This is a genomic window from Mycobacterium sp. ACS4331 (assembly GCF_001667265.1).
Lineage (GTDB): Bacteria > Actinomycetota > Actinomycetes > Mycobacteriales > Mycobacteriaceae > Mycobacterium.
In genome coordinates, this window is sequence record NZ_LZHW01000044.1 from 1 (window position 1) to 57,232 (window position 57,232).

55 protein-coding genes (1 of these 55 cut by a window edge) are annotated in these 57,232 nt (G+C 68.5%); 20 read left to right on the forward strand and 35 right to left on the reverse strand.

The features are described from left to right. Positions 1–153 precede the first annotated feature (153 nt). Together A5727_RS10970 and A5727_RS10975 are read right to left on the reverse strand one after the other, a co-directional pair. Positions 154–2,313 (reverse strand): glycoside hydrolase family 3 C-terminal domain-containing protein, encoded by a 2,160-nt coding sequence (locus A5727_RS10970; RefSeq protein WP_068248822.1) that lies wholly within the window; start codon positions 2,311–2,313, stop codon positions 154–156. 20 nt (positions 2,314–2,333) lie between these two features. Further along, the gene (locus A5727_RS10975; protein WP_231992034.1) at positions 2,334–3,824 is read right to left on the reverse strand and encodes a carboxylesterase/lipase family protein; all 1,491 of its coding nucleotides are present in this window, start codon (positions 3,822–3,824) and stop codon (positions 2,334–2,336) included. 81 nt (positions 3,825–3,905) lie between these two features. On the opposite strand from A5727_RS10975, the gene ypfJ reads away from it, so the two are divergent. Beyond that, on the forward strand, positions 3,906–4,793 hold the full coding sequence (gene ypfJ / locus A5727_RS28095; protein ID WP_068248824.1) for a KPN_02809 family neutral zinc metallopeptidase: 888 nt from the start codon (positions 3,906–3,908) through the stop codon (positions 4,791–4,793). Between the two features lie 26 nt (positions 4,794–4,819). On the opposite strand, the gene A5727_RS10985 is transcribed toward ypfJ, so the two are convergent. Both A5727_RS10985 and A5727_RS10990 read right to left on the reverse strand, forming a co-directional pair. Continuing rightward, complete coding sequence (locus tag A5727_RS10985) at positions 4,820–5,701, reverse strand: acyl-CoA thioesterase (RefSeq protein ID WP_068248826.1); 882 nt, start codon at positions 5,699–5,701, stop codon at positions 4,820–4,822. Further along, positions 5,698–6,570 (reverse strand): LLM class flavin-dependent oxidoreductase, encoded by an 873-nt coding sequence (locus tag A5727_RS10990; protein WP_068248828.1) that lies wholly within the window; start codon positions 6,568–6,570, stop codon positions 5,698–5,700. The genes A5727_RS10985 and A5727_RS10990 overlap by 4 nt, the downstream gene beginning before the upstream one ends. Positions 6,571–6,651: 81 nt before the next feature. Between A5727_RS10990 and A5727_RS10995 the strand changes: the two genes are divergently transcribed. From A5727_RS10995 to A5727_RS11015, 5 genes are all read left to right on the forward strand, one after another. Beyond that, positions 6,652–7,266 (forward strand): TetR/AcrR family transcriptional regulator, encoded by a 615-nt coding sequence (locus A5727_RS10995; protein ID WP_068248830.1) that lies wholly within the window; start codon positions 6,652–6,654, stop codon positions 7,264–7,266. A 132-nt stretch (positions 7,267–7,398) separates the two neighbouring features. Next, positions 7,399–8,628 (forward strand): amidohydrolase family protein, encoded by a 1,230-nt coding sequence (locus A5727_RS11000; protein WP_068248832.1) that lies wholly within the window; start codon positions 7,399–7,401, stop codon positions 8,626–8,628. Between the two features lie 91 nt (positions 8,629–8,719). Further along, a complete protein-coding gene (locus A5727_RS11005; protein ID WP_068248834.1) occupies positions 8,720–9,853 on the forward strand; it encodes an acyl-CoA dehydrogenase family protein in 1,134 nt (377 codons plus the stop codon). A gap of 2 nt (positions 9,854–9,855) precedes the next feature. Then, positions 9,856–11,118, forward strand: a complete 1,263-nt coding sequence (locus tag A5727_RS11010; RefSeq protein ID WP_068248836.1) for an acyl-CoA dehydrogenase family protein — start codon at positions 9,856–9,858, stop codon at positions 11,116–11,118. Between the two features lie 18 nt (positions 11,119–11,136). Then, the gene (locus A5727_RS11015; RefSeq protein ID WP_068248838.1) at positions 11,137–11,571 is read left to right on the forward strand and encodes a ketosteroid isomerase family protein; all 435 of its coding nucleotides are present in this window, start codon (positions 11,137–11,139) and stop codon (positions 11,569–11,571) included. 38 nt (positions 11,572–11,609) lie between these two features. Here the strand turns inward: A5727_RS11015 and A5727_RS11020 are convergent, their stop codons facing one another. Together A5727_RS11020 and A5727_RS11025 are read right to left on the reverse strand one after the other, a co-directional pair. Then, positions 11,610–12,620 (reverse strand): Rv2578c family radical SAM protein, encoded by a 1,011-nt coding sequence (locus A5727_RS11020; protein WP_068248840.1) that lies wholly within the window; start codon positions 12,618–12,620, stop codon positions 11,610–11,612. 51 nt (positions 12,621–12,671) lie between these two features. Continuing rightward, positions 12,672–13,118 (reverse strand): Rv2576c family protein, encoded by a 447-nt coding sequence (locus A5727_RS11025; protein ID WP_068248842.1) that lies wholly within the window; start codon positions 13,116–13,118, stop codon positions 12,672–12,674. A 275-nt stretch (positions 13,119–13,393) separates the two neighbouring features. Between A5727_RS11025 and urtA the strand changes: the two genes are divergently transcribed. Genes urtA through A5727_RS28100 form a run of 6 tightly spaced genes read left to right on the forward strand, consistent with a single transcriptional unit; the run spans position 13,394 to position 18,753 of the window. Continuing rightward, positions 13,394–14,635, forward strand: a complete 1,242-nt coding sequence (gene urtA / locus A5727_RS11030) for an urea ABC transporter substrate-binding protein (RefSeq protein WP_197507643.1) — start codon at positions 13,394–13,396, stop codon at positions 14,633–14,635. Positions 14,636–14,638: 3 nt separating this feature from the next. Further along, positions 14,639–15,523, forward strand: a complete 885-nt coding sequence (gene urtB / locus A5727_RS11035) for an urea ABC transporter permease subunit UrtB (protein ID WP_068248846.1) — start codon at positions 14,639–14,641, stop codon at positions 15,521–15,523. Further along, on the forward strand, positions 15,520–16,638 hold the full coding sequence (urtC, locus tag A5727_RS11040) for an urea ABC transporter permease subunit UrtC (RefSeq protein ID WP_068248850.1): 1,119 nt from the start codon (positions 15,520–15,522) through the stop codon (positions 16,636–16,638). Before urtB ends, urtC begins: the two co-directional genes overlap by 4 nt. A 59-nt stretch (positions 16,639–16,697) precedes the next feature. Further along, positions 16,698–17,474: an urea ABC transporter ATP-binding protein UrtD gene (gene urtD, locus A5727_RS11045; protein WP_157521333.1), complete on the forward strand. Its 777-nt coding sequence runs from the start codon at positions 16,698–16,700 to the stop codon at positions 17,472–17,474. A 6-nt stretch (positions 17,475–17,480) separates the two neighbouring features. Then, entirely contained in the window at positions 17,481–18,170 is a 690-nt protein-coding gene (gene urtE / locus A5727_RS11050) for an urea ABC transporter ATP-binding subunit UrtE (protein WP_068248955.1), read from the forward strand. A 43-nt stretch (positions 18,171–18,213) separates the two neighbouring features. Next, the gene (locus tag A5727_RS28100; RefSeq protein WP_231992035.1) at positions 18,214–18,753 is read left to right on the forward strand and encodes a hypothetical protein; all 540 of its coding nucleotides are present in this window, start codon (positions 18,214–18,216) and stop codon (positions 18,751–18,753) included. Here the strand turns inward: A5727_RS28100 and hisS are convergent. Both hisS and A5727_RS11065 read right to left on the reverse strand, forming a co-directional pair. Next, positions 18,736–20,007, reverse strand: a complete 1,272-nt coding sequence (hisS, locus tag A5727_RS11060) for a histidine--tRNA ligase (protein ID WP_197507644.1) — start codon at positions 20,005–20,007, stop codon at positions 18,736–18,738. The two genes, A5727_RS28100 and hisS, sit on opposite strands and share 18 nt — an antisense overlap. Positions 20,008–20,020: 13 nt before the next feature. Then, a complete protein-coding gene (locus A5727_RS11065) occupies positions 20,021–20,644 on the reverse strand; it encodes an MBL fold metallo-hydrolase (RefSeq protein ID WP_068248855.1) in 624 nt (207 codons plus the stop codon). A 102-nt stretch (positions 20,645–20,746) separates the two neighbouring features. Here A5727_RS11065 and A5727_RS11070 point away from each other — a divergent pair, with 102 nt between their 5' ends. After that, complete coding sequence (locus A5727_RS11070) at positions 20,747–21,637, forward strand: peptidylprolyl isomerase (RefSeq protein ID WP_068248857.1); 891 nt, start codon at positions 20,747–20,749, stop codon at positions 21,635–21,637. A gap of 7 nt (positions 21,638–21,644) precedes the next feature. Beyond that, positions 21,645–22,655 carry a peptidylprolyl isomerase gene (locus A5727_RS11075; RefSeq protein WP_068248860.1) on the forward strand — a complete coding sequence of 337 codons (1,011 nt, stop codon included), beginning with the start codon at positions 21,645–21,647 and terminating at the stop codon, positions 22,653–22,655. Between the two features lie 24 nt (positions 22,656–22,679). Here A5727_RS11075 and A5727_RS11080 read toward each other — a convergent pair whose 3' ends face one another. From A5727_RS11080 to yajC, 6 genes are all read right to left on the reverse strand, one after another. Continuing rightward, positions 22,680–24,980 (reverse strand): RelA/SpoT family protein, encoded by a 2,301-nt coding sequence (locus tag A5727_RS11080; protein ID WP_068248958.1) that lies wholly within the window; start codon positions 24,978–24,980, stop codon positions 22,680–22,682. A 140-nt stretch (positions 24,981–25,120) separates the two neighbouring features. Then, complete coding sequence (locus tag A5727_RS11085; RefSeq protein ID WP_068248863.1) at positions 25,121–25,651, reverse strand: adenine phosphoribosyltransferase; 531 nt, start codon at positions 25,649–25,651, stop codon at positions 25,121–25,123. Between the two features lie 6 nt (positions 25,652–25,657). Further along, positions 25,658–27,298: an ABC transporter substrate-binding protein gene (locus A5727_RS11090; RefSeq protein ID WP_068248864.1), complete on the reverse strand. Its 1,641-nt coding sequence runs from the start codon at positions 27,296–27,298 to the stop codon at positions 25,658–25,660. A 20-nt stretch (positions 27,299–27,318) separates the two neighbouring features. Then, a complete protein-coding gene (gene secF, locus A5727_RS11095; RefSeq protein WP_068248865.1) occupies positions 27,319–28,590 on the reverse strand; it encodes a protein translocase subunit SecF in 1,272 nt (423 codons plus the stop codon). A gap of 3 nt (positions 28,591–28,593) precedes the next feature. Further along, the gene (gene secD, locus A5727_RS11100; protein ID WP_068248867.1) at positions 28,594–30,456 is read right to left on the reverse strand and encodes a protein translocase subunit SecD; all 1,863 of its coding nucleotides are present in this window, start codon (positions 30,454–30,456) and stop codon (positions 28,594–28,596) included. Positions 30,457–30,542: 86 nt separating this feature from the next. Beyond that, entirely contained in the window at positions 30,543–30,869 is a 327-nt protein-coding gene (yajC, locus tag A5727_RS11105; protein ID WP_068248869.1) for a preprotein translocase subunit YajC, read from the reverse strand. 204 nt (positions 30,870–31,073) lie between these two features. On the opposite strand from yajC, the gene gabT reads away from it, so the two are divergent. Beyond that, complete coding sequence (gene gabT, locus A5727_RS11110) at positions 31,074–32,414, forward strand: 4-aminobutyrate--2-oxoglutarate transaminase (protein ID WP_068248960.1); 1,341 nt, start codon at positions 31,074–31,076, stop codon at positions 32,412–32,414. An 8-nt stretch (positions 32,415–32,422) separates the two neighbouring features. Here gabT and A5727_RS11115 read toward each other — a convergent pair whose 3' ends face one another. Beyond that, positions 32,423–33,127, reverse strand: coding sequence for a hypothetical protein (locus A5727_RS11115; RefSeq protein WP_231992036.1), 705 nt, complete (start codon positions 33,125–33,127; stop codon positions 32,423–32,425). A gap of 228 nt (positions 33,128–33,355) precedes the next feature. On the opposite strand from A5727_RS11115, the gene car reads away from it, so the two are divergent. Then, a complete protein-coding gene (gene car / locus A5727_RS11120; protein WP_068248871.1) occupies positions 33,356–36,862 on the forward strand; it encodes a carboxylic acid reductase in 3,507 nt (1,168 codons plus the stop codon). A gap of 153 nt (positions 36,863–37,015) precedes the next feature. Here the strand turns inward: car and A5727_RS11125 are convergent, their stop codons facing one another. The 8 genes from A5727_RS11125 to A5727_RS11160 form a co-directional block, all read right to left on the reverse strand. After that, entirely contained in the window at positions 37,016–37,420 is a 405-nt protein-coding gene (locus A5727_RS11125) for a DUF1304 domain-containing protein (RefSeq protein ID WP_068248872.1), read from the reverse strand. Positions 37,421–37,662: 242 nt separating this feature from the next. Further along, positions 37,663–38,727 (reverse strand): Holliday junction branch migration DNA helicase RuvB, encoded by a 1,065-nt coding sequence (gene ruvB / locus A5727_RS11130; protein WP_068248879.1) that lies wholly within the window; start codon positions 38,725–38,727, stop codon positions 37,663–37,665. Next, on the reverse strand, positions 38,724–39,317 hold the full coding sequence (gene ruvA, locus A5727_RS11135; protein ID WP_068248881.1) for a Holliday junction branch migration protein RuvA: 594 nt from the start codon (positions 39,315–39,317) through the stop codon (positions 38,724–38,726). Before ruvA ends, ruvB begins: the two co-directional genes overlap by 4 nt. Continuing rightward, on the reverse strand, positions 39,314–39,886 hold the full coding sequence (ruvC, locus tag A5727_RS11140) for a crossover junction endodeoxyribonuclease RuvC (protein WP_068248883.1): 573 nt from the start codon (positions 39,884–39,886) through the stop codon (positions 39,314–39,316). Before ruvC ends, ruvA begins: the two co-directional genes overlap by 4 nt. Positions 39,887–39,960: 74 nt before the next feature. Further along, a complete protein-coding gene (locus A5727_RS11145; protein WP_068248886.1) occupies positions 39,961–40,311 on the reverse strand; it encodes a hypothetical protein in 351 nt (116 codons plus the stop codon). A gap of 22 nt (positions 40,312–40,333) precedes the next feature. Continuing rightward, complete coding sequence (gene fmdA, locus A5727_RS11150) at positions 40,334–41,590, reverse strand: formamidase (protein WP_068248888.1); 1,257 nt, start codon at positions 41,588–41,590, stop codon at positions 40,334–40,336. An 11-nt stretch (positions 41,591–41,601) separates the two neighbouring features. Beyond that, positions 41,602–41,823, reverse strand: coding sequence for a hypothetical protein (locus A5727_RS27455; RefSeq protein ID WP_068248890.1), 222 nt, complete (start codon positions 41,821–41,823; stop codon positions 41,602–41,604). 322 nt (positions 41,824–42,145) lie between these two features. Continuing rightward, on the reverse strand, positions 42,146–43,144 hold the full coding sequence (locus tag A5727_RS11160) for an SDR family NAD(P)-dependent oxidoreductase (RefSeq protein WP_068248893.1): 999 nt from the start codon (positions 43,142–43,144) through the stop codon (positions 42,146–42,148). Positions 43,145–43,183: 39 nt separating this feature from the next. On the opposite strand from A5727_RS11160, the gene A5727_RS11165 reads away from it, so the two are divergent. Then, positions 43,184–44,131: an AraC family transcriptional regulator gene (locus A5727_RS11165; RefSeq protein WP_068248897.1), complete on the forward strand. Its 948-nt coding sequence runs from the start codon at positions 43,184–43,186 to the stop codon at positions 44,129–44,131. 21 nt (positions 44,132–44,152) lie between these two features. Here A5727_RS11165 and A5727_RS11170 read toward each other — a convergent pair whose 3' ends face one another. Further along, positions 44,153–44,908 carry a YebC/PmpR family DNA-binding transcriptional regulator gene (locus A5727_RS11170; RefSeq protein ID WP_068248898.1) on the reverse strand — a complete coding sequence of 252 codons (756 nt, stop codon included), beginning with the start codon at positions 44,906–44,908 and terminating at the stop codon, positions 44,153–44,155. 150 nt (positions 44,909–45,058) lie between these two features. Here A5727_RS11170 and A5727_RS11175 point away from each other — a divergent pair, with 150 nt between their 5' ends. Further along, on the forward strand, positions 45,059–46,270 hold the full coding sequence (locus A5727_RS11175) for an acyl-CoA dehydrogenase family protein (RefSeq protein WP_068248899.1): 1,212 nt from the start codon (positions 45,059–45,061) through the stop codon (positions 46,268–46,270). 13 nt (positions 46,271–46,283) lie between these two features. Here the strand turns inward: A5727_RS11175 and pdxT are convergent, their stop codons facing one another. The 11 genes from pdxT to A5727_RS11230 all read right to left on the reverse strand — a co-directional run bounded on the left by pdxT (position 46,284) and on the right by A5727_RS11230 (position 56,318). After that, on the reverse strand, positions 46,284–46,868 hold the full coding sequence (gene pdxT, locus A5727_RS11180; RefSeq protein ID WP_068248904.1) for a pyridoxal 5'-phosphate synthase glutaminase subunit PdxT: 585 nt from the start codon (positions 46,866–46,868) through the stop codon (positions 46,284–46,286). Further along, positions 46,865–47,707 (reverse strand): acyl-CoA thioesterase II, encoded by an 843-nt coding sequence (gene tesB, locus A5727_RS11185; protein ID WP_068248906.1) that lies wholly within the window; start codon positions 47,705–47,707, stop codon positions 46,865–46,867. The genes pdxT and tesB overlap by 4 nt, the downstream gene beginning before the upstream one ends. 9 nt (positions 47,708–47,716) lie before the next feature. Beyond that, positions 47,717–48,634, reverse strand: a complete 918-nt coding sequence (gene pdxS, locus A5727_RS11190; RefSeq protein ID WP_068248910.1) for a pyridoxal 5'-phosphate synthase lyase subunit PdxS — start codon at positions 48,632–48,634, stop codon at positions 47,717–47,719. Positions 48,635–48,703: 69 nt separating this feature from the next. Further along, the gene (locus tag A5727_RS11195) at positions 48,704–49,750 is read right to left on the reverse strand and encodes an NUDIX hydrolase (protein WP_068248912.1); all 1,047 of its coding nucleotides are present in this window, start codon (positions 49,748–49,750) and stop codon (positions 48,704–48,706) included. Continuing rightward, positions 49,750–50,874, reverse strand: coding sequence for a glycosyltransferase family 4 protein (locus tag A5727_RS11200; RefSeq protein ID WP_068248914.1), 1,125 nt, complete (start codon positions 50,872–50,874; stop codon positions 49,750–49,752). The genes A5727_RS11195 and A5727_RS11200 overlap by 1 nt, the downstream gene beginning before the upstream one ends. Further along, entirely contained in the window at positions 50,874–51,842 is a 969-nt protein-coding gene (locus A5727_RS11205; protein ID WP_068248915.1) for a phosphatidylinositol mannoside acyltransferase, read from the reverse strand. The genes A5727_RS11200 and A5727_RS11205 overlap by 1 nt, the downstream gene beginning before the upstream one ends. Beyond that, entirely contained in the window at positions 51,842–52,552 is a 711-nt protein-coding gene (pgsA, locus tag A5727_RS11210) for a phosphatidylinositol phosphate synthase (protein WP_068248962.1), read from the reverse strand. The genes A5727_RS11205 and pgsA overlap by 1 nt, the downstream gene beginning before the upstream one ends. Next, positions 52,549–53,112: an ATP adenylyltransferase gene (locus A5727_RS11215; RefSeq protein ID WP_068248916.1), complete on the reverse strand. Its 564-nt coding sequence runs from the start codon at positions 53,110–53,112 to the stop codon at positions 52,549–52,551. The genes pgsA and A5727_RS11215 overlap by 4 nt, the downstream gene beginning before the upstream one ends. Next, entirely contained in the window at positions 53,109–55,187 is a 2,079-nt protein-coding gene (thrS, locus tag A5727_RS11220; RefSeq protein ID WP_068248924.1) for a threonine--tRNA ligase, read from the reverse strand. The genes A5727_RS11215 and thrS overlap by 4 nt, the downstream gene beginning before the upstream one ends. A gap of 91 nt (positions 55,188–55,278) precedes the next feature. Beyond that, positions 55,279–55,638, reverse strand: a complete 360-nt coding sequence (locus A5727_RS11225; RefSeq protein WP_082949744.1) for a TIGR02611 family protein — start codon at positions 55,636–55,638, stop codon at positions 55,279–55,281. 53 nt (positions 55,639–55,691) lie between these two features. Then, positions 55,692–56,318, reverse strand: a complete 627-nt coding sequence (locus A5727_RS11230) for a PaaI family thioesterase (RefSeq protein WP_068248930.1) — start codon at positions 56,316–56,318, stop codon at positions 55,692–55,694. 62 nt (positions 56,319–56,380) lie between these two features. Here A5727_RS11230 and A5727_RS11235 point away from each other — a divergent pair, with 62 nt between their 5' ends. Together A5727_RS11235 and A5727_RS11240 are read left to right on the forward strand one after the other, a co-directional pair. Further along, on the forward strand, positions 56,381–56,884 hold the full coding sequence (locus tag A5727_RS11235) for a DUF1990 domain-containing protein (RefSeq protein ID WP_068248932.1): 504 nt from the start codon (positions 56,381–56,383) through the stop codon (positions 56,882–56,884). A 9-nt stretch (positions 56,885–56,893) separates the two neighbouring features. After that, a protein-coding gene (locus A5727_RS11240; RefSeq protein WP_068248934.1) for a hypothetical protein crosses the window boundary here: on the forward strand, positions 56,894–57,232 show its start. Its footprint extends 564 nt past the window's final position; 339 of the gene's 903 nt are visible here — the first part of the coding sequence; its start codon is at positions 56,894–56,896; its stop codon lies beyond the right edge, outside the window.

Consider the following 57,232-nt stretch of genomic DNA (forward strand, 5'->3'; position numbering starts at 1 on the left):
GCGTACCCCGCGAACGAAACGCCATCGAACAACACCCTCCAAGCAGTCAGGTGCTGCAGCGACCACTTGAGTCTGAGTGGGAAAACCCGAAAATAAGGCAACTCTCGGCGAGATTCGAGCCGCCGTCCGGCTCAGACCCCAGCCGCCGAGCTGTCAGGACAGCCCCAACACCGCCTCGAGCTGAGCACGGCTCACCGCACCACCGGTGAACGTCGGCAGACGATCGAGCGGGATGCTCGCCATCATCGCGCCGACCCCGGTTGCCTGCTGCCCCGCGGGCAACGCCGTGCCCAACAGCGCCACCAGTCGCCTCATCACCTCGGGATGCGCCGCGACCTCGGCGAGCGTCGACTGCAGGGTCAGCGGCAGATCGACCTCGTCACCGGCGATCACGAGACCGGCGCTGACCCGGATGTCGCGGCTGGAGGCGCCGACGTCGATCCGGTACTCACCACCCTCCAGCACCCAATCACCCACGCGCACATCCCAATACGCGAGTTCGCTGCGTCCGAACCGGACCTCGACGGCGGCCTGCGCTCCGGGCTCCAGGTGCACCGAGGCGAACCCCACGAGTTCTCTCGGCGCGCGGGCCACCCGCGAACCGGGCAGCCCGGCATAGACCTGCACGACCTCACGGCCCGCGCGGGATCCGGTGTTGGCCACCACGACACGGGCCGTCACGTCGTCACCGTCGGCCGTGACCGTCAGGTCGCGGTGGGCGAACGTGGTGTAGGACAGCCCGTGCCCGAACGGGAACTCCACGGGCCAGTCCCGCGCGTCGTACCAGCGGTAGCCCACGAAGATGCCCTCGCCGTAGCGGACCCGGCCGGCCTCGCCGGGAAAGCTCAGGAACGACGGAGCGTCCTGCAGCCGCAGCGGCACCGTCTCGCTCAGCCGCCCACTCGGATTGACCAGGCCGAACAGCACATCCGCGATCGCCGCCCCACCACCCTGCCCGGCCAAACCGGCGTCGAGCACCGCGGGCGCGGTCACCGGCCCCAGCGCCACCACACCTCCGTGGACCAGCACCACGACGGTGCGCGGCTGCACCGTGAGCACCTCGGCCAGAAGGGCCGACTGCGCCGCGGGCAGGTCCACACCGGTGCGGTCGAAACCCTCGCTCTCCTGGCTCTCCTCAAGACCCAGAAACACCACCGCGACATCGGCGTCGGCGGCCGCACGCACCGCCTCCGGTCCCCCGGGCGCGAACTGCACCCGACCGCGACTGCGATCCCGGATCTCATCGAAGGGAACGTCCAGCCGTGTCGCGTTGACCCGCGAACTCCCCCCACCCTGGTACCGCGGCGTCCTGGCGAACTCGCCGATCACCGCGACGTCGGCCGCCGGATCCAGGGGCAGCAGTTCGTCGGTGTTGCGCAGCAGCACGATCGCCCGGCGCGCGACCTCGCGGGCGAGTTCGTGGTGGGCCGCGAAGTCGACGTCCGCAGCCGGCCCGGGGCGGGCCGCGCGCCGCGCCAGAGCCTCGACCCGCGCGGCGCTGCGGGTCACGGCGTAGGCGGGCAGCAGTCCGGACTCGACGGCCTCGACCACCTCCGTGTCGGATGTCGGGTCACCGCCGGGCATGACGAGATCCAGGCCGGCGGCGACGGACCGCACCCGGTCGACCACCGCCCCCCAGTCGCTGACCACCACACCGTCGTAGCCCCACTCGTCGCGCAGCAGTTCAGTGAGCAGCCAACGGTTCTCGGCCGCCCACTGCCCCCGGATCCGGTTGTAGGAGCACATCACGGTCCACGGCCGCGCCTCGGTGATCACCCGGTGGAACGCCCGCAGGTAGATCTCCCGCAGGGCTCGGTCGTCGACGTCGACATCGACCCGCATGCGGTCGTGCTCCTGGTTGTTGACGGCGAAGTGTTTGACCGACGCGCCCACCCCTTCGGACTGAATGCCGCGCACCCACGCCGACCCGAGCACCCCGGACACGTGCGGGTCCTCGGAGAAGTATTCGAAGTTGCGGCCGCCGCGCGGATCCCGCTTGATGTTGATCCCCGGCCCCAGCACCACTCCGACGCCCAGGGCGCGGGCTTCCCGACCGACGGCCCGGCCGACTTCGGCCGCCAGCTCGGGGTCCCAGGTCTGTGCGAGCGCCACCGCGGACGGAAAGCACGTCGCCGGCTCACTGCCGGCCAGTCCGAGGTGATCGGTCGCCCCGAGCTGCCGACGCACGCCGTGGGGTCCGTCGGTGAGGACGACGGCCGGGATGTCCTCGACGGCCTTGCTGGTCCAGAAGTCGGCGCCACTTCCCAGGGCGGCCTGCTGCGGTGTCGACAGTCCGGGCACGGCTCGGTCCATGAACCGACGCTAGCGCGTCGTCAGCACAGTCCGGCCCAGGCCGCGCGCCGGATCGCATCGGGATCGTCGACGACGACGTCGCGCGTGGTGCGGATGACGCGGGTCCGACGGCGGGCGAGGTCGTAGCGGGGCCACGGTTGCGGCTGATCGGCGGTGGCGAAGTGCAGCCAGGCCTTCTGCATGCGCCTGCCCACCGCGGGCGGGAGCCGGCGACCCAGCGGGTGCAGCCGGCGCCCGAGGTACGAGCCGTAGCTGTGTTGGATGTGCACGATCTCGCTGCCGTGGGTGGCGCCGAGACGCAGGGCGCGCAGTGTCGTGGGCATGTGGTCGAACCGGTAGGCGAACGTCGGGGCGTGCGGACCGTACGCATCAGCGAATGCCCAGGTCGGGGCCCCGAACATGGCGTCGGCTCCCACCGCGACGAGCGCGCTGCGCCGCGGGTAGCCCGGATAGGCGGCAAGCACACGGTCCTTGGCGTCGGGATCGCGCCGGGCGAAGTAGTGGTCGATGTTGGCCTTGGTGGTCGGCAGCATGGGTGGCCGCGACCACGCGAACATCGACGCCTCGTCGCTGTTGGTCCCGATGATCAGCGGAACGTCGGCGACGGCACCGCGCCGGGCCGCCTCGATCGGATCGAAAGGGAGCAGATCCACGCCGTGGGTCAGTCCATGGGCGAGCGTCGGGGTGCTGGACACGCTGCGCAACTGGATCATCCCGGCGGCGTGCCGAAGCTGCCTCTGCGGCAGGTCCTTGAGTTCATCGGGCCTGGCCCCGACCTCGCGCAGGAATCGTTGCGCCTGCTCGGCCCGGGTGTCGTAGTCGGCGATCAGAGGCAGCGCGGGACTCTGGGCGATGGCGCGGTGGAACAGCCCGGAGGCGGCTGGGCTGGCCAGAAGCGCCAGCACCGACGTGGCTCCCGCGGATTCGCCGAACACCGTCACGCGGCCGGGATCGCCGCCGAACGCGGCGATGTTCTCCTGGACCCACCGCAGTGCCGCGATCTGATCGCGCAGGCCCAGATTGTCGTCGAAACCCTCACCGAGGGAGCCGAGTTCGAAGCCGCCGAACACGCCGATGCGGTACGTCACGTTCACCACCACGACCCGGCCGTTGGCCGCGAGCCGGGAGCCGTTGTACAGCTGGAACTGACCGGCGCCGTAGAGGAAGGCCCCGCCGGGGATCCACACCATCACCGGCAGCCGCGCACTCGGATCCGGCGACCAGACCGTCAGGGTCAGGCACGCCTCGTCGCGCATCTTGGGGTCGTCGCGGCCGCCGCCGACGAAGGTCTTGCCCTGCGGTGGCAAAGGTCCGTGCTCGAGCGCGTCGCGGACACCGGTCCACGGCCGCGGCGGGCTCGGGGCCGTGAAACGGCGCGCTCCGACCGGCTGCTCCGCGTACGGAACGCCGCGCCAGACCGCGACGTCGCCCTCGACGCCGCCGCGGAGCACACCCGCCGAGGTCTGCGCCAGATGCGCGGTGTCGGCGATGCCGGTGCGAATGGCAGCCACGCCCCGAATCGTATGTGCAAAGCTGTAACCCCGACGACCGGCCACCGCGGCCGGAACGGTGAGCGCGGATGGAGAGTGCCCATGACCTTCAGTGAAGGGATGCGGATCGACACCAGCACCACCTCCACGAGCGGCGGTGGACGCGGTGGACGCGGTATGGCGATCGGCGGCGGAGTCGGCGGCCTGATCGTCCTGTTGATCGCGCTCTTCCTCGGCGTGGACCCAGGCGGCGTCGTCTCGCAGCAACCCATGGACACCGAAGGCGTGGAGGCCGCGGGCTTCGACGTCAGCCGGTGCCGCACCGGCGCCGACGCCAACAACATCGTCGAATGTCGAGTGATCGCCACCGGCAACTCCGTCGACGCGATCTTCGGCCAGTTGGTGCAGGGCTACACACGCCCGAACCTGCGGCTGTTCACCGGCGAGGTGCAGACGGCCTGCGGCCCGGCCACCTCCGACGTGGGCCCGTTCTACTGCCCGGCCGATCAGACCGCGTACTTCGACACCGGCTTCTTCGAGGTGCTCAAGACCCAGTTCGGCTCGAGCGGTGGTCCGCTGGCCCAGGAGTATGTGGTGGCCCACGAGTACGGCCATCACCTCCAGAACCTGCTGGGCAACCTCGCCAAGGCGCAGCGCGGCCCGCAGGGTGCCGAGGGCAACAGCGTGCGCACCGAACTGCAGGCCGACTGCTACGCCGGGGTGTGGGCGCACTACGCCGCGATCACCAAGCAGCCCGGCACCGACGTGACGTTCCTGGAACCGTTGAGCGACAAGGACATCGCCGATGCGCTGTCGGCCGCCTCGTCAGTGGGCGACGACCGGATCCAGAAGGCCGCGACAGGACGGGTCAACCCGGAGGCGTGGACACACGGGTCCTCCGAGCAGCGCCAGCACTGGTTCACCGTCGGCTACCAGACCGGTGATCTGAAGAAGTGCGACACCTACCGCGCCACGAGCCTCGACGGCTGAGCCTCCCCCTTTTTCCGGTGAGGTGACTAGAGGCGGGACTTCTCCTCGATCGCGGTGTCGTTGGTGCGCAGCGGGCGGATCAGCGCGTCCTGCGTGAACGACGCCAGCAGGTCCCCATCCTCGGTGTGCACCGTCCCGCGCACGTAGGACATGCCGGAGCCGACCTGCGTGCTCTCGTGCGAATAGAGCAGCCACCCGTCCCAGCTGACGGGCTCGTGGAAGCTCACGCTGATGGTCATCGGTGCGGTCGACACCGTGAGGTGGGCCTGCGCGGTCCCGATGCCCTCATGCGCCCGCATGGTGGTCGAAATCCCCAGATGTCCGGTGAAATACGCGATCAGCGCCTTGGCCAGATCGTCGCGCTGCGGGATCGGGTCGTAGTGCAGCCAGGCGTGCAGTTCCGGTGGGCCGACCTCGTCGGGGCTGTTGACGTCGACGACGTCCACAAGGCGCAGCTCGCGACCCACCATCGGCATCTCGGAGACGTTGGACTCGGCCGGCGACTTGACGTCGGGTCGCGTCAGGTGGTGGGTGATGACGTCCGCGGTCGGCACATCGCACAGCACCGTGATCGTGATGCACCGCTTGCCGTTCTGCAGCGCGGTCACCACGGCGGTCGCCGCCGACCGGCCCTCCTGCACCACATCGAGGTTCAGTTCGACGGGGGCGCCGACGAGCACGACACGGCTGAAGACCGCGTACGCCGAGCGCACCGACTTGTCCGGAAACCTTTTGGCGACAGCGACGATCGCCTGTGACAGCACCTGGGAGCCCTCGACGACCTGGCGGTCGTCCTCTCCTGCCGGCCCGGTCGGGGCGTCGAACCCGCCGGTGTCGTTCGCCTCGACGTCGAACAGATCGAGCAGGGTCTGCACCGTCCAGACCGCCTGGCTGGATTCCGTTGTCACGCTGTCGTCCCTTCTGATTGCGCGATGATTTTCATCACCGTGTCGGAGAATTCGGCCAGGGTGGCCGGAGCCGCGAAGTCCGCGAACCACACGTAGAAGCGCTCGACGCCCTTGTCGATGAGCGCGGTGAAATGCTCGACGAGTCCGTCTGCATCGCCGCACACCAGACCGGACCCGAGGTGCCCGAAGCGCCTGGTGCTCACCGCGGTGACCTCGGCCAGGTCGGCGCCGCGTCCGGCGAACCCGACCATCTGCTGCATGGACACCCGGGCGTCACCGACGGTCGGCAGAAGCTCGTCGAGGCGCGCCAGCTGGTGCGACGGGATGTTCCACCACTGCGCGTACCGGCGCACCAGGTCCATCGTGGTCTTGCCGGTTCCGCCGAGTACCAACGGAATCTGTTGGGATGCAACGGGTTCCTGCTTCATCACGGAGTCGCCGTCCAGCCCCCAGCAGCGCCGGATCACCTCGACGTCGTGGGTGAACCGGCGCGCCCTGCCCTTGGCGTCGTCGCCGCCCTCGATGCCGAACCGGTCGAACTCGGCCGGCCACGAGCCGGACCCGAGACCGAGTTCAAAACGTCCGCCGGACGCCTCGGCCAGCGTCACGGCCTGTTTCGCCAGGACTGCGGGATGCCGGAAACCGTCGCACAGCACGAGATGCCCGATCGTGAGCCGATCGGTGCGGGCCGCCACCCAGGTGGCCAGTGTCATTGCCTCCCAGATGCTTTGACCGGTGGCGCCGGGGGGCTCGAGATGGTCGATGAACGCAATGCCGTCAAACCCGTTGCCCTCGGCCGCCTGCGCACGCACCACCACGTCGTCGATGCCCATCCGCACCTGAGGAAGGAAGAGAAACCACTGGGCCATGGGTCCAAGACAGTAACGGTCGATCGCCGATGTGCGCTAGACACTCGCCCGCCAGGGTGTAAAGCCGGTACCCTCCCGACGATGACCAAGCCGAACGGAGCCGCTGCCTCCCAGCCCGCGGCCGAGTCGCGCGCCCAGAGCTTCATGCGTTCGGCCTTGGCGATTCTCGGCGAGACGGGGCGCACCGACTTCACGGTCCTCGAAGTCGTCGAGCGGTCCAAGACCTCACTGCGGGCGTTCTACCAGCACTTCGCCACCAAGGATGAGCTGCTGCTGGCCCTGGTCGAGACGATCATGGCCGAGGCCACCGAACGCTGGCGCGCCGACACCGAGGGCCTCGCGAGCGACGAGGCGCTGCGGCGCCTGATCGAGCGCATCAGCGCGCCCGCCGCGACGAGCACGCAGGACAGCATCAACCGCGGCCTGACGTACTACAACGACCGTCTGTTCGAGGCCAGGCCCAAGGAGTTCGCCAAGGTGCTGGCTCCCCTGCACACGCTGGTCGTCGACATCCTCAACCGCGGTATCGCCGAGGGCAGGTTCCGCGCCGATCTCGACGTCGAGACCGACGCCGCCATTCTGATGCAGACGGTCCTGGGTGCACTGCGGCTTCGCGACCTCGGGCTGGGGCTGAACGGCACCCCGATCGATGGGGAGAACCTGTTCAACTTCTTCCTGCGCGGACTGGCCCGCTGATGGCTCTGAACTGCTGAAATAGGCGGATCGACGACTCTGGCGCCGTTACACTTCTGCGTGGTAATGTCGTTACCAGAATCGGTAATGCCGTTACCAGGCGCCGTAGAACGTCATGCCAGGGAGCTCACAACCATGCCGTCACGCATCCTCGACTATCCGGTGTTCGACGCCGACAACCACTTCTACGAGCCCAAGGAAGCGCTGACAAAGTTCCTGCCGGACAAGCGCAAGGGCGTAATCGACTACATCGACGTGCACGGTCGCACCAAGATCATGGTGCGCAACCACATCAGCGACTACATCCCCAATCCGACCTTCGAGGTCGTCGCCCGCCCGGGCGCACAGGAGGAGTACTTCCGGCACGGCAGCGGCGGCAAGAGCTACCGCGAGGTGATCGGCAAGCCCATCAAGGCCATCCCCGCCTTCCGCAATCCCGAAGCACGCCTCGAGGTCATGGACAGCCTGGGTCTGGACTACACCCTGATGTTTCCGACGCTGGCCTCGTTGGTCGAGGAGCGCCTCAAGGACGACCCGGAACTGATCCACGACATCATCCATGCGCTCAACGAATGGATGTATGAGACTTGGCAGTTCGACTACGAGGGCCGGATCTTCTCCACCCCGGTGATCACGCTGCCCATCGTCGACCGCGCACTCGAGGAGCTCGAGTGGTGTCTGGAGCGCGGCGCCAAGACCGTTCTGGTACGCCCGGCGCCAGTGCCCGGCTTCCGCGGCACCCGGTCGTTCGGCACCGAGGAGTTCGACCCGTTCTGGCAGGCCTGCGTCAAGGCCGGCATCCCCGTGGCCATGCACGCCTCGGACAGCGGGTACGCCCAGTACCTCAACGACTGGGAACCCGCCGACGAGTACCTGCCGTTTCGGCCGACGTCGTTCCGGATGGTCGCGATGGGCAAGCGGCCCATCGAGGACACCATGGCCGCACTCGTGTGCCACGGCGCGTTCACCCGGAACCCGGACCTGCGCATCCTGTCCGTCGAGAACGGCGCATCGTGGGTGCCCTACCTCTTCCACCAGTTCGCCGATGTCTTCTCGAAGATGCCGAAGCAGTTCCCGGAGGACCCGATCGAGGCCTTCAAGCGCTGCGTGTACGTCGCGCCGTTCTGGGAGGACAACTTCAAGGAGATGGCCGAGCTGTGCGGCATCGACCGGGTGATCTTCGGCTCGGACTGGCCGCATCCCGAGGGACTGGCCGATCCGATCAACCTGGTCTCCGATCTGCAGGCCCACGGCCTCGACGAGGAGGGTGTGCGAAAGGTCATGGGCAAGAACATGATCGATCTGTTCAAGGTCGAGAACAAGGTCGTCTACAAGCCCGACGTACCCGCTCTCGTCCTCACCTGAGACCCATCGACCGTCGACTGCGAGCGTGCTGGAGGTCTCCGGCACGCTCGCGGCACGCTCACTCCGAACCCGAAGAGGGGCAACCGTACTCATGACAGAAGTGGCCAACCCGGAGCAGCTTCTCTTCGCCTCCACAGCACAGGCGTTCCTGGAACGCGAGGCATCGCTGCCGAAGGTGCGCGAGCTGTACGAGCGTGACGAATCCTTCGACGCGGCATGGTGGCAGCAGGCCGCCGAACTCGGGTGGGCCAGCCTCCTGGTACCCGAGGAACTCGGCGGCGGCAGCGTCTCCGGTGACGGTGTCGCCGACCTCGCCCTGGTGGCCGAGCAGGTGGGTCGCACCGTCGCACCCGGCCCACTGCATCCGGTCAGCGTGGTGCTCGCCGGCCTGGTCGAGTCGCCTGAGGGTCACGAGGACACCATCGAGGCGCTGGTCTCCGGCGAGGCGATCGCGTCATGGGCCACCTACGAGCCGAAGCGCCCATTCGATCCCACGCATCCGGTGACCACGGCCACCCGCACCGACGCCGGATACCGCATCGACGGTGTGAAGGACCGCGTCGAGGCGGGTGCCGAGGCAAATCTGCTGCTCGTCGTCGCGCTGCTCGACGGGCAGCCTCGCCAGTTCATCGTCGCGGCCGACGCACCCGGGGTGAGCGTGACCGTGCAGAAGTCGGTCGACCTTGTGAAGCGTTATGCCCGTGTGGAGTTCGACGGTGTCAAGGTCGCCGAGTCGGCGGTGGTCGGTTCGGCGGATCTGACCGCGACCGCGATCGAACGTCAGCGCCAGGTGGCACTGGTGCTGCAGTGCGCCGAGATCGTCGGCATTCTCGACGCGGTGCTGGCGATGACCAATCAGTGGCTGCTGGACCGGCACAGCTTCGGCCGCCCGCTGGCGTCCTACCAGGCCCTCAAGCACCGGTTCGCTGACATGAAGATGTGGTTCGAGGCCGCCCGGGCCACCACCGCCGGGGCTGCCGCGGCCGTGGGCGCACGTTCGGCCAACGCCAGCAAGCTGGTCAGCGTCGCGAAAGCCTATGTCGCAGAGCGCGCCCCGTTGATGCTGCAGGACTGCGTGCAGTTGCACGGCGGTATCGGCGTCACCTGGGAACACGACCTGCACCTGTACCTGCGACGCGTCGCTCTGAACCGGGCCATGTACGGCTCGCCCGAGGACCACCACCGCGCGGTGTACGAACTGAGCCGCAAGACGCAGGAGGCATGAGCATGACGGACACCGCGGTCTCCACGGGCACCCAGGAGTCGGTGGCCGAGTTCGCCGCGCGCGCCAGGGTCTGGCTTGCCGACAACATGCCACGCATCGACCCCGACAACCCCCCGTTCTCGGTGCGCGCCCACCAGGAGTCCTGGGACCGCGCCAAGGAACTGCAGAAGCGCCTCTACGCGGGCGGTTTCGCCGGGATCTGCTTCCCCCGAGAATACGGCGGCCTCGGACTCGATTACGCCTACCAGAAGGCGTTCAACGGCGAGTGCCGCAACTATGAGATGCCGCTGATCCTCAACACCCCGTCGTTCACGATCTGCGCGGCGACCATCCTCGACGTGGGCAGCGAAGAGCAGAAGCGGGAACGCATCTCGGCCGCGATCCGCGGTGAGGAGATCCTGGTCCAACTGCTCAGCGAGCCCAGTGGCGGCTCCGACCTGGCCGGGGTCATCACACGCGCCGACCGCCGCGACGGAAAGTGGATCATCAACGGCGCCAAGACCTGGAGCACCAGTGCCTTCGCGGGCGACTACGGGCTCATGCTGGCACGCACCGACTGGACCGTGCCCAAACATGAGGGCCTGACGATGTTCCTGGTGCCGCTGGACGCACCCGGAATCACGATGCGCCGCATCAAGGAGGTCAACGGCAACGAGGAGTTCTGCGAGGAGTTCTTCGACGGCCTCGAACTGGGTGACGACGCCGTCGTCGGCGCGGTCAACGACGGTTGGACCGTGGCGTCGCGTCAGCTGTTCCACGAGCGTCGCGCGGTCGGCGGCGGATCGGAGTTCGCCAGCGGCACCGGCGCCGAGAACGCCAACGAGATGCCGCCGGATCACGTCGGGCTCGCGGAGGCCACGGGCCAGGGCGACGATCCGGTGATCCAGAATCTCGCGGGCCGGGCGCTGGCCCGCCGCATCGTCAAGGCGCAGTTGATCGAGCACGTTTCGCAGGCGATCGCGGCTGGGACTCTGCCCCCGACCTCGGGCACGCTGATCCGGCTGTTCCATGCCGAGACCACCGAACTCGAGGTGGACACCGCGCTGACGATCGCCGGCACCGCGGGCGTCGTGGACGAGGGCGGCGACCTCGGCGGACTGTTGGACGTGGGCGTGCGCTACCTGTCCCGGCAGACCGGGTCGCTGGGTGGCGGCAGCTCCGAGATGGCCCGCAATGTCATCGGTGAACGCATCCTGGGGTTCCCCCGCGAGTTGGCTGCCGACCGCGGCGTGCCGTTCAACGAGGTGAAGCGGGGCCGCCAGTGACATGGCTAGGGTGCACCTGTGACTGAATCCACCACCGACATCTCCCCCGCACTGGCCGCATCGCACGCGTCGTGGGCCGCCGTGCACGCCAACGACCGGGAGGCCTGGCTGGCGCTGATGGCCGACGACATCGTCATCGAGGACCCGATCGGTCCGGCGCCCACCAACAGTGACGGCACCGGTGTGCGCGGCAAGCAGAACGTCTATGCGTTCTACGACAGCACCATCGCCACCGCCGTCGCCCGGCGCATCACCTGCGAGGAGACCTTCCCGTCGAGCTCGCCGAACGAGATCGCGCACATTCTGAACCTGCACTTCGAGTTCGAGGGCGGTATGACCACCGACGTCCGCGGCGTCTTCACCTATAAGGTCAACGACGCGGGCCTGCTGACCAACCTGCGCGGCTACTGGAACATGGACGCGATGACGTTCGGCCAGGTCGAGGGCGACTAGCCCCCGGGCGCGTCGCGCACCACCTGAAACCGCCACCGTCAGAACAGGGTCGGCTGCAGCACCTCGACGGACGGCTGCGCGGGTCGCGGCGGTGGCGTCGCCCGAGTGCCTCCCAGGCCGTGCCTGGCCACCAGTGGCGCCACCCGGCGGCGCAGGTCGTCCCGGTATTCCGACGGCAGGTAGGCCCCGCGGCGATACAGCGTGCGATAGGGCCCGACCAGCTCGGGATGTGAGCGCTGCAGCCAGCCCATGAACCACCCGCGGGTGGCGCCGCGCAGATGCAGGCCGAACACCGTCACACTCGTGGCACCGGCTGCCGCGATGCGCCCCAGCAGGTCATCGAGGTGGTCGATGGAGTCGGTCAGGTACGGCAGCACGGGTGCGACCATCACGTGGCAGTCCAGGCCGGCCTCGCGGATCGCGTTGATCAGCTCCAACCGTGCCGCCGGGGTGGGAGTGCCGGGTTCGACGTCGCGCTGCAGGTCCGCATCGCCGACGGCCAGCGACACCGCAAGCGACACCGGTACCCGGGACGAGGCCTCGACGAGCTGAGGCAGGTCCCGCCGCAGCAGCGTGCCCTTGGTGAGGATGGACATGCCGGTCCCCGAGTCCGCCAGCGCGGCAATGATGCCCGGCATCAGCGCGTAGCGGCCCTCGGCGCGCTGATAGGGATCCGTGTTGGTGCCCAGGGCGACGGTCTCACGCTGCCACGAGGGCCTGCGCAGTTCCCGGCGCAGCACATCGACGACGTTGGTCTTGACCACGATCTGGGCGTCGAAGTCGTTGCCCGCGTTGAGATCGAGGTACTCATGCGTGGGGCGGGCGAAGCAGTACCGACAGGCGTGCGAGCACCCGCGGTAGCCGTTGACGGTGAACCGGAACGGCAGCATCGCCGCCTCGGGAATCCGGTTCAGCGCCGACTTGCACAGCACCTCATGGAACGTGACGCCCTCGAACTGCGGGGTCTTGACGCTGCGGACGAATCCGATGCGCGCGAGCCCCGGCAACGCACCGTCGTCCGCCCTGACCGCCTGCGCCTGCCACCGCATCCCACCATGCGAACATATGTTCGATGGCGATGTCAATCAGTGGTCAGCGATTCACCACTGCGAAAGCATGCAGATCGGGCTGTAGGGATGATCGCCGGTCACCGCGACCACACCGTCCACGGCCACCTCACAGTGGGCGTTCGGAGCACCCATTCCACCGCGGGTGGTGCTGCTGACCTGCAGGAACGCCCACTGGGGATCGGCGAGGGTGGTGTCGAACACCCAGGGCGCCTCCGGCGTCACCGTGATGGTCTCGCGCTTGAGGTACGCGTCAGCGTTGGCGTTGTACTCGGCCTTGCTGGCGGGCTGATTGACCAGGTAGGTGATCTGAAACTGGTACGGGGCGCCCGTGGCGAGGACGTACCGGACGTTGCCGGCCCCCGGGTTCTCAGTGCCCTCAGGCTCTGCCGCTGACGTGCCATGTGTGACCGCTGTTGCGGCGGCGGCCAGAGCGAAGGCGGCCGCGATCCGACGTGTCGCTGTTCCCATGTTCGTCATATCTTCCGACGCTACCGGATCGTTACAACGTCCCCGCAGGTTCCCCTCGGCGACCGCTCGACGCCGCGGACCGACCGCTGAACACGGGTGGAACAGGTCGTTAACGCGTTCGTGACACACAGATATTTCACAGAAACACCGGCCACCTAACGTCCCGATCTGGCACCCGACGTGGGTGTCGTTCGGCCCGAATGAGGCACGCATCAGAGCCGACTCACCAAGGCCGCACTGTCCGTGACGAAAGGCTCTCGATGGTCAGCTCCAACCGTCCGCGAATGAGTAAGTCTGCCCTCGCAGCGGGATCGATCGCCCTTGCCACCGCCATGACCCTTGCGGGCTGCGGCAGCAAGGCCGGCGACACCGAGGCCGCCGGCGCTGAATCCTGCGTCGACACCTCGGGTTCCACCATCAAGGTGGGATCCCTGAACTCGCTGTCGGGCACCATGGCGATCTCCGAGGTCACCGTGCGCGACGCCATCAAGTTGGCCGTCGAGCAGATCAACGCCGACGGCGGCGTGCTGGGCAAGCAGATCGAGATCGTGGGTGAGGACGGCGCCTCCGACCCCGCGGTGTTCGCCCAGAAGGCCGAGAAGCTCATCAATTCCGACTGCGTCGCAGCGGTGTTCGGCGGATGGACCTCGTCGAGCCGCAAGGCCATGCTGCCGGTGTTCGAAAGCAACAACTCCCTGCTGTACTACCCCGTGCAGTACGAGGGCCTCGAGGCGTCGAAGAACATCTTCTACACCGGCGCCACCACCAATCAGCAGATCGTGCCCGCGCTGGACTACCTCAAGGAGAAGGGCGTCAAGTCGCTCTACCTGGTGGGCAGCGACTACGTGTTCCCACAGACCGCCAACCGGATCATCAAGGCCTACGCCGAGGCGAACGACATCGAGATCAAGGGCGAGGACTACACGCCGCTGGGATCGACCGACTTCTCGACCATCGTCAACAAGCTGCGCGCCTCCAACGCCGGCGCGGTGTTCAACACCCTCAACGGCGACTCCAACGTCGCGTTCTTCAAGGAGTACACCAACGCCGGCCTGACCCCGGAGAAGATGCCCGTGGTCTCGGTCTCCATCGCCGAGGAGGAGGTTGTGGGCATCGGCGCCAAGAACATCGAGGGCCAGCTCACGGCGTGGAACTACTACCAGACCGTCGACAACCCCGTGAACAAGGAGTTCGTCAAGGCCTACAAGGACAAGTACGGCGCCGACAAGCCGACGTCGGACCCCATGGAGGCCGCCTACGTCTCGGTGTTCCTGTGGAAGAACACCGCTGAGAAGGCGAACGCGTTCGACACCAAGGCGATTCAGGACAACGCCGACGGTGTGACCTTCGACGCCCCCGAGGGTCTGGTCACCATCGACGGCGAGAACCACCACATCACCAAGACCGCGCGGATCGGCGAGATCCATCCCGACGGCCTGATCTACACCGTGTGGGAGTCCGACGGCCCGATCGAGCCGGACCCCTACCTGAAGTCCTACCCGTGGGCGCAGGGCCTCTCGGGCTAGTCGATGGATGTCCTCATCGGGCAGCTGGCAACGGGATTGAGCCTCGGCTCAATCCTGTTGCTGGCCGCACTCGGACTCTCGCTCACCTTCGGTCAGATGGGCGTCATCAACATGGCGCACGGCGAATTCATCATGGCCGGCTGCTACACCGCGTTCGTGGTGCAGAAGGTGGTCTCCAATGCCGGTGCCTCCCTGCTGATCTCGCTGGTGGTGGGATTCGTGGTCGGCGGCCTGCTCGGCGTGCTCCTGGAGAGCACCCTGATCCAGCGGATGTACCACCGGCCGCTGGACACCCTGTTGGTCACCTTCGGTGTGGGGCTGATCCTGCAGCAGGTCGCCCGCGACATCTTCGGTGCCCCCGCGGTCAACGTGACCGCACCGACGTGGCTGTCGGGCGGAGTGGAGATCCTCGGCGCCGTCGTCCCCAAGAGTCGCATCTTCATTCTGCTGCTGGCCGTCGTGTGCGTGACGGTGCTGGCGTTGGTGCTCAAGGCCAGCCCCATGGGCCGTCGCATCCGGGCCGTTGTGCAGAACCGGGATCTCGCTGAGACCAGCGGCATCTCGTCGCGACGCACCGACATCACGACGTTCTTCATCGGGTCCGGGCTGGCCAGTGTCGCCGGCGTGGCCCTGACGCTGATCGGGTCGACGAGTCCGACCACCGGGCAGGCCTACCTGATCGACGCATTCCTGGTGGTCGTGGTCGGCGGCCTCGGCCAGATCAAGGGCACCGTCATCGCGGCGTTCGCACTGGGGCTGATCAATTCGTTCATCGAGTACAGCACCACCGCGTCGCTGGCCAAGGTGATCGTCTTCGTGATCATCGTCGTCTTCCTACAGGTCCGCCCCCAGGGACTGTTCACCGTGCGCACAAGGAGTCTGGTATGAGAAGCCGTCTGAGCCGGCTCGGGCGATGGCAGACGTGGGCCGGTTTCGCCGTCGCCGCCGTGCTGTTGTTCGGTGTCGCGCCCGCGGTGCTCAGCACCTTCCGACTGGGCCTGCTCGGCCAGTACCTGTGTTTCGCCATCGTGGCAGCGGGCATCGGCCTGGCCTGGGGCCGCGGCGGCATGCTCACGCTGGGTCAGGGTGTGTTCTTCGGTCTCGGCGCCTACATGATGGGCATGCACCTCAAGATCGCGGACGCCGAGATCCGGGGCAACAGCGTGCCGGACTTCATGCAGATCGCCGGAATCCCTGTCCTGCCGGGCTATTGGGAACCGTTCGCCTCCCCCGCGTTCACGCTGCTGGCCATCGTGGTGGTGCCGACGGCGATCGCGGCGCTGCTGGGCCTCGGCGTCTTCAAGCGCCGCGTCAAGGGCGCCTACTTCGCGATCCTGTCCCAGGCCCTGGCGGCCGCGATGGCCATCCTGCTCGTCGGTCAGGCCACCCTGGGTGGGAGCAACGGGCTCAACGGTTTCCGCACATTCTTCGGATTCACACTCTCGGACCCGGTGAACCGGCAGATGCTGTACTTCATCGCGGCGGGCGTGCTTCTGGCGGTCGTCGCCGTGGTACGGCAGCTCATGCAGAGTCGGTACGGCGAACTCCTGGTGGCGGTCCGGGACGGCGAGGAGCGCGTGCGCTTCCTGGGCTACGACCCGGCCAACATCAAGGTGGTGGCGTACACGGCCGCCGCACTGTTCGCCAGCATCGCCGGAGCGCTGTTCGCGCCGATCATCGGATTCATCACTCCGGCCCAGGTCGGCATCGTGCCGTCGATCGCGTTCCTGATCGGCGTCGCGATCGGTGGCCGCACCACACTGCTGGGGCCGGTGCTGGGAGCGATCGGTGTCGCGTGGGCCCAGACGGCGTTCTCCGAACGATTCCCCTCCGGCTGGACCTACGCCCAGGGCCTGCTGTTCATCGTCGTCGTCGGGTTCTTCCCGGCCGGATTGGCGGGCATCGGCGCGCTGCGCAGGCGGCGTCGGCGGACCGAGTCCGCAGCCGAGCCCGTCCCGGATTCGCATCCCGACCCCGAACCAGAGAAGGTGACCGCGTCGTGACCGCCGCAGAGACCGCACCGACCACACCGCCGGAGCCCGTCGCGGGCGGCAACGTCGGAATGGGCACCGAGTACCTCGAAGTACGCTGTCTGACAGTCGATTTCGACGGATTCAAGGCGGTCAGCGACGTCGACCTGACCCTGTTCCAGGGAGACCTGCGATTCCTGATCGGCCCCAACGGCGCCGGGAAGACGACCGTCATCGACGCGATCACCGGACTGGTCTCAGCGACCGGATCCATCAGCAAGTCCGGGGTCGAACTGATCGGCAGGAAGGTGCACCAGATCGCCCGCCTCGGCGTGGGCCGCACCTTTCAGACCGCCTCGGTGTTCGAACAGCTGACGGTGCTGCAGAACCTCGACATCGCCGCGGGCGCCGGACGGTCCTGGCTCACGCTGCTGCGGCGACGCAGTGGCGTGCTGCCCGCCATCGAGGAGGCACTCGAGACGATCGGGCTGACGCATCTGGCCGACCAACCCGCGGGTGTCCTGGCGCACGGCCAGAAACAGTGGCTCGAGATCGGCATGCTGCTGGTGCAGAACGCCGACGTGCTGCTGCTCGACGAACCCGTGGCCGGCATGAGCACCGAGGAACGCGAGGAGACCGGAAACCTGCTCCGGCGCATCGGCGCCGAGCGCACCGTGGTCGTGGTCGAGCACGACATGGACTTCATGCGGGCTTTCGCGACATCGGTGACGGTGCTCGCGCGCGGTCAGGTGATCGCCGAGGGCACGGTCGCCGAGGTCCAGGCCAATCCCAAGGTCCAGGAGGTGTACCTGGGCACCGCGGCCGCGGGCGCCGAGGGCATCCCGGACGAACTGATCGAGGAGACCTGAGTGACCCTGCAACTGGTCGACGTACGCAGCGGCTACGGCCGATCCGAGGTCATCCACGGCGTGAGCCTCGAAGTGCCCTCGGACGGGGTCGCCGCGGTCATGGGTCACAACGGCGCGGGCAAGACCACCCTGCTGCGCACCGCGGTCGGCCTGCTCAAATGCACATCCGGCAGGGTGCTGTTCGAGGGCGAGGACATCACCAGGCTGCGCCCGTCGGCCCGCGTGGCCCGCGGCCTGGCCTACGTGCCGCAGGGCCAGCAGTCCTTCGGCCAGCTGACGACGGCCGAGAACCTCCAGGTGGTGGCGGACGGGCGGAAGAACGGCCGGAAGCTCATCGACGAGCAGTTGGACCTCTTCCCCGCGCTCAAGGAACTGCTGACCCGCCGGGCCGGTCTGCTCTCGGGCGGGCAGCGCCAGCAGCTGGCCATCGCACGAGCGCTGATCACCTCACCCAAGACCCTGATCCTCGACGAACCCACCGAGGGCATCCAGCCGTCGGTGGTGGCCGAGATCGAGGCGGCGATCACGGCCCTGACGCAGCGTGGCGACCTCGGCGTACTGCTCGTCGAGCAGCACATCGGATTCGCCCTCGAGTCGGCGCAGCAGTACTACATCCTGGAGGCCGGCCGGGTGACCAGTTCGGGCACGGGCGGTTCAGCCTCCGAGGAGGATGTGCGCGCAGCCATGGCGATCTGACGTATCGGCCGCGCCGGACTCCGACAACTGGCAGGCTGCGCACATGGGCTCAACCGACGACTTCCGGATCCTCACCGACACCGGGGCACTCGTGGTGGCCGAGGAGGGCCATCGTGTGATCGTCTTCGACCGCAACACCGGCACACCTGCCACAGTGGCCTTCGTGCTCGGCATTCTGGCGCTGGTGACGGGTGGATTCGGCATCGTGGCCCTCGTGGGCGGCCTGCTGCCCGTCGTCGTGGCGGCGGCGTTGCTGGCCGTCGGCGTGATCGCGGCCGGTGCCGCAGGCTGGCTGGTGCGCACCATTCGGCGGCGGCGGTCGCTGCCGCTGCCGCAGTGCCGCACCGTGGCGGTGCTCGACCGGAAGCGCGGGTTGTTCAGTTCAGCCGGCGGCGCCCTGGTCGGCCTCGATCAGGTGCGGTTCGAGCGGCGCATGCAGATGACGTCGAGTTCACCCAAGCTCGTCGCGATCACTCCCGGCGGCGTGCGGGTGCTCAAGCGCGGAAATCCGTTCGACGGCGGTATCGGCGATGTCGACGAGGTGCTCACCGCCGCCGCGACCGCGTCAGTTCGACAGGCGTGAGAGTACGTCGGCGACAACGGAATCCACCGCGACGTCGACCTGCTCACCGGAACCGAGGTTCTTGACGCCGACGGTGCCCGCCTCGATGTCGCGGTCACCGGCCACCAGCGCGAGCACCGCTCCCGAGCGGTCCGCGGCACGCATCGCGCCCTTGAGACCGCGGTCGCCGTAGGCCAGGTCGACGCGCACGCCGGCCGCACGCAGCTTGGCGGCCAGCACCACGAGCACCGACTTCGCCTGCTCTCCCAGCGGCACCCCGAAGACGTCGACGCGTGACGTCACGCCCACCGACCTGCCCTCGGCCGCCAGAGCCAGCACGGTGCGGTCGACGCCGAGCCCGAACCCGATGCCGGACAGGTCCTGGCCGCCGAGCTGGCTCATCAGGCCGTCGTACCGACCGCCGCCGCCGATGCCGGACTGCGCACCGAGGCCGTCGTGCACGAACTCGAAGGTGGTCTTGGTGTAGTAGTCCAGGCCGCGCACCATCCTCGGGTTCACCACATACGGCACGCCGAGGGCGTCGAGGTGCGCCAGCACTCTGTCGAAGTGCGACTTGGCCGATTCCGACAGGTGATCGAGCATCACCGGCGCCTCGGCCGTCATCGCGCGGACCTCGGGGCGTTTGTCGTCGAGCACCCGCAGCGGATTGATCTCGGCACGCTTGCGGGTCGCCTCATCGAGGTCGAGTGTGAACAGGAAGTCCTGCAGCAGTTGGCGGTACGCGGGCCGGCACGTGTCGTCCCCGAGCGAGGTGATCTCCAACCGGAACCCGTCGAGGCCCAGCGAGCGGAATCCGGCGTCGGCGACCGCGATCACCTCGGCGTCGAGTGCGGGGTCGTCGACGCCGATCGCCTCGATGCCCACCTGCTGAAGCTGGCGGTACCGGCCCGCCTGAGGCCGCTCGTACCGGAAGAACGGGCCGGAGTAGCACAGTTTGACCGGCAGCGCGCCGCGATCGAGGCCGTGCTGGATCACCGCGCGCATCACACCCGCGGTGCCCTCGGGCCGCAGCGTGACCGAGCGCTCGCCGCGGTCGGCGAAGGTGTACATCTCCTTCGACACCACGTCGGTGGACTCACCGACGCCGCGCGCGAACAGTGCGGTGTCCTCGAAGATCGGCAGTTCGATGTCGCCGTAGCCGGCGCGCCGGGCCGCGTCCAGCAGCCCGTCGCGCACCGCGACGAACTGTGCCGATTCGGGCGGCAGGTAGTCGGGGACGCCCTTGGGTCCTTGAAAAGCCGCTGAGTCGCTCACGCAGTCCGATCCTTCATGGGTGTTCATTGTCGCGCAGGTGCCTGTTGAATCGGCGCTCGCCGCCGATCGTGGTCGACGGGCCGTGGCCCGGTAGTACCACGGTGTCGTCATCGAGCACCAGCAATTTAGCCGCGATCGAATCCAACAGCATCGCGGGGTCCTCACTGTGACCGGCGCCGCAGCCTGGGTGCCCGACCGTGCGGAAACCGAGCGTGTCCCCGGTGAACGCGACGGCCGCGGGGCCCTCGTCGGTGTCGGCGGCCACCCGGAACACCACCGATCCGGCGGTGTGACCGGGCGTGTGGTCCACCTCGACCTCGACGCCGGCGACGCTGATCCGGCTCGGCAGGTCCAGCAGCGTCTCGGGCGGGTCGGTCAGCAGGTCGTGGTCGGCGGCGTGCAGGTGGACCGGGATGTCCCAGCCTGCGCACAGGTCGTAGGCCATCGCCGCATGGTCGGGATGCCCATGGGTGAGCAGCACCGCCGCCGGCGTCAGGTCGTTGGCCGCGAAGTAGTACTCCAGGGTCAGGACCGAGTTCTCGCCCGGATCGATCACGATCGCCGCTCCCCCGGCCCTGGGCGCGACGAGATAGCAGTTGGTCTCCAGCTCACCCACCGCGAACCCCGTGATCAGCACGACGAACAGTCTCTCACCAGCGGGTCGGCCCGCCTGCGCCCAGCCGCGGCTGGCACACTCGTGGGCAGCAGATCCACAGGTGAGAGATGGAGGACATCGGCAGTGCCGACGAACGAAGAACGGCGTGAGGCCGCCAGGCGCAGACTCGAAGAGCAGCTCGAGCGTCAGGAACAGCAGGCGAAACGACGGCGCATGCTCGCGATCATCGCGGGCGCGACGGCCGCGGTACTGGTGATCGGCGCCGTCGTCGCCGTGGTTCTGGTCAACCGCAAGGACAGTGACTCGGTGGCCTCGACCGCGGAGACGTCCGCCGACCCGTTCGCCACGCCCGACGCCCCGCCGTCCGAGCCTCCCGCCGACGGCGCGCTGCCGCCGTTCACCCCGTCGGCCAACACGGGCGCCAACTGCCAGTACCCGGCGCGTGGCGAGGCCAGCAAACCCAACAACCCACCCCGAACCGGCAAGGTGCCCACCGAGCCGGCGCAGGTCAGTGTGAGCATGGCGACCAACGAGGGCAACATCGGGCTGCAGTTGGACAACGCGAAGGCGCCGTGCACGGTCAACAGCTTCGCGAGCCTGGCCCAGCAGGGCTACTTCAACGACACGGTCTGCCACCGGCTGACCACCACTCCGGGCCTGTCGGTGCTGCAGTGCGGCGACCCGACCGGCACGGGCACCGGCGGCCCGGGCTACGAGTTCGCCAACGAGTACCCCACCGACCAGTACCCCGTCGGCAGCCCGGCCGCGCAGACTCCCGTGCTGTACCCGCGCGGCACTCTCGCGATGGCCAACGCCGGGCCCGGCACCAACGGCAGCCAGTTCTTCCTGGTGTACCAGGACTCCCAGCTGCCGCCGCAGTACACGGTGTTCGGCACGATCGACGAGACCGGACTGGCCACGCTGGACCGGATCGCCGCGGCCGGCGTGGCCGGCGGTGCGGTGGACGGCGCGCCCGTCGACGAGGTCAAGGTGACCTCGATCCAGCTGGACTGACCCGACGATGACGTTTCCGCCCGCCCCACCGGGTCCGCCGCCGCCGGGGTGGGCGGATCCGTATCTGCACCCCTACGGCGTCCCGCCGAAGCGCCCAACCAACGGAATGGCCGTCGCGGCCCTGGTGACCTCACTGGTCTTCGCGCCGCTGGGCATCGTGTTCGGGCACATCTCGCTGCACCAGATCAAACGCAGCGGTGAAGAGGGCCGCGGGATGGCGATCGCCGGACTGGTCATCGGATACCTGCTGACGACGCTGGCGATCCTTGGGCTGATCCTGGTCATGGTGTTGACGCTGCTGGTGGTCCAGGATGCCGGCCGGAACCCGCACTACGACCGCGGCCCCAGTTACACCGCGGCGCCGGTCCCCGATCCGTCGATCCCGCCACTGCCCGAGTTCGCGCCGCCCGCCGGTCTGGGGGCCGCGTGCAGCTATCCGGCGGCCGACGGAGCCCCGGCCCGCCCCGCGAAGCCGCCACGGGAGGGCAGGGTGCCGACACAGCCCAGCACCGTCGAGGTCACCATCGACACCGACCGGGGCGCGATCGGCGTGACGCTGGACAACGCGAAGGCGCCGTGCACGGTCAACAGCTTCGTCAGCCTGGCGCAGCAGGGCTGGTTCGACAGAACCACCTGCCACCGGCTGACCGCGAACCGGTCGCTGTCGGCGCTGCAGTGCGGTGACCCCTCGGGGACCGGACGCGGTGGTCCCGGATACACCTTCGCCAACGAGTACCCGACCAACCAGTACCCGAAAGGATCTGGGGCACTGAGTGATCCGGTGCGTTACCCACGGGGCACCGTCGCGATGGCCAACGCCGGCCCGGACACCAACGGCAGCCAGTTCTTCATCCTGTACGCGGACTCGATGCTGCCGCCGGTCTACACGGTGTTCGGTTCGGTGGACGAGACCGGGATGGCGACGGTCGACGAGGTGGCCGAAGCGGGCGTCACGGGCGGGAACCTCGACGGCGCACCCGCACAGCCGGTGACCGTGAAGTCGATCCGGCTGCAGTAGCGCCTGCCGGGCGCGCCCGGCCGATCAGGCCGCGGAGGTGACCCGGTAGACGTCGTAGACGCCCTCGACGTTGCGCACCACGTTCAGCACGTGCCCGAGATGCTTGGGATCACCCATCTCGAAGGTGAACCGGCTGATGGCCACGCGGTCATCGGAGGTGGTCACCTGCGCCGAAAGGATGTTCACCTTCTCGTCGGCGAGCACCCGCGTCACATCGGAGAGCAGTCGATGCCGGTCCAGCGCCTCGACCTGGATCGCGACCAGGAACACCGACTTCGGCCCGGGCGCCCAGTGCACTTCGATGATGCGCTCGGACTGCTCCTGCAGCGACGACGCGTTGGTGCAGTCGGTGCGGTGCACGCTGACGCCCCCGCCGCGCGTGACGAACCCCATGATCGAGTCGCCGGGCACGGGCGTACAGCATTTGGCCAGCTTCGTCAGCACACCGGGCGCGCCAGGGACCGCGACACCGGTGTCGTCGTTGCTGCGCTGGCGCACCGGAATGTTCGATGGCGTGGACCGCTCGGCGATCTCGTCCTCGGCGTCGTCGGCCCCGCCGAGTTGGGCGATCAGGCGCTGCACCACGTGCCGCGCGGAGATGTGCCCCTCGCCGACCGCGGTGTAGAGCGCCGACACGTCGGCGTAGCGCAGCTCGCGCGCGAGCGCCACGACGGAATCGCTGTTCATCAAGCGCTGCAACGGAAGTCCGCCTCGACGCACCTCCCGCGCGATGGCGTCCTTGCCGGACTCCAGCGCCTCCTCACGACGTTCCTTGGCGAACCACTGCCGGATCTTGGCCTTGGCCCGCGGCGACACCACGAAGCCCTGCCAGTCGCGGGACGGCCCGGCGTTGGGGGCCTTCGAGGTGAACACCTCGACGACCTCGCCGTTCTCGAGCTTGCGTTCCAGGGCCACCAGCCGGCCGTTGACCCGCGCGCCGATGCAGCGATGGCCCACCTCGGTGTGCACGGCGTAGGCGAAGTCCACCGGCGTGGAACCGGCCGGCAGGGTGATCACGTCGCCCTTGGGGGTGAACACGAAGATCTCCTGCACCGCAAGGTCGTAACGCAGCGATTCGAGGAACTCACCCGGATCGGCGGCCTCACGCTGCCAGTCGAGCAGCTGTCGCATCCAGGCCATGTCGTCGATCTCGGCGGCGGCGTGGTGGGCGGGAACACCGTTGCGGCCCTTGGCCTCCTTGTACCGCCAGTGCGCGGCGATGCCGTACTCCGCGGTGCGGTGCATGTCCCGCGTGCGGATCTGGACCTCCAGCGGCTTGCCCTCCGGGCCGACCACGGTGGTGTGCAGCGACTGGTAGACACCGAACCGGGGCTGGGCGATGTAGTCCTTGAACCGGCCCGCCATGGGCTGCCACAGCGAATGCACCACGCCGACTGCCGCATAGCAGTCCCGGATCTCGTCGCACAGGATGCGCACACCGACCAGGTCGTGGATATCGTCGAAATCGCGGCCCTTGACGATCATCTTCTGGTAGATCGACCAGTAGTGCTTGGGGCGACTCTCGACCGTCGCGCTGATCCTCGACGCGTTGAGCGTCGCGACGATCTCGGCGCGCACCTTGGCCAGATACGTGTCACGGGACGGCGCCCGGTCGGCGACCAGGCGCACGATCTCCTCGTAGCGTTTGGGGTGCAGGATCGCGAACGACAGGTCCTCGAGCTCCCACTTGACCGTCGCCATGCCCAGCCGATGCGCCAGGGGCGCAATGACTTCCAGGGTCTCGCGAGCCTTGCGCGCCTGCTTCTCGGGCGGCAGGAACCGCATGGTGCGCATGTTGTGCAGCCGGTCGGCGACCTTGATCACCAGCACCCGCGGATCACGTGCCATGGCGATGATCATCTTGCGGATGGTCTCGGCCTCGGCCGCGGTGCCCAGCACCACCCGATCGAGTTTCGTGACGCCGTCGACCAGATGGCCGACCTCCTCACCGAACTCGGCCTGCAGGGCCTCGAGCGTGTAGCCGGTGTCCTCCACGGTGTCGTGCAGCAGGGCCGCCACCAGCGTGGTGGTGTCCATGCCCAGTTCGGCCAGGATGTTGGCGACCGCCAGCGGGTGCGTGATGTACGGGTCGCCGGACTTGCGCATCTGGGTCGCGTGGCGCTCCTCGGCCACCGCGTACGCGCGCTGCAGCAGACCCAGGTCGGCCTTGGGGTAGATCTCGCGGTGCACCGCCACCAGCGGTTCGAGCACAGGGTTGATCGCACTGCGCTGCGATGTCATGCGCCGCGCCAGCCGCGCGCGCACGCGCCGGGAGGCGCTGCTGGACCCGCGCGTGTTCTCGGGACTGGACTCGGCGGGTGCCACGGAAGACGGGCTGCGCTCAACGGCCGCGACCGACTTCTGCTCCTCGCTCACGCCGTCACCTCCCACACTCGAGCAACGCCCCGAAGGTCCCCAGACTAGTCCTGATCGTCCACGTGCTCACCGAGGCCTGCCGTCCCGCGTCAGATCAGGTGCAGGCTGGTGACCGGCAGCGGCGCCACAATGCCCCGCCCGTCGAGGGCCGACAGTTCCAGTACGACCGCCGCGCCCGGCACGTGGGCGCCGCAATGCTCGAGGAGTCGGCGGGTGGCAGCCAGCGTGCCTCCCGTCGCCAGGACGTCGTCGACGATGAACACCGAACGGCCCGCGAGGTCGATGCCCTCGGCGGGGATCTCCAGCGTGGCGGTGCCGTACTCGAGTGTGTACTGCTCACTGTGCACCGGCGGCGGCAGCTTGCCGCCCTTGCGGACCGCCAGCACACCGGTGCTCAACCTGGTCGCAACAGCGGCGCCCAGCAGGAAACCCCTGGCGTCGATGCCCGCGATCAGGTCGGCTCCGGCCGCGGCGTCGGCCAGCGCGCCCGTGACGGCCGCCAGACCCGCACTGTCGGCCAGCAGAGGTGTGAGGTCCTTGAACTGGATTCCCGGTTCGGGGAAGTCGACGACCTCCCGGGTCAGCGATCGGACCAGGTCACTGATCGACTGCTCAGTCATGGCGAGTCACTTTCTGAGCACCCAGCGGTCCATATTCCAGCCTGCGCCCCATCGGGTCGGGTTACTGCTCACCGCATACATCTTCTTCGATGTCAGCAGTGTGCGCTGCTGACGGTAGAGCGGAAGTGTGGGCATGTCGGCCCACAGCACTGGGGCGCCCTCGGACAGCAGCCTGGCCTGTTCCTTGGGGTCCACGGTCACGGCGAGCGCGCTGATGATTCCGTCGATCTGGCCGTTGGCGTACCGCGACAGGTTGTTTCCGTTGGGGCCGAACAACGCATAGGCGTCCATCGATGAGACACCGGTCGAACCGGACCCGGTCGCACCGCCGACGCTCGCGATCAGGACGTCGATCCGACCGTCAAGCAGCGCCTGTGGGTTCACGTCCGCGCCCGCGGCGTCCTGCACGGTGATACCCGCGGGTGCGCACGCCTTCGAGATGGCGCCGACGGTCGCCGCGAGCCGCGGATTGGGGGTCTGATACCCGATCCGCACCGTCAGCGGACGGTTGTCCAGCGCGTCCCGTGCGGCGTCTGGGTTGCCCGCGATGAACTGGCCGGACTCGGGCACGTTCTCGGCCTGGGTCAGGGCGTCCTCGGCGGCGGGGTTGAGACGCGCGTTGCTGATCGGAAGCTCGGCGTTGCGTGCGATCGCCTCACGCGGCGTGCAGAACGCCAGTGCACGGCGTGCGGGCACCGGCGCGAGCGGGCCCTGCGGCGCGAAGATCATCTGCTCGATGCCCGCCGCGGGTGTCTCGGTGCGGTCGTACTCGTCCGGCGTGGTCAGGGTGCCCGAGGAACCCGTCGCGACGTCGACGACATCGAACGTGCCGTCGTTGACGCGGTCCTGCACGTCGGCGCTGCGCGGCCAGACGGTGACGCGCGGCGTCACCGGATCCGAACCCCACCAGCGCTCGTTGGCGACCAGCACGATCGAACCGTCGTCACGCACCTCGTCGAGCCGGTACGGGCCCGACGACGGGAAGTTCTTGAGGTCGACACCGGGCTTGAGATCCCACAGTGTGTTCCACGCCTGCGCGATCGGCGCGACCCGGGCCTGGTCCCCGGACTGCACCGCAGTCGTCACGCCACCCTCGCCCAGACCCAACTGATCGGCGATGACGTGCGCGGGCATCATCGTCGTCGCGGTGAACAACTGGTTGAACTCGGAGAAGTTGCGGTCCACCGCGAACGCCACCCGGGCCTTCTTCTGGCCGGGCGCGCAGTCGATGGTCGCGACGTCGATGTAGCCGGCGCGACTGGCCGCGTTGAACGCCGGGAAACGTCCCGACTGCGCGGCCCAGGCCAGGACCATGTCGTCACACGTGATCGGCTTGCCGTCGGAGTACACCGCGTTGTCGGCGATCTGGTAGTCGAGCACCAGCGGCTCACGGCCGACCACCGACACCGACCCGAAGTCGTGGTCGGCGACCACCTGTCCGTCGGGCCCGTGGTAGCCGAAGCCCGTCAGCACACGCCCGAAGGCCTGCGGCCCCGCCGATGCGGCACCGGAGACGGTGTTGACGTTGTAGGTGGTCAGGGTGCCGTCGACGGCGTAGTCGATCTCCGCTTCGGCGCCCGTACCGCACGACGTCAATCCCGCAGCCAGCACCCCCGCCGCGACCGCGGCGGTGATCCGTCGTCGCATGGACACCGCTGTCGACACGACTAGGACCGTCGGGTGTTCCGCTTGCCGCTCGGTCGGCCGGTGCGTTGCGCCGGCCGCGACGGGCGCGACGGGCGGCCCCCGGCCGCGGGCTTGGCGGCCAGCGCCTTCGCGGGCTTGTCCTCGTCCTCAGTGGCGTCGGCCTCTGCGTCCGAGGCGGCAGCGGCACCGCCGGCCAGACGCTCACGACGGCGCAGCACCCGGCGGGTGTGGTTGCGCACCTTCTCGGTGCGCTCGAACAGGGTCACCAGCAGCGGAGTCGCGAAGAAGATCGACGAGTACGTACCGACGATGACACCGATCAGCTGCACCAGCGCCAGGTCCTTGAGCGTGCCGACGCCCAGCAGCCACACCGCGACCACCATCAGCGACAGGATCGGCAGCACCGAGATGAGGCTCGTGTTGATCGAGCGCATGAACGTCTGGTTCACCGCGAGGTTGGCCTGTTCGGCGTATGTGCGCCGGGTGGTGTGCTCGAAGCCCTCGGTGTTCTCCTCGACCTTGTCGAACACGATGACGGTGTCATACAGCGAGAAGCCGAGGATCGTCAGAAGACCGATCACGGTGGCGGGCGTGACTTCGAACCCGACCAGGGCGTACACGCCTGCGGTGACGATGAGATCGAAGAACATCGTCGCCATGGCCGAGATCGCCATGAACTTCTCGTAGCGCAGCGTGATGTAGATCGTCACGATGACGACGAACACCAGCAGCGCGATAAGCGCCTTCTGGGTGATCTGGCCGCCCCAGGTCTCGGACACCGCGGAATCGCTGATGGCCTGCTTGCTGGGCTCACCGTCGGTGCCGCGCGGCTGGAACTTCTCGAACAGCGCGTCCCGCAGCTTGGCGGTCTGCTCGTTGTCGAGCGTCTCCGAGCGAATCTGCACGGTCGCCGAGTCGCCTGCGCCGACGATGACCACGGACTCCGGCTCGGCGCCGATGGTGTTGCTGAACACCGTCTCCACCTGCTCGGTGGTGACCGCGTTGTCGCCGGACCCCCGAGGCATCGACACCTTGGTGCCGCCCTCGAAGTCGATGCCGAACGAGAAGCCGCGGATCAGGATCGCCGCGATCGAGATCGCCACGATCGCGCCGCTGACGGCGAACCACAGCTTGCGACGGCCGATGACCTCGAATGCACCGGTGCCGGTGTAGAGGCGGGTGAAGAACCCGTGCTGCGGCAGTTGCGCGGCAGCGGCTGCCGACAACTCGTCGCCGTTGCTCTCAGTGATCTCGACATCCGTTGCGGTGGTGCCGTTTTCGTCAGTCGCCATCGTCTATCCCCGTCCCGCCGAATGCGCGGCCGCCCGGCGTTCGCGCGCGATCTGCTGAACTGCACCGAGCCCGTTGAACGCCGGTTTGGCCATGGTCGCCGACTTGGACGCCAGGTACACCAGCGGCCAGGTCACCAGGAACACGACCAGGACGTCCAGGATCGTGGTCAGGCCCAGCGTGAACGCGAAGCCCTTGACCTGACCGACGGCCAGGAAGTACAGCACCGCGGCCGCGATGAAGCTCACGGCGTTGCCGGACAGAATCGTCTTGCGGGCGCGCGCCCAGCCTCGCGGCACGGCCGACCGGAACGATCTGCCCTCGCGGATCTCGTCCTTGATGCGTTCGAAGAACACCACGAAGGAGTCGGCGGTCATACCGATACCGATGATCAGGCCCGCGATGCCCGCGAGGTCGAGCGTGTAACCGATGTAGCGGCCCAACAGCACAAGGATGGCGAACACCATCGCGCCGGAGGCCACCAGCGACACCGCCACCAGAACTCCGAGCGCCCGGTAGTAGAGCAGTGCGTAGAGCAGGGTCAGGACCAGGCCCACCGCACCCGCGATCAGGCCCGCCTTCAACGACGTCAGACCCAGGGTGGCCGAGACGGTCTCGGCTTCCGAGGACTCGAACGACAGCGGCAGCGAACCGTACTTGAGCACGTTGGCCAGGTCACGCGCCTCGGTGCTGGTGAAGTTGCCCGTGATCTGGGTGCGACCACCGGGGATCGCCTGCCGGATCTGCGGCGCGCTGACCACCTGCGAGTCGAGGGTGAACGCGGTCTGCGTGCCGATGTTGGCCGCGGTGAAGTCCGCCCAGGTGTCGACGGCCTTGCCGGTGAACTCCAGGTCGACCACGTACTGGCCGCCCTGCTGATCGAAGCCGGACGTGGCGTTCTTGATGTCCTCGCCGCTGATGATCGACTTGTCGAGCACGTAGACGGTGGAGCCGTCCTGCGAGCACGTCACCAACGGCAGGTTCGGATCGTCGTTGCCGGCCAGCACGTCGTCCTGACCACAGCGCTCGGCCACATACGGCACGGCGAGGAACTTCAGGATGTTCGTGTTGGTGTTCTGCCGAAGCTGCTGCTCGAACTTGATCCGGCCGGCCAGATCCTTGCGCGGATCGGGCGGGCCCGCCGGAGCCTTGGGTTCGCCGGCGTTGGGCGCCGGAGCGGGCGCGGGCGACGGTGCCGGGCTCTCGGGCGCCGGAGTGGGCTCGGTCGGGCTGGGAGCAGGCTCCTGCGGATACGGGCGCGGCTGCGGGGCCGGGGCCTCGGGCGCAGCAGGGGCCTGGCCGCCGGGCACGCCCGGATCGGCCGGAGCCGGCGCGCCCGGGAGGCCTGGAAGACCCGGCAGGCCACCGGGAAGACCCGGCAGTCCGGGTGCACCCGGTGCACCGGGCTGACCGGGCGCACCGGGCTGACCGGGCGCACCGGGCTGACCGCCGCCCTGCAGGCCCTCTGCGGCCTGCTTCAGCTGGTCCACCGGCACGCCCTGGGCGACGGGACGGACGAAAAGTCGCGCCGTCTGCCCCAGGTTGCGCGCCTCGTTGCCATCGTTGCCCGGGACCGTGATGACCAGGTTGTCACCGTCGATCACGACCTCGGAGCCCGAGACGCCGAGGCCGTCGACACGCGCGCCGATGATCTGTTGGGCCTGCTGGAGCGCCTCGCGGGTCGGGGCCGACCCATCGGGGGTGCGGGCAGTGAGGGTCACCCGAGTCCCGCCCTGCAGGTCGATGCCCAGCTTGGGCTTGGCCTGTTTGTCCCCGGTCAGGAACACCAGCAGATAGGCGCCGATGAGCAGGACCAGAAACAGCGTCAGGTAGCGGTACGGGTGCACCGGCGCCGTAGACGATGCCACGTTGTTACGTCTCCTCAGAGTCTGTCGCGGGCGGTCGGTTCGCCCGCAACCGCAAAGGGTACGTGCTCGACCTGATCAGATGTGGGTCAGCGGCCGTGCTCGTTGGACGTGTCGCTGTCGGTGATCTCGGTCGCCGTGCTCTCGGTGTCGTCGAAATCGGGTTCGATCTTGTCGCGGATGGCGAGCTTCATCCAGGTGGTCACCACGCCGGGCGCGATCTCCAGATCGACCGTGTCGTCGGTGATCGCGGTGATGGTGGCCTCCAGGCCGGAGGTGGTGTGCACCCGGTCGCCGATCCGCAGCGACTCGTGCAGATCGATGGTGGCCTGCATCGCCTTGCGCTGGCGCCGGGAGGCGAAGAACATGAACGCACCCAGGATGATGAACAGGGGTAACAGGGTCACGATTTCCATGGCGGTTCCGATTCTCTTCGAGGCTTTTCGCGTCGAGGGCGCCACAAAGCTCAGGGCATGGCAGCAGGTCAACGCATTTCGTCAGGGACCAGTGTGCCATTGCGAGACCGCGGCGACTCCCCCCGGTCACCCGTTGCCCGCGCCAGTGCGATCCCGACGCTCGGATTCGCTCTCGGCAGCGTGGCCGCGGACTACGCTCAACGCGTGACCGACCTGGAACAGAGCCGCCTGCTCAAGACCGAGATACCCGGCCCGCGATCGATCGAACTCGGCAGACGCAAGACGGCCGCGGTGTCGCACGGCATCGGTACGACGATGCCCGTGTACTGCACACGCGCCGCGGGCGGCATCATCGAGGACGTCGACGGCAACCGCCTGATCGACCTCGGCTCGGGCATCGCCGTCACGACCGTCGGCAACTCGTCCCCGCGCGTGGTCGATGCCGTTCGTGACCAGGTCGGAGATTTCACCCACACCTGTTTCATGGTGACGCCCTACGAGGAGTACGTCGCGGTCGCCGAGCACCTCAACCGACTGACCCCGGGGTCCGGTGAGAAGCGGTCGGTGCTGTTCAACTCCGGCGCCGAGGCCGTGGAGAACGCCATCAAGATCGCCCGGTCCTACACCGGCAAGCAGGCCGTCGTCGCGTTCGACCACGCCTACCACGGGCGCACCAACCTGACCATGGCGCTGACGGCCAAGTCCATGCCGTACAAGAGCGGATTCGGGCCGTTCGCGCCCGAGATCTACCGCGCTCCGCTGTCCTACCCCTACCGCGACGGCCTGGTGGACAAGGAGATGGGCACCAACGGCGAACTGGCCGCCGAGCGGGCCCTGAGCGTCATCGACAAGCAGATCGGCGCGGCCAATCTGGCGGCAGTCATCATCGAGCCCATTCAGGGCGAGGGCGGCTTCATCGTTCCGGCGCCGGGCTTCCTGCCTGAACTGCTTCGGTGGTGCCGCGACAACAACGTGGTGTTCATCGCCGACGAGGTGCAGACCGGATTCGCCCGCACCGGCGCGATGTTCGCGTGCGAACACGAGGGCATCGAACCCGACCTGATCGTGACGGCCAAGGGCATCGCCGGGGGCCTGCCCTTGTCGGCGGTGACCGGTCGGGCCGAGATCGTCGACGCGCCGCATGTCTCCGGCCTCGGCGGCACCTACGGCGGCAACCCGATCGCCTGCGCGGCGGCGCTCGCGACCATCGAGACGATCGAGCTCGACGGGCTCGTCGAACGCGCGCAGCAGATCGAGAAGCTGATGAAGGAGCGCCTGGGCCGGCTGCAGGCCGACGACGACCGCATCGGCGACGTCCGTGGCCGCGGCGCCATGGTCGCGGTCGAACTGGTCAAGTCAGGCACCTCCGAACCCGACCCCGATCTGACGAAGCGGCTCACGGCCGCGGCGCACGCGGCCGGCGTCGTCGTCCTGACCTGCGGTACCTACGGCAACGTCCTGCGATTCCTGCCGCCGCTGGCGATCAGCGACGAACTGCTCACCGAAGGCCTCGACGTGCTGGCGCAGGCGCTGGCCGACCTCTGAGGTCGCGGTCAGTGCGGGACCGGATGGTGGTGCCGACGGCCGAACATGCCCGAGATCCGGTTCCGTACGCCGTGGCGCTCGGCGGCGGGCTCCTTCTCGATGACCTCGGTGCGCTGCTCGGTCACGGGCGCGGCGGCGGGCGCCGCTGTGGCCGCGGCCGGCATCGGTGTCGACACCGCAGCCTCGGACTCGTCCGTCGCGATGGCCTGTCGCTGGACATATGCGACATCACGAACGCTGCGGACCGATACGCGGCCGAGGGCCATCGCGCCGAGGAACACGATCAGGGCACCCAGGCCTGAGAAGAAGGCCAACTCGAGCACGACGGTCTTGGCGGGCGTCGCGGCCGCGGGTGTCCCGATCTCACCCATATCGACCATCGTCGCGAATGCGCGACCCACGATGAACCACGCGCCGGCGGCCACGGCCAACCATCCGCCGAGCATCGCGGTGGCCCGGTTTCTCGACATCGCCAGCATCAGCCCGCCGAGGACGGCCACCGCACCCGGCAGCACTTCGAGCCACCCGCGGGCATCGGTCCACATCCACGCACGATCCGGTGAGTACGCGAAGTCGAAGTACGGCCCCACGAACGGGATCAGCGCGCCCCACAGCCCGAGCAGCACCAGCAACAGCCCACTGGCCGCGCCGCGACTGCGCGCGATGTGAAAGCGCCCACCCTGGGAGCGTTCCGGAGTGTCATACGTACCCATGATCGATCACCTCTCCTGTCGACTGATCTGCGGATACCCGACCTGAGTCCCGCGAAACCGGGTGCTCGCACAGTGACCTGAAACACACCTGACCAGGCAATTCACAGCACACTCCCAGTGCTGAGCCGCCTCGCGCAGGAATATCATTAGTTCTACTAACGTAGTTTTCTGTGTGCACCGTCGCACGCTCTAGAACTTCTTCGATTACGCACCTAAGGACTGCCAGTGATGTCCACCGAAACCCGTGAAGACCGCCTCCAACAGCGCATCGAGAACCTGTACGCCACCGACGCACAGTTCGCCGCGGCCCGCCCCGATCCCGCCGTCACCGCCGCCGCAGACTCCCCCGATCTGCGTCTTCCGCAGGTCGTCGAGACCGTCATGCGCGGATACGCCGACCGCCCCGCCCTCGGCCAGCGCGACGTGCGGTTTGTCACCGACCCCAAGACCGGACGCACGTCGGCCGAGCTGCTGCCGCACTTCACGACCATCACCTACGCACAACTGTGGGAGCGGGTTTCGGCGCTGGCCGCCAGCCTTCAGGACGCCCCGGTGCGGCCCGGTGATCGGGTCGCCATCCTGGGCTTCACCAGCGTCGACTACACCGTGGTCGACACCGCGCTCGGACAGCTTGGAGCCGTCAGCGTGCCCCTGCAGACCAGCGCCGCAGTGGCGTCGCTTCAGCCCATCGTCGCCGAGACCGAGCCGACCCTGATCGCCGCAAGCGTCGACCAGCTCGACGACGCCGTCGCCCTCATCCGCAGTGGTCCCGCGCCGCGGCGACTCCTGGTCTTCGACCACCTGCCCCAGGTCGATGCCCATCGCGAGGCCGTGGAGAACGCGACATCCGAACTCGCGGACATCGGCGTCGTCGTCGAGACGCTGGCCGAGGCCGAGCTGCGCGGCTCGGGAGCGCCCAGTCCCGGCGTCGTCGCCCCCGGCGAGGACCCCTTGGGACTGCTCATCTACACCTCCGGCAGCACCGGCGCCCCCAAGGGCGCGATGTACCCCGAGAGCAAGGTCGCCCATCTGTGGCGCGCCCAGGCGAACTCGCACTGGGATGAGCACCAGGGCGTGCTGCCCTCCATCGTGCTGTGCTTCCTGCCGATGAGCCACGTGATGGGCCGAGGCGTCCTGACCGGAGCGCTGGCCAGCGGCGGCACCGCGTACTTCGCGGCCCGCAGCGACATGTCGACATTCCTCGAAGACCTCACGCTGACGCATCCGACGCAGTTGAACTTCGTGCCGAGGGTCTGGGACATGCTGTTCCAGGAGTACAGCAGCGAGGTGGACCGACGCCGTGGTGTCGACGGTGGGGCCGCCGAGGCCAATGTGCGAGCCGACCTGCGCCGGAAACTGTTCGGCGATCGGCACGTCAGCGCCATCACCGGCTCGGCGCCGATCTCCCCCGAACTGCGCGCCTGGGTCGAGGAGTTCCTCGACATGCACCTGGTCGAGGGCTACGGGTCGACCGAGGCCGGCGCGGTGTTCGTCGACGGGCATGTGCGCCGCCCGCCCGTCACCGACTACAAGCTCGTCGATGTTCCGGATCTCGGTTACTTCAGCAGCGACGTCCCGCATCCGCGCGGCGAACTGCTGGTCAAGTCGGAGCAGCTGTTCCCCGGGTACTACAAGCGCCCCGAGGTGACCGCGGCGATGTTCGACGAGGAAGGTTTCTACCGCACCGGTGACATCGTCGCCGAGTTGGGCCCGGACCAGCTGGCCTATGTGGACCGGCGCAACAACGTGCTCAAGCTCTCGCAGGGTGAGTTCGTCACGGTGTCCAAGTTGGAGGCCGCCTACAACGACAGCCCACTGGTGGCACAGATCTACCTGTACGGCAACAGTGCCCGCCCGTACCTGCTGGCCGTCGTCGTCCCCACCCAGGACGCCCAGAACCGTTACGACGCAGCCGAACTCAAGCCCGCCATCGCGGAGTCCCTGACAGCCGCGGCGCGCCGGGCCGGGCTCCAGTCCTACGAGATTCCGCGCGACTTCCTGATCGAGACCACGCCCTTCTCACTGGAGAACGGGCTGCTGACGGGAATCCGGAAGCTGGCCTGGCCGCGACTGAAGGAGCGGTACGGCGCGGCGCTGGAACAGCTTTACGTCGACCTCGCCGAAGGGCAGGCGGGAGAACTGAGCCGACTGCGCGCGTCGAGCGGTGCGGGTCCCGCTCTGGACACCGTGAGCCGCGCCGCGGGCGCCCTGCTGGGCACCTCGGCCGCGGACCTGCGACCCGACGCCCAGTTCGCCGATCTCGGCGGCGACTCGCTGTCGGCCCTGACGTTCGCCAACCTGCTGCACGACATCTTCGGCGTTGATGTCCCCGTCGGTGTGATCGTCAGTCCCGCAACAGATCTGCAGGCCATCGCCGACTTCATCGACGCGCAGCGCACCGGAGGCAGCAGGCGGCCCACCTACGACTCGATACACGGTCGTGCGGCGACCGAGGTCAAGGCCGCGGACCTGACCCTCGACAGGTTCCTCGACCCGGCCATCCTCGCGGCGGCGCCAACCCTTCCCGGACCGGCCTCAGAGATTCGGACCGTGCTGCTGACCGGCGCCACCGGGTTCCTGGGTCGATACCTGGCCCTGGAGTGGCTCGAGCGCATGGACCTGGTGGGCGGGAAGGTCATCTGCCTCGTGCGGGCCAAGGACGACGCCACGGCCCGGGCCCGGTTGGACGCAACCTTCGACAGCGGAGACGCGGCCCTGACGGCCCATTATCGCGAGCTGGCGGCCGACCACCTCGAGGTCCTCGCCGGCGACAAGGGCGAGGAGGACCTGGGCCTGGACCGGCAGACCTGGCAGCGGCTGGCCGACACGGTTGACCTCATCGTCGATCCGGCCGCCCTGGTCAACCACGTGCTGCCCTACAGCCAGTTGTTCGCACCCAATGCGCTGGGCACCGCCGAACTCATCCGGATCGCGCTGACATCGCGGATCAAGCCGTTCGTCTACGTCTCGACCATCGGCGTCGGAGCGGGCATCGAACCCGGAAAGTTTGTGGAGCAGGCGGACATTCGCCAGATCAGCCCGGTCCGCCGGGTGGACGACAGCTACGCCAACGGCTACGGCAACAGCAAGTGGGCCGGCGAGGTGCTGCTGCGCGAAGCGCACGACCTGTGCGGCCTGCCGGTCTCGGTGTTCCGCTGCGACATGATCCTGGCCGACACCACCTACGCGGGCCAGCTGAACCTGCCGGACATGTTCACCCGCCTGATGCTGTCGCTGGTGGCCACGGGCATCGCACCCGGGTCGTTCTACGAGCTCGGCCCGGACGGCGCGCGGCAGAGGGCGCACTACGACGGACTGCCCGTCGAGTTCATCGCCGAAGCGATCTCCACCCTGGGCTCCCATGTGGTGGACGGGTTCGAGACGTACCACGTGATGAACCCATACGACGACGGCATCGGCCTCGACGAGTACGTCGACTGGCTGATCGAGGCCGGATATCCCGTGAACCGGATCGCCGACTACGGCGAATGGCTGCAGCGGTTCGAGAAATCACTGCGCGCCCTGCCCGACAGGCAGAGGCAGGCTTCGCTGCTGCCCCTGCTGCACAACTACCAGCGACCGCAGCCTCCGCTCAACGGGGCAATGGCGCCGACCGACGCGTTCCGGGCCGCCGTCCAGGAGGCCAAGATCGGCGCCGACAAGGACATCCCGCACGTCGACCGGGCCGTGATCGTGAAATACATCTCGGACCTGAAACTGCTCGGGGTGCTCTGAGCAGCGCTACGGTTTTTCACCGAGAGCCGGGTGCCGCCAAGCGCCCGGCTCACGGTTCTCACCGGGTCAGAGCCCGTCTGATGGCGCGCGGCAACTCCGCGCCCGCCAGGTCATTGGCCCACGACGCCGCCGTCGCGTTCGGTCACCCGTCGGCTATGCCAGGCCCCATGCCAGCAGCACGATCGCGAGCACCGGAAACAGTCCCTGCGTGATCGCGGCCCGCGCCTTGTCGGGTGACGAGATCAGCAGCACCACCGCAGCGGCCGCCATCGATCCCACGCCCGCGAACACCAGTGCCGCACCGCCGAACACCGACGGCACACTGGTCACCCAGTGGCCCGCGATCACCAGCACCAAGCCGACGACCGTGACCACAGCCAGGAACAGGTTGTAGAAGCCCTGGTTGAAAGCCAGCAGTTTGGTGGTCTCGGCCTCTTCGGGCGTCGTGCCGAACGTCGCGCGAGTGCGCGGCGACGTCCACGTCACCGACTCCATCACGAAGATGTACACGTGCAGCAGCGCCGCCAAGGCGGCGAACACCAGTCCGGCGATCACCATGTGTGCACAGTAGCCCTGGCCCTCGACCGGGACCTGGTTTCTCGCACTTAGCGATCCCGTCCGAATGGCGACTCATCACGTTTGTGCCCGCCCGTCCAGCGGGCGCACACCAGAGACTGGATGCGAAATGTGCGGAATGGCAGGCAATTCGGCGGAATTACATGCAATTTCGCACATTTTGAGCGCGGGCGGGGCCAGGGCGAGCGCGGGGCGGGACCAGAGCGGCGCCCCAATCCCCAGGCCTACTCGAACAACCCCTGCTGCCCCAGACCCACGGCACCTGCGGGCGGCGTGAGCCCCAGATGCGTCCAGGCCAGTGCGGTCGCCACCCGGCCGCGCGGGGTGCGGGCGATCATGCCCGCCCGCACCAGGAATGGTTCGCAGACCTCTTCGACCGTGGTGGCCTCCTCACCCACCGCGACGGCCAGGGTCGACACCCCCACCGGCCCCCCGCCGAAACTGCGGGTCAGCGCCGACAGCACGGCCCGGTCCAGGCGGTCGAGGCCCAACTCGTCGACGTCGTACACCTCCAGGGCCGCCTTGGCGATGTCACGAGTGATCACGCCGTCGGCCCGCACCTCGGCGTAGTCACGCACGCGGCGCAGCAGGCGGTTGGCGATGCGGGGTGTGCCGCGGGAGCGCCGCGCGATCTCGGCGCCCGCGTCGGCCCCGAGTTCGATGCCCAGAATGCCCGCCGAACGCGCCAGCACACGTTCGAGTTCGGTGGGCTCGTAGAAGTCCATGTGGGCGGTGAACCCGAAGCGATCCCGCAGCGGGCCGGTCAGCGCACCCGATCGGGTCGTCGCACCCACCAACGTGAAGGGCGCGACCTCCAGCGGAATCGACGTCGCCCCAGGGCCTTTGCCGACGACCACGTCGACGCGGAAGTCCTCCATGGCCAGGTACAGCATCTCCTCGGCGGGCCGGGCGATGCGGTGGATCTCATCGATGAACAGCACGTCGCCCTCGACGAGGTTGGACAGCATGGCCGCCAGGTCCCCGGCGCGCTCCAACGCCGGGCCCGACGTCACCCTCAAAGACGAGCCGAGTTCAGAGGCGATGATCATCGCCAGCGAGGTCTTGCCCAGACCGGGCGGCCCTGACAACAGAATGTGATCCGGTGTCCCGCCACGGTTCTTGGCACCCTCGAGCACCAGCTGAAGCTGCTCTCGCACCCGGGGCTGGCCGATGAACTCGCGCAGCGACTTCGGCCGCAGGCTCGCGTCGACATCACCCTCGCCGACGGTCAGCGCGGGCGAGACCTCCCGGTCCTCGGTGTCGTCCTGCTCGTCGTCGAAGCGGCTCATCTGTTCTTACCCAACAGGTTCAAGGCGGCCCGCAGTGCACTCGACGTGGTGGCCTCCTGGTCCAGGGCCAGCACCTTGTCGGTGGCCTCCTCAGCCTGCTTGGCCGCAAAGCCAAGGCCGACAAGGGCTTCCACAACGGGTGCGCGCACCGCATGGCCGCCCGAACCGGCCGCGGCGGCGGTGCCGGGGGACGCACCGATCTTGTCGCGCAGTTCGAGCACGATGCGTTCGGCACCCCGCTTGCCGATGCCCGGCACGCGGGTCAATGCCGAGACGTCACCATCGGCCAGGGCCTGGCGCAGCGTGGCGGCGTCGTAGACCGCCAGCGTGGCCAGCGCGATCTTGGGCCCCACGCCGGAGACCCCGAGCAGCGTCGTGAACACGTCACGGGCATCGGCATCGGCGAAGCCGTACAGCGTCATCGAGTCTTCGCGCACGATCATCGCCGTGATGAGACGCGCCTCGGTGCCGCGCCGCAGCGTCGCCAGTGTCGACGGCGTCGCCATCACCTTGTAGCCCACCCCGGCGGCCTCGACCACCGCGTGGTCCAACGCGATGTCGATGATCTCGCCGCGCACCGAGGCGATCACCGCGCCACCTTCGCTTTCGTCTTGGCCTTCAGGGTGGCCTGGTATTTGCGGCGCTGCTCGGCGGCCATCGCCTCGGCCGCGGCCATCCGCGTGATCATCGGCGCGCGCCAGCAGTGGCAGATGGCCAGCGCGAGTGCGTCGGCGGCATCCGCGGGTGTCGGCTTCTGCTGCAGCGCAAGGATCTTGGTGACCATGGTAGTGACCTGCGCTTTGTCCGCCCGCCCGTTGCCGGTGACGGCGGCCTTGACCTCACTGGGAGTGTGGAAGAACACCTCGATGTCACGTTTGGCCGCCGCGAGGGCGATGACTCCGCCGGCCTGCGCGGTACCCATCGCGGTGTTCGCGTTCTGGTTGGCGAAGACGCGCTCGATGGCGATGACATCCGGCAGGTGGGTGTCCATCCAGTGTTCGACGGTGTCGCTGATGGTGAGCAGGCGGCGGTGCAGCGGCTCATCGGAGGGAGTGCGCACCACGTCGACGTCCAGGGCGATGACGTTGCGCCCGCGTCCACTCTCGATCACCGACAACCCGCACCTGGTCAGCCCGGGATCGACACCCATCACCCGCACCGCAGCCCCTTCGACGAGAACATTTGTTCGATAGCCTAGCGGGCGACGAGGAGGCGGCGGCGCCGCGACACGCCTCAGGGGTAAGGCCGCAGGTCCGGCAGCTGCTCCCCCGGTTCCGGAACCCTGCCGACGACCCGGATGCCGTGCGCGATCTCCTCGATTCGCCGGCCCGAGGCGCGCCAGCCGGCCACCTTCTCGACCGTGACCTCCTCGCCGTCGCGTTTCACCAGGACCCGCCACGGCACGCCGAACAGCTTCGCCAGCAGCCAGAACGGCCAGGCCAGGATGAACGGCAGCGCGACGACGAAATTCAGCATGCCGAACCAATCGGTTCCCAACGAGGCCATGTTGAGGTGTTCCAGCAGCGGCATCCACTGTCGGCGCACCGACCATCGCACCCCGTCGGCGTCCGTGACCTTCGGCACGCGCGACAGCCTAAGGGTCCAGTCAGTCGAACGACGCGCGCGGCGCGCCGATGCCGGGGTCGATCTTGACTGGGCCGGTCGCCGAGGGGGCGACCGGGAAGCCGAAGATCGCGGTCGGGATGTACACCGTCGCACAGGCATTCGGGATGTCGACGACACCGGACAGTCGACCTTCGATCGGCGCGGCGCCCAGCAGCAGGTAGGCCTGCTCGGGGCTGTAGCCGAACTTGGTCAGGTAGTCGATCGCATGCAGGCACGCGCGCTGGTAGGACAGGTGCGAATCCAGATAGCGCTGTTCGCCGTCGAGGGTGACCGACGTCCCGGAGAAGGCCAGCCACTCGGAGTACTGCGGATCGGTGTTACCGGGCATGAAGATCGCGTTCTCGCTGACGCCGTAGGTCTCCATACCGCCGGGGATGACGTCGACGCGGAGATCGATGAAGCCGCCCATCTCGATGGCGCCGCAGAAGGTGATCTCCCCATCGCCCTGCGAGAAGTGCAGGTCGCCGATGGACAGGTTGGCACCCTCGACGAACACCGGATAGAAGATCCGGCTGCCCTTGGTCAGGTTCTTGATGTCCTGGTTGCCGCCGTTCTCCCGCGGCGGGGCGGTGCGGGCGGCTTCGGCGGCGGCCGCGGTGAACGCGTCGCCGGTCAGGCCGCCCAGGATGGCGTCCCGCGGCTCCGGCGGCAGTGCCAGCGGCGGCACCCGCTCGGGGTCGGTCGCGATCAGCGCGGCCTCGCGGGTGTTCCACGTCGACAGCAACTGCGCCGACGGGGCGGTGCCCATCAGACCCGGGTGCACGATGCCGGTGAACTCGACGCCCGGAATGTGGCGCGACGTGGCCTTCTGCCCGGAGAAGTCCCAGATCGCCTTGTAGGCGTCCGGGAACTGTTCGGTCAGGAAGCCGCCGCCGTTGCGGGTCGGGAAGATGCCGGTGTAGCCCCAGCCCTGACCGGCCAGTGGGCCGGAGTCCTCCTGCGGGATCGGACCGACGTCGAGGATGTCGACGATCAGCAGATCACCGGGTTTGGCGCCCTCCACGGCGATGGGACCGGACAGCACGTGCACCGTGGTCAGCGGTGCGTTGAGGATGTCCTCGGCCGAGTCGTCGTTGTGGATGGCACCGTCGAACCACTCGCGGCAGTGCACCCGGAAGGAGTCGCCCTTCTTGACCGTGACCGCGGCGGGGATGTCGGGATGCCAGCGGTTGTGGCCGAGCTTCTCCTGCTCGGTGAACCTCTTGGTGGAGTCCAGCGGAAAGACGACGTCGGGCATGAGATCTCCTCCTAGGGTCGCGGCAGGTTGCGGTGCAGCGGGTTGGTGCTCACGGGACGTCGCCGACCGGCGGGGGGTGGCGCTCCGACCACCGCCGGACGGTCGGCGGTGGCCCGGGTGGCGTCCTGCAGGGCCATCGCGGCTCCCCCGGCGCCCAGATGGGGTGCCGCCATCGTCCGCCGGGCCGGCCCCGCACATTCCGGGCACACAACCACGTCCGGACGGGTGTGCATCGAGTGTCTCTGTTCGGTGGTGCCGCACCCGGCTTCGCAGCGAAAGACATAGAGAACCAAGGCGTTTCCTCACTGTGTGGAATCCCGCGAGAGCCACCCTACCCAGTCACAGCGCACTCTGCGCGGCAGTTGGAGAACCCGACAGCCGACACCGGTGCGGCTGCGCCCGGCTGCGCCGCCGGGCTCTGCCCTGGTGCCCGATGAGTCCCGGCGCACGGTCGCCGGAGATCAGAAAGCGTTGGCCGACTGGGCTTTCGCGGGGCCGACGCAGCCTTGGCGGCAGGCTCCTCGAGGACGACGGCGAGACGCCGGGTGAGCAGTCTCAGACCGTCAGCTTCTCGCTGAGCTCCCACAGCCGTTGCGCCGACTCCGGGTCGACGGCGTAGCGCGTCACACCCACGGTGGTCTGCAACGGCCCGGAACCGAATTCGATGCTGATCGGCTCGTCGATGTCCTCCAGCGGCGCGATGTCGTTGTTCTGCAGGTAGACCCCGCCGATGCCGTCCAGCAGCGGACTGGTCGCGGCCCACACCGTGGTCGAGGCACCCTGCGCCGGCGTCTTGAAGTCACGGTCGGGGTCGTTGACCACGTTGCCGTGCTCATCGATGAGACCCATCGCCCGCCATCCCTCCTCGGGCATCCACGGCGCCAGGTTGGTGCCCAGGATGCCGCCCGGATGCAGCGCGTAACCGCGGATCCCGTCGCCGGACCAGCGCCGGTCCAGTTCGACCGCGAAGAGCACATTCGCGGTCTTCGACTGTCCGTAGCCGACCATGCCGTCGAAGGGGTCCTCGGTGTCGAAGTGCGGATCGTCCCAACGGATGTTCGACAGGTGATGCCCCCAGGACGACAGTTCGACCACGCGCGCCCCCGACGCCGCGCGCAGTGCGGGCAGCAGGCCGTGGGTGAGCTGGAAATGGCCCAGATGGTTGGTGGCGAACTGCGCCTCGTAACCGCGGCTGTCGCGGACCAGCGGTCCACCCATGATCCCGGCGTTGTTGACCAGGATGTGCAGGGGGCGTCCGGTGTCGAGGTAACCGGCTGCGAAGGCGTCGACGGACACCGGATCGAGCAGGTCGAGTCCACGCACCTCGACTCGGGGCAGGTCCGCGACCGCGGCGGCGGCGCGTTCGGGTGAGCGCGCACCCACCACGACGGATGCGCCCGCGGCGCTCAATGCCCGGGTGGTCTCCAGTCCGAGGCCGACGTGCCCGGCCGTGATGACGACATGTCGCCCGGTCAGATCGATTCCGGCGAGGACGTCCGTGGTCGTCGATGCTGCGGTGAATCCTGAACCCAGAGGGGTCTGTTTGTGTGTCATGGCTGGAATAACGCCCGAACGTCCAGCCTTGCCATCGTCATGAGTCCGCAGGATCTGCGTGATCGTCCGCAGAAGTCTCCCGATCCCCTGTCCGAGGTGCTGCGCCTGGTCGAGGCCCGCGGTGTGGTCTCCGGAGCCGTGACGGCCGACGGCGCCTGGACCACCACCGTCGACCTCACCGAACCGCTGAAGTTCGTCGCGGTGGTCAGCGGCGGGGTACGGGTGCAGACCGACGGCGTGGCCCCCGTGCAGGCGGGTCCTGGCGACGTCGTCGTCCTCAACCATCGCCGACGGGTGACCCTGTCGCACGTCCCCGACGGTGTCGTCCCGGTCGAGTTCGAACTGACCGAATCCGAGACGCTGGTGCAGGTCGGGGGTGGCGAGCAGGACAGGGTCCTGGGCGGTCACATCGGCGTCAACGACGTGGGTGGGCAACTGCTGCGGACGGCGCTGCCGCCGATGCTGCACGTGCGGGCCTCGGCCGCCGGCGCGCCACATCTGCACGACCTGGCCGCCCGGATGTACGACGAGTTCACCGCGGACCGCGTCGGCAGCGACTTCGCCGTCGGGCAACTCGCCCAACTGCTGGTGCTGGCGGTGCTGCGCACGCACCTCGACCGTGAAGGTGCCATGCCGCCGAGTCTGCTGCGCATCCTCACCGACGAACGGCTCCTGCCCGCGGCCGCCGCCATCCACGCCGAGCCCGGAAAGCCTTGGCAGTTGAGCGAATTGGCGCGCATCGCGGCGATGTCACGGACGTCGTTCGCCGAGCGGTTCCGCGCCGCCGCGGGCGTGCCGCCGATGACGTACCTGAGCACCTGGCGGATGCTGCTGGCGCAGCGCGCGCTGCGCGACGGCGACCGCAGCGTCGGCGCACTGGCCTATGAGCTGGGGTACACCTCCGAGAGCGCCTTCTCCAACGCGTTCAAACGTCAGGTGGGCATCTCACCGCTGCACTATCGGTCCAGCACCCGAACGGTGGGCTGAACCCCGTCAGCCGAGCGGCGCCTACTCCTCCTCGAGCTGTGCCGCGACGTCGTCGGGGATGTCGATGTTGGTGTAGACGTCCTGCACGTCGTCGCTGTCCTCGAGCGCATCGACGAGCTTGAGCACCTTGCGGGCACCCTCGAGGTCCACCGGCACCGTCACCGACGGCTGGAAGCTCGCCTCGGCCGACTCGTAGTCGATGCCGGCGTCCTGAAGTGCCGTGCGCACCGCCACCAGGTCGGTCGGTTCGGAGATGACCTCGAACGACTCGCCGAGGTCGTTGACCTCTTCGGCGCCCGCGTCGAGCACTGCGGCCAGCACGTCGTCCTCGGTCAGACCGTTCTTGTCCAGCGTCACCACGCCCTTGCGGGAGAACAGGTAGGACACCGAACCCGGGTCGGCCATGTTGCCGCCGTTGCGGGTCATCGCGACACGCACCTCACCGGCGGCGCGGTTGCGGTTGTCGGTCAGGCACTCGATCAGCACGGCCACCCCGTTCGGGCCGTAACCCTCGTAGGTGATGTTCTGCCAGTCGGCGCCGCCAGCCTCTTCACCGCTGCCGCGCTTGCGTGCGCGCTCGATGTTGTCGTTGGGAACCGAGCTCTTCTTGGCCTTCTGGATGGCGTCGAACAGCGTGGGATTACCGGCCGGGTCGCCGCCACCGGTTCGCGCGGCGACCTCGATGTTCTTGATCAGCTTGGCGAACATCTTCCCGCGACGGGCATCGATGACGGCCTTCTTGTGCTTGGTGGTCGCCCACTTGGAATGGCCGCTCATGCAGCTTGCACCTTCTTCTCTTCTCGTTCATCCGGCGTCGTAAAAGTCAGGTGGACGAGTTTACTTTGCCGACCCCCGGCCCCCCTAGGACGTTGTTAAGTCAGACACACTCGACAACGGGTTCCTTACTCCCGAGTAAGGTTGCCGTTCATGACATTCTCCCTGGAGCTGTCCTCCGATCTGCTCGACGTCCAGAAGTGGGTCCACGAGTTCGCCGCCGACGTGGTCCGCCCAGCCGCGGCCGAGTGGGACGAGCGGGAGCAGACCCCGTGGCCCATCATCGCCGAGGCCGCCAAAGTGGGGCTCTATTCGATGGAGTTCTTCGCCGAGCAGGCCGCCGAACCGAGCGGTCTCGGCATGATCGTGGCGTTCGAGGAGATGTTCTGGGGCGACGCCGGCATCGCGCTGGCGATCCTGGGCACCGGCCTGGCCGCCGCATCGGTGGCCGCCAACGGCACCCCCGAGCAGGTCGGCGAATGGGTGCCACAGATGTTCGGCACCGTCGAGGACCCCAAGGTGGCGGCGTTCTGCTCGTCGGAACCCAACGCCGGTTCGGATGTCGGGGCGATCCTGACCCGCGCCCGCTACGACGAGGCCACCGACGAATGGGTGCTCAACGGCACCAAGACCTGGGCCACCAACGGCGGCATCGCCAACGTCCACGTCGTGGTCGCCTCCGTGCACCCCGAACTCGGCACCCGCGGGCAGGCGTCATTCCTCATCCCGCCGGGCACCAAGGGACTCAGCCAGGGCCAGAAGTTCCTCAAGCACGGCATCCGCGCCTCGCACACCGCCGAGGTCGTGCTGCAGGACGTGCGCATCCCCGGGCGTCTGATCGTCGGCGGCAAGGAGAAGTTCGACGCCCGGATCGCGAAGGTCCGCGAGGGCAAGAAGGCGGCCGGGCAGGCCGCGCTGGCCACGTTCGAGCGGACCCGGCCCACCGTCGGCGCGATGGCCGTCGGGGTGGCGCGGGCGGCCTACGAGTACGCCCGTGACTATGCCTGCGAGCGGGAGCAGTTCGGCCGCAAGATCGGCGAGTTCCAGGCCGTCGCGTTCAAGCTCGCCGACATGAAGGCCCGGATCGACGCCGCCCGGCTGCTGGTCTACCGCGCCGGATGGATGGCCCGCAACGGCAAGGAGTTCACCTCCGCCGAGGGCTCGATGGCCAAACTGGTGGCCAGCGAGACCGCGGTGTACGTCACCGACGAGGCCATCCAGATCCTGGGCGGCAACGGTTACACCCGCGACTACCCGGTCGAGCGGATGCACCGCGACGCCAAGATCTTCACCATCTTCGAAGGCACCAGCGAGATCCAGCGCCTGGTGATGGCCCGCGCCCTGACCGGGCTGCCGCTGCGCTGAACACAGCGGGGTGCTACAGGGAGTCGACGAAGAGCTTGTGGACGCGGCGATCGCCGGTCATCTCGGGATGGAACGAGGTCGCCAACACCCCGCCCTGTCGCACCGCGACGATGTGCTCGCCCGCGCGGGCGAGCACCTCGACGCCCTCGCCGACCCGCTCCACCCACGGCGCCCGGATGAACACCGCATGCACCGGACCGGTGAGTCCGGCGAAGTCGATGTCCGCCTCGAAGGAGTCGACCTGGCGACCGAAGGCGTTGCGCCGCACGGTCATATCGATCCCCGCCAGCGGCAGTGCCTCGCGGCCGGGGGTGCCGGCGTCGTTGATCTCGGTGGCCAGCAGGATCATCCCGGCGCACGAACCGTAGGCCGGCATCCCGGAGGCCAACCGGGCCCGCAGCGGTTCAAGCATCTCGAACTCGCGCAGCAGATGGCTCATCGCCGTCGACTCGCCACCGGGGATCACCAGGGCGTCGACGGCGTCCAACTCGCTGGGGCGACGCACGGTGCAGGCTTGCGCTCCGGCCTCGCGCAGTGCCGCCAGGTGTTCGCGGGTGTCGCCCTGCAGGGCCAACACCCCGACGAGGGGCGCGCTCATTTCTCCGGAGTGAAGCCGCGCTGGTAGCGGGTCAGGCCCTCCTGCATGACCGCCGCGACCATCTCGCCGTACTGGTTGAAGATCTTGCCCTGGGTCAGCGAGCGTCCCCCGCACGCCGACGGCGAGGACTGGTCGTACAGCAGCCACTCGTCGGCCCGGAACGGGCGCATGAACCACATCGCGTGGTCCAGCGAGGCCACCATCAGGTGTCCGCGCTCCTCGACATGGTTGACCTGGGCCGATCCGAGCAGCGTCAGGTCACTCATATAGGCCAGCGCGCAGATGTGCAGCACCGGGTCGTCCGGAAGCGGGTCGCGATGCCGGAACCACACCTGCTGCTGAGACGCCTTGCCCTCACGCCGGCCCAGACGGTCCCGCGGGACGATGCGCACGTCCCATTCGTCGAACTGTGCGAAGCCGGCGTCGTCGAACGCGCCACCGGACCGGAAACCCTGCGAGTCGTCCGGGCCCGGTGCGGCGGGCATCGCGTCCTGATGCTCGATTCCGCTCTGGTCGGTCTGGAACGACGCCGACATCGAGAAGATCGTCTGACCGTGCTGGATGGCGCTGACCCGGCGGGTGCAGAACGACCCGCCGTCACGGATCCGCTCGACCAGGTACACCGAGGGCGAGCGGGCGTCACCGGGCCGCAGGAAGTAGCCGTGCAGCGAGTGGACCTGGAACTGGGGTTCCACCGTGCGCACGGCCGACACCAACGACTGGCCGGCCACGTGGCCACCGAAAGTCCGCTGCAGGAAGCCGGATTCGGGGCTGAACACACCGCCCCGATAGATGTTGACCTCGAGCTGCTCGAGGTCGAGGATCTCCTCGATCGCCATCCGCGGGCGTTACCAGCCGCGTTCGGCGAGGCGGTGCGGCGCCGCGATGTCCTCGACGTTGATGCCGACCATCGCCTCCCCGAGTCCGCGCGAGACCTTGGCCAGCACGTCAGGGTCGTCGTAGAACGTGGTGGCCTTCACGATCGCCGCCGCACGGGCCGCCGGATCCCCCGACTTGAAGATGCCCGAGCCGACGAACACGCCCTCGGCACCGAGCTGCATCATCATCGCCGCATCAGCCGGAGTCGCGATGCCGCCCGCGGTGAACAGCGTCACCGGCAGCTTGCCGGCCCGGGCCACCTCGGCCACCAACTCATACGGCGCCTGCAGCTCCTTGGCCGCCACGAACAACTCGTCCTCCGACAGCGACGTCAGCCGGCGGATCTCGCCGCCGATCTTGCGCATGTGGGTGGTCGCGTTCGACACATCACCGGTGCCGGCCTCACCCTTGGAGCGGATCATGGCCGCGCCCTCGGTGATCCGCCGAAGCGCCTCACCGAGATTGGTCGCACCGCACACGAAAGGCACAGTGAAACGCCACTTGTCGATGTGGTTGGTGTAGTCGGCGGGGGTGAGCACCTCGGACTCGTCGATGTAGTCCACGCCGAGGCTCTGCAGGATCTGCGCCTCAACGAAATGCCCGATGCGGGCCTTGGCCATCACCGGGATGGTCACCGCGGAGATGATTCCCTCGATCATGTCGGGGTCGCTCATCCGCGACACCCCACCCTGGGCGCGGATGTCGGCGGGTACGCGCTCGAGAGCCATCACGGCCACCGCACCAGCACCCTCGGCGATCCTGGCCTGCTCCGGCGTGACGACATCCATGATGACGCCGCCCTTGAGCATCTCCGCCATACCGCGCTTGACGCGCGCAGTACCGGTCTGGCCGGTAGCCGACCCATTGTTGTGAGCCGCGCTGTCCACTGCTGTCTCTCCTTAGTCGATCCCTCGACCAGTCTAAGGGGGGCAGCAAATCGGATTTGCGGACGCCGATCACTGGATGGCGCGCAGCCCCAGATCGTCGGATTCGGCGACGGGCTGACCGTGTAATGCCACGTCATTCGCGCTCGCCAGCAGTTCGCCCAACTGCTTGGGGTAGACCGTCTCCCCGGCTGCGGCCAGGGCCGCGATGTTATCGGAATCACACCACCGGTGGCCGTGGATGTAGCGATGCTCCAATTCGGTGCGGCCGGCGTCGGAGGGCTCGAAACGAGCGGTCCGGTGCACGAAGAAGTACTCCTGGCTGCGCACCACCGAACCGTTGAAGTCCACGATCGCGTCCCGCCGCCAGATCGGCCCGATCAGCTCCGCGCCGCCGACCCGCAGGCCCGTCTCCTCGGCCAGTTCCCGGGCCGCGGCCGTGGCCAGCCGCTCACCGGGCAGGGCCTGACCGCCGACGGTGAACCAGAACCGCGTCGCGGTGCCGTCGGTGATCGTCGGATCCGACCCGCAGAACAGCAGCACCGAACCCGTCTCGTCGAGCAGAACCACCCGCGCCGAGGTGCGCGTCGCGGTCTCCCCCTGATCCGGTTCGACCGCCCGCTCGGCGATCTCGAAGTAGACCGGCAGCGGGGCCCGCCCCCCGAGTTTCAGCACGCGCACCGCCGGCCGCTGCCGCAGCGCGAGGGTGTCGCGGACCGCGTCGTTGTGGAAACGCCGCGCCAGCAGCACGCGGGCCTCGGCGTCGGCCAGTTCGGCCACCAGCGCGGTCGGCAGCCGGGATGTGTCGACCATCGCCAGGCCCGCCGACAGTTCGTTCTCCGCGGTCTCCCGCTGCGGACGGGATGCCCGTTCGGCGGCATCGGCGAGCCGAGTCAGCCGGCGGCCCTCGGGTTCGGCGCCCGGCGCCGAGTAGGCTGCGGCGGACACCGCGCGGGCCACGACGGCCCGGCGTGCCAGGGCCGCGTCCAGGGCCTGCCAGGACAGGTCGTAGCGGACGTGCAGGCGGTCCAGCCGGTTGGCGGTCTGGTAGGCCCACAGGCCGATCAACGCGAACGTCACGAGCGCCACGACGCCGACGACGATCAGCACAATCGTCATCAGGTGGCCACCTTGACCTTGGTGCCCGAGCCCGCGACGGTCTCGTAGACGCGCAGGATCTGCCGGGACACCACCGACCAGTCGTAGCGCTGCACCGCCTCGGCGCCCGCCGCGGTCAACCGTGCGCGCTCGGCGTCGTCGGACAGCACCGCTGTCAGCGCCTCGGCCAGGGCCGCGGAGTCGTCGACCGCGACCAGGCGACCGGCCTCACCGTCGAGCAGCACGCGCCGGAACGCGTCGAGTTCGCTGGCCACCACCGGGGTGCCCGCGGCCATCGCCTCGACGAGCACGATGCCGAAGCTCTCCCCTCCCGTGTGCGGCGCGCAGTACACGTCGGCGCTGCGCATCGCCGACGCCTTCTCGGCGTCGTCCACCTGGCCGAGGAAGCGCAGGTGCGACGCCAGATCGCCTGCCTCCGAACGCAGTTCGTCCTCATCGCCGCGGCCCACGATCAGGATCTCGACGTCGGGGAAATGCTCGACCAGGGTGGGCAGTGCACCCAGGAGCACCGCCATACCCTTGCGGGGTTCGTCGTATCGGCCGAGGAACAGCACGGTTCTTCCCGGTCTCGGGTACCCCGGAAGCGGTTCCGCTTCAGCGAACGAGGCGACGTCGACCCCGTTGGGAATCTCCACCGCGTCCGAGCCCAGTGCCTCCATCTGCCAGCGTCGCGCGAGGTCGGACACCGCGATTCGGCCAACGATCTTCTCGTGGTACGGGCGCAGAATGCCCTGAAAGACCGACAGCGTCAGGGATTTCGTGGTCGAGGTGTGGAAGGTCGCCACGATGGGCCCCTCGGCCGCCTGCAACGCGAGCATCGACAGGCTCGGAGCGTTCGGCTCATGCAGGTGCAGGACGTCGAAATCGCCCTGAATGAGCCACTTCTTGACCTTGCGGTGCGTCGCGGGGCCGAATCTCAGCCGGGCCACCGAACCGTTGTACGGGATCGGCACGGCCTTGCCGCCCGACACCACCCAGTCCGGCAGCTTCACATGCGGTGAGGCCGGCGCCAGCACGCTGACCTCGTGGCCGTCGGCGCGCAGCACTTCCGCCAGCTGAAGCACGTGGGCCTGCACACCACCTGGCACGTCGAACGAGTACGGACACACCATGCCGATGCGCATCAGCTCTCCTGAGCCCGGTCCAACCGCCTGCGCCGTTCTTCGGACAGATCGGCCAGCCACTGGGGTTGCAGCATGTGCCAATCCTCAGGATGGGCGGCGATCGCGTGCGCAAAGGTGTCCGCGAGCGCCTGGGTGATCGCCGTGACGTCACCCGAACTGGTGTCCAGCGGCTCGAAGACGTGCACCACGCAGTCGTCGCCGCGGTAATGGATGTGCGCCGGAATCAGCGGGGCCCCGGTTTCGAGCGCCAGCCGCGCGGGCCCGCCGGGCAACCGCGTCGCCTCCCCGAAGAAGTCGACCTCCACCCCCGAACGGGTCAGGTCACGGTCAGCCATCAGGCACACGAACGTGTTGTCGCGCAGGCGCTCACTGAGCACCTCGAAGGGTGGGCGCTCACCGCCCGAGAGCGGGAACACCTCGAAGCCCAGACTCTCGCGGTACTCGAGGAATCGGGTGTACAGCGACTCCGGTTTGAGCCGTTCGGCCACGGTGGCGAACGTGCCGAACTCCTGGGCGAGCCAGACGCCGGCCATGTCCCAGTTGCCGCTGTGCGGCAGCGCGATGACGCCGGCGCGGCCCGCGGCATGCGCACCGCGCAGCACGTCGGCGCCGATGAACACCTCGTCGAGACGCCGTGCCACCGCCGCGAGATCCATCGACGGCAGTCGGAACGCCTCCCGCCAGTACCGCGCGTAGGAGGCCAGGGACGCGCGGATCAGCGACGTCGGCACCTCATCGGGCGCCACGCCGAGCACGCGGGCCAGGTTCTTCCGCAGCTGAGCGGGACCGCCACCGCGTGCGGCGTACAGCGCGCCGGCCTCGAATGTGTTGCGGGCGGCGAACTCCGGCAACGCCCGCACCAGTCGCCAACCCGCCGCGTATCCCCAGTCGGACAGTTGGCCGGTGAGTCCGTTGGTGAAACGGGGCAGCTTGGGCGCGCCTGGAAGACCCGAGGTGGGTGTGGACATCAGCGGCCGCCTGACTCGGACTCGTCGGGAGTGTCGTTGGACGTCGGTGTTCCCTCAGCCGACGTCGACGGGACGTCGGTGGGCAGCGGATCCATGGCGCCGGTCGAGCAGCGCACGGTGTGCACGCGCTGGGCCAGCGTCACCAGGCTCGCAACCGCAAGAATCCACATCGCGCCATCGAGGATCCACGGCATCGCGTGGAACGGCAGGCCCGAGAGGCCCGCGCCGACCAGCACGATGATCAGGCGCTCGGGACGTTCGATCAGCCCGCCGTCACCGCGCAGCCCACTGGCCTCGGCGCGGGCCTTCACATAGGAGATGACCTGGGAGGTCACCAGGCAGATCATGGTCGCGACCGCCAGCGGCGTGCTGTGCAGGCCGAACGTCGCCCACCACAGCAGACCGCAGAACACGGCTCCGTCGGCGATCCGGTCGCACGTCGCGTCGAGCACGGCCCCGAATCGGGTGCCGTATCCGCGTTCCCGCGCCATCGCACCGTCGAGCATGTCGGCCAGTACGAAGAACCAGACCGCCACCGCGCCCCACCACAGCTGACCGATCGGGAACAGCGTGAGGGCCGCGATCACGGTGCCCGCGGTGCCGACGATGGTGATGCTGTCGGGCGTCAGCCCGGCCTTGAGCGCGACTCTGGCGACCGGCCCGCTGAGCTTGGCGTAGGCCGCCCGAGTCATCAGGTAGAAGTCACTCACGACTGGCGCGACCATTCCTCGGCGAGCAGGGCGCGGGTGTCGCGCAGAAGCTGCGGGATCACCTTGGAGTCACCGATGACGGTGATGAAGTTGGCGTCCCCGGCCCACCTCGGCACGATGTGCATGTGCAGATGCTCGGCCAGTGAGCCGCCGGCCGACTTGCCCAGGTTCAGGCCCACGTTGAAACCGTCCGGGTTGGAGACGCCCTTCATCACGCGGATGGCCTTCTGCGTGAACGCCATCAGTTCGGCGCTCTCGGCACCGCTGAGGTCCTCGAGTTCGGCAACCCGGCGGTACGGCACCACCATCAGATGCCCCGGGTTGTACGGGTAGAGGTTGAGCACCGCGTAGACGAGTTCACCGCGCGCGACCACCAGACCGTCCTCGTCGGACATCTGCGGGATGTCGGTGAACGGCTGCTTGGAACCCGCCGAACCCTGTGAATTGCGGGCGTCGACCGCGCCGACGATGTAGTTCATCCGGTACGGCGTCCACAACCGCTGCAGATGGTCGGGCACCCCGACCCCCGAATCGACGAGTTCCCCGCGCTCCTCGGTCACGTCGCGGCGCCCTCCTCGATCAGCACGCTGACCAGATCAGCGGTGGGAACCTCGTTTCGGCGGTCGGCGACCCACTTCGCGATCACCGCGACCGCGACATCACGAGGGACACCGTTGATCTGGGTGCGGTCGGCGAATCTGAACGACACGGCCGAGGCCTCGACATCGCGGTCGCCGGCCAGCAGCATGAAGGGCACCTTCATGTTGGTCTGGTTGACGATCTTCTTCGCCATCCGGTCGTCGCTGGAGTCGACCTCGGCCCGCAGTCCCTGCGAACGCAGTTGCGCTGCAACGTCTTCGAGGTAATCCACGTGCGCGTCGGCGACCGGAACGCCGACCGCCTGCACGGGCGCCAGCCAGGCCGGGAACGCGCCCGCGTAATGCTCGGTGAGCACGCCGAAGAACCGCTCGATGGACCCGAACAGCGCGCGGTGGATCAGGACGGGGCGCTTACGGGTGCCGTCGGCGGCGGTGTACTCCAACTCGAACCGCTCGGGCATGTTGAAGTCCAACTGAATGGTCGACATCTGCCAGTTGCGGCCCAACGCGTCCTTGACCTGCACCGAAATCTTGGGGCCGTAGAACGCCGCGCCGCCCGGGTCGGGCACCAGCTCCAGGCCCGAGGACTCGGCCACCTCGCGCAGCGTCGCGGTGGCCTCGTCCCACACCTCGTCGGAGCCGACGTACTTGTCGGGGTCCTTGGTGGACAGTTCGAGGTAGAAGTCGTCGAGTCCATAGTCCGACAGCAGGTCCAGCACGAACTGCAGCAGCGAGGCCAACTCGTCGCGCATCTGCTCGCGCGTGGTGTAGATGTGCGCGTCGTCCTGGGTCATCCCGCGCACCCGGGTCAGGCCGTGCACCACGCCGGACTTCTCGTACCGGTACACCGAACCGAACTCGAACAGCCGCAGCGGCAGCTCGCGGTAGGAACGCCCCCGGGACCGGTAGATCAGGTGGTGCATGGGGCAGTTCATGGGCTTGAGGTAGTAGTTCTGCCCAGGCTTGCGCAACGTGCCGTCGTCGTTGTACTCGGCGTCGATGTGCATCGCGGGGTACATGCCGTCGGCGTACCACTCGAGGTGCCCTGACGTGACGTACAGCTGTTCCTTGGTGATGTGCGGGGTGTTGACGAACTCGTAGCCCGCCTCGGCGTGCTTGCGCCGCGAGTAGTCCTCGAGCTCGCGCCGGATGACGCCACCTTTGGGGTGGAACACCGGCAGGCCCGATCCCAGCTCGTCGGGGAAGCTGAACAGGTCGAGTTCCACCCCGAGCTTGCGGTGGTCGCGACGCTGCGCCTCCTCGATCAACTCGAGGTGGCGGTCCAGGGCCTCCTGCGACTCCCAGGCCGTGCCGTAGATGCGCTGCAGGCTGGCGTTGCGCTGGTCTCCGCGCCAGTAGGCCGCCGAACTGCGGGTCAGCTTGAACGCGGGGATGTAGCGCGTGGTGGGGATGTGCGGGCCACGGCAGAGGTCGCCCCAGATCCGTTCCCGGGTCCGGGGATTGAGGTTGTCATAGGCGGTCAGCTCGTCGCCGCCTATCTCCATCACTTCGTCCGATGAGGCAAGATCGCCGGACTTGTCGTCGACGAGTTCGAGCTTGTAGGGCTCACCGGCCAGTTCGGCGCGGGCCGCGTCCTTGGACTCGTAGACCCGGCGGTCGAACAGCTGACCGTCCTTGACGATCTTGGCCATCCGCTTCTCGAGCTTTGCGAGGTCCTCGGGTGTGAAGGGCTCGGCGACGTCGAAGTCGTAGTAGAACCCGTCGGTGATCGGCGGGCCGATGCCCAGCTTGGCGTCGGGAAACAGATCCTGCACTGCCTGGGCCAGCACGTGGGCCGCCGAGTGCCGGATGACGCTGCGGCCGGCCTCGGTGTCGGCGGCCACGGGCGTCACCTCGACGTCGGTGTCCGGCGTCCAGCTGAGGTCGCGCAGCCTGCCGTCGGCGTCGGCCACCACGACGATGGCGTCGGGTTCGCCGCGGCCCGGCAGTCCCGCCTCGCGCACCGCGGCGCCCGCGGTGGTCCCGGCAGGAACCCGGACAGGGGCTGCTGCAACGGGGGTTACGGGGGCGCTCATCGGTCTCTTCTCCAGTTGTCGTGGGCACAGGTCAGGTGCCGGTGTATCGGACCGCGAACCATGCTATCGGGGGCGCACAGCCCGTTTGCACTCACGACCCGAGCCCGAGCGGGCTCTTGAGCCACGGCCAGTCGATTCCCACCAGCCCGGCCGTCCATCCGGCGGCGCCCAACACCCACAGGGTCGCCAGCACGACGGCCGCGGTGAACACGACACCGAAGGCCTTGACCCACCAGCCCTGAAGCCAGAACCAGGCCATGAACCGGTTGTAGCGCACCCGGACCCAGTCCAGCAGTCGCCGTGCCCAGTCGAACTCCGAGGCCAGGATGCCCAGGCCGACGAACACAATCGCCCACCCGGGCCCCGGGTACGGGATCGCCAGGATGCCGATGCCCAGCACCAGCAGACCGACGACGCCGACGACGACGACGCGGTACACCTGATTGGCCATGCGACGCTCCCGGAGGCGGTCGCGCCAGCGGGCCCAGCGGCGGACGTCGGGTTTCACGGCTGCCCCGGCTTGAGCTTGACGAACAGGGCGTTGGCCTCGGTCAGCAGCGCGCCGCCGTCGTCATCGTCGTAGAGGCTCGCCTCGACGAAGATCTTGCGGCCCTCCTGGCTGCGTATTCCGGCGTCGAGCCGCAGCGTCCGTTCCACCGGGACGATCTTGCGGTAGTCGATGTGCAGGTACGCCGTGCGCTGGTGCATGCGTCCGGTCAGCACCGCGGCCGTGAACCCCATCACCGAGTCGAACAGCAGGCCCAGTGCTCCACCGTGCACCGCACCGTTGCGGCCGAGGTAGAACCGGCCGAACCGGACCGTGCCGCCGACGCGGCCGTCCTCGGTGCGAGCCAGATCGGTGGGGACACCGAGGATGCCGCCCCGTTGCGGAAGGTCGAAACGACGGCCCGACGGCGTCGTCCACTCGTCTCCGTCATACGGGTCGAGCAGGGAGTTCAGTTTGTTCAGCAGTTCGGCGGCCTCGGTGATCACCTCGTCGGGCGCATCGATCGTGCGGGCCCGGTTCTGCAGGTCACGCAGTCCCGCCACGAACCGGCCGAAGTCGGGGCCGCCCTTGGTGGTGGGCTCCGGGATGTTGAATCCGCCGCCGGCGTGCTGCTCGTTGGCCATTCCCACACCGTATTGCCTGCCGATGCCCCCACGCCCACCGGAGGGCGTGCAAGGCTGGCTGCGTGAGACTCGCGGACCTCGCCGACCTGCCCCTGACCTATGCCGAGGTGGGAGCCACCGGCGACGACGCGAGGCTGCCCGCGGGGTACCACCACGTCCGGCGCTCAGCGCGGATCGGCACCGGCCGAGAACGCTTTGCCGAGGCCGCCGAGCGGGTCATGCGCTACGGCATGCTGCGCGGCGCGGGTGTGCGGGTGGTGGCCGACACCGAGGTCGCGGAGGTGGGCACCGGTGTGCTCGGTCGCCTCGGGCCGATCTGGGCGCCGTGCCGGGTGGTCTACGTCGTCGACGACCCGAACTGCCGGGGCTTCGCCTACGGCACGCTGCCCGGTCACGCCGAGAGCGGTGAGGAGCGGTTCGCGGTTCGCTACGACCCCGCCGATGACGCGGTCCACTCTGAGGTGGTCGCCTTCTCCCGGCACGCCACGTGGTGGAGCCGCCTCGGCGCACCCGCGACCTCGCTCGTCCAGCGTGTCGTCACGCGGCGGTACCTGCGGGCGGTCTAGATTCGCGCTGTGCCGGGGAAGCCGTCGCTGCGCAAAGCGCGTTCCGTGCTCAACGCCGAACTCGCCGCGATTCGGCGCCGCGACCCCGACCTCGACGCGACCGACCTCACCCTCTTCACCTTCCCGCTGGTGGTGCGCGCGCTGGGGGTGCTGGCGATCGGCGTGGTGCCACTGCTGGTGGTGCGCGGCGGCCCCGACGAGGACGCCCTGCTGGTGCCGCTGATCGGCTCGATGGCGCTGGTGATCATCTGCACCGCAGTGGTCGCATGGCTGACCTCGATCGTGCTCTCCGGGCTCGTCGTGATGATCCTGTACCGCACCCGGCCCGGGGCGTCCTCGAAGCTCGTG

Bases quoted from the DNA above. Each gene is read 5' to 3' on its own strand.
- A5727_RS10970 (WP_068248822.1), bottom strand. From the start codon at position 2,313: ATGGACCGAGCCGTGCCCGGACTGTCGACACCGCAGCAGGCCGCCCTG.
- A5727_RS11085 (WP_068248863.1), bottom strand. From the start codon at position 25,651: ATGACTGAGCAGTCGATCAGTGACCTGGTCCGATCGCTGACCCGGGAG.
- A5727_RS11230 (WP_068248930.1), bottom strand. From the start codon at position 56,318: ATGGCCAACGAGCAGCACGCCGGCGGCGGATTCAACATCCCGGAGCCC.
- A5727_RS11025 (WP_068248842.1), bottom strand. From the start codon at position 13,118: ATGACGAACATGGGAACAGCGACACGTCGGATCGCGGCCGCCTTCGCT.
- A5727_RS11010 (WP_068248836.1), top strand. From the start codon at position 9,856: ATGACGGACACCGCGGTCTCCACGGGCACCCAGGAGTCGGTGGCCGAG.
- A5727_RS11125 (WP_068248872.1), bottom strand. From the start codon at position 37,420: ATGGTGATCGCCGGACTGGTGTTCGCCGCCTTGGCGGCGCTGCTGCAC.
- yajC (WP_068248869.1), bottom strand. From the start codon at position 30,869: ATGGAAATCGTGACCCTGTTACCCCTGTTCATCATCCTGGGTGCGTTC.
- fmdA (WP_068248888.1), bottom strand. From the start codon at position 41,590: ATGCCCGACGTCGTCTTTCCGCTGGACTCCACCAAGAGGTTCACCGAG.
- A5727_RS11000 (WP_068248832.1), top strand. From the start codon at position 7,399: ATGCCGTCACGCATCCTCGACTATCCGGTGTTCGACGCCGACAACCAC.
- A5727_RS11200 (WP_068248914.1), bottom strand. From the start codon at position 50,874: ATGCGCATCGGCATGGTGTGTCCGTACTCGTTCGACGTGCCAGGTGGT.
- A5727_RS28100 (WP_231992035.1), top strand. From the start codon at position 18,214: ATGGGCTCAACCGACGACTTCCGGATCCTCACCGACACCGGGGCACTC.
- A5727_RS11175 (WP_068248899.1), top strand. From the start codon at position 45,059: ATGACATTCTCCCTGGAGCTGTCCTCCGATCTGCTCGACGTCCAGAAG.
- A5727_RS11005 (WP_068248834.1), top strand. From the start codon at position 8,720: ATGACAGAAGTGGCCAACCCGGAGCAGCTTCTCTTCGCCTCCACAGCA.
- A5727_RS11195 (WP_068248912.1), bottom strand. From the start codon at position 49,750: ATGACGATTGTGCTGATCGTCGTCGGCGTCGTGGCGCTCGTGACGTTC.
- ypfJ (WP_068248824.1), top strand. From the start codon at position 3,906: ATGACCTTCAGTGAAGGGATGCGGATCGACACCAGCACCACCTCCACG.
- A5727_RS27455 (WP_068248890.1), bottom strand. From the start codon at position 41,823: ATGCACACCCGTCCGGACGTGGTTGTGTGCCCGGAATGTGCGGGGCCG.
- A5727_RS11170 (WP_068248898.1), bottom strand. From the start codon at position 44,908: ATGAGCGGCCATTCCAAGTGGGCGACCACCAAGCACAAGAAGGCCGTC.
- urtC (WP_068248850.1), top strand. From the start codon at position 15,520: ATGAGAAGCCGTCTGAGCCGGCTCGGGCGATGGCAGACGTGGGCCGGT.
- ruvB (WP_068248879.1), bottom strand. From the start codon at position 38,727: ATGAGCCGCTTCGACGACGAGCAGGACGACACCGAGGACCGGGAGGTC.
- tesB (WP_068248906.1), bottom strand. From the start codon at position 47,707: ATGGCGATCGAGGAGATCCTCGACCTCGAGCAGCTCGAGGTCAACATC.
- A5727_RS10995 (WP_068248830.1), top strand. From the start codon at position 6,652: ATGACCAAGCCGAACGGAGCCGCTGCCTCCCAGCCCGCGGCCGAGTCG.
- car (WP_068248871.1), top strand. From the start codon at position 33,356: ATGTCCACCGAAACCCGTGAAGACCGCCTCCAACAGCGCATCGAGAAC.
- A5727_RS11115 (WP_231992036.1), bottom strand. From the start codon at position 33,127: ATGGGTACGTATGACACTCCGGAACGCTCCCAGGGTGGGCGCTTTCAC.
- A5727_RS11225 (WP_082949744.1), bottom strand. From the start codon at position 55,638: ATGGCCAATCAGGTGTACCGCGTCGTCGTCGTCGGCGTCGTCGGTCTG.
- A5727_RS10990 (WP_068248828.1), bottom strand. From the start codon at position 6,570: ATGGCCCAGTGGTTTCTCTTCCTTCCTCAGGTGCGGATGGGCATCGAC.
- urtB (WP_068248846.1), top strand. From the start codon at position 14,639: ATGGATGTCCTCATCGGGCAGCTGGCAACGGGATTGAGCCTCGGCTCA.
- A5727_RS11075 (WP_068248860.1), top strand. From the start codon at position 21,645: ATGACGTTTCCGCCCGCCCCACCGGGTCCGCCGCCGCCGGGGTGGGCG.
- A5727_RS11165 (WP_068248897.1), top strand. From the start codon at position 43,184: ATGAGTCCGCAGGATCTGCGTGATCGTCCGCAGAAGTCTCCCGATCCC.
- pdxT (WP_068248904.1), bottom strand. From the start codon at position 46,868: ATGAGCGCGCCCCTCGTCGGGGTGTTGGCCCTGCAGGGCGACACCCGC.
- A5727_RS11090 (WP_068248864.1), bottom strand. From the start codon at position 27,298: ATGCGACGACGGATCACCGCCGCGGTCGCGGCGGGGGTGCTGGCTGCG.
- urtD (WP_157521333.1), top strand. From the start codon at position 16,698: ATGGGCACCGAGTACCTCGAAGTACGCTGTCTGACAGTCGATTTCGAC.
- urtA (WP_197507643.1), top strand. From the start codon at position 13,394: ATGAGTAAGTCTGCCCTCGCAGCGGGATCGATCGCCCTTGCCACCGCC.
- A5727_RS11020 (WP_068248840.1), bottom strand. From the start codon at position 12,620: ATGCGGTGGCAGGCGCAGGCGGTCAGGGCGGACGACGGTGCGTTGCCG.
- A5727_RS11160 (WP_068248893.1), bottom strand. From the start codon at position 43,144: ATGACACACAAACAGACCCCTCTGGGTTCAGGATTCACCGCAGCATCG.
- secF (WP_068248865.1), bottom strand. From the start codon at position 28,590: ATGGCGACTGACGAAAACGGCACCACCGCAACGGATGTCGAGATCACT.
- thrS (WP_068248924.1), bottom strand. From the start codon at position 55,187: ATGAGCGCCCCCGTAACCCCCGTTGCAGCAGCCCCTGTCCGGGTTCCT.
- A5727_RS11205 (WP_068248915.1), bottom strand. From the start codon at position 51,842: ATGTCCACACCCACCTCGGGTCTTCCAGGCGCGCCCAAGCTGCCCCGT.